The organism is Larkinella sp. C7 (genome assembly GCF_006149005.1).
Lineage (GTDB): Bacteria > Bacteroidota > Bacteroidia > Cytophagales > Spirosomataceae > Larkinella.
The window spans coordinates 57,219-114,889 of record NZ_VBSL01000002.1; the positions used below are offsets into that span (position 1 = coordinate 57,219).

General features: G+C 53.3%; 51 protein-coding genes (2 of these 51 cut by a window edge). 30 read left to right on the forward strand and 21 right to left on the reverse strand.

The window, feature by feature from the left end:
• A protein-coding gene (locus FH871_RS05315) for a hypothetical protein (protein ID WP_138990318.1) crosses the window boundary here: on the reverse strand, window positions 1-313 show its 5' portion. Its footprint begins 77 nt before the window's first position; 313 of the gene's 390 nt are visible here — the first part of the coding sequence; the start codon lies at window positions 311-313; its stop codon lies beyond the left edge, outside the window.
• Window positions 314-505: 192 nt separating this feature from the next.
• On the opposite strand from FH871_RS05315, the gene FH871_RS05320 reads away from it, so the two are divergent.
• The 4 genes from FH871_RS05320 to coaD all read left to right on the forward strand — a co-directional run bounded on the left by FH871_RS05320 (window position 506) and on the right by coaD (window position 3,074).
• Window positions 506-943, forward strand: a complete 438-nt coding sequence (locus FH871_RS05320; protein WP_138990319.1) for a CBS domain-containing protein — start codon at window positions 506-508, stop codon at window positions 941-943.
• Between the two features lie 132 nt (window positions 944-1,075).
• Window positions 1,076-1,564, forward strand: a complete 489-nt coding sequence (locus FH871_RS05325) for an NUDIX hydrolase (RefSeq protein WP_138990320.1) — start codon at window positions 1,076-1,078, stop codon at window positions 1,562-1,564.
• A gap of 102 nt (window positions 1,565-1,666) precedes the next feature.
• On the forward strand, window positions 1,667-2,563 hold the full coding sequence (locus FH871_RS05330) for a DUF3822 family protein (protein ID WP_229317074.1): 897 nt from the start codon (window positions 1,667-1,669) through the stop codon (window positions 2,561-2,563).
• A gap of 55 nt (window positions 2,564-2,618) precedes the next feature.
• Window positions 2,619-3,074 (forward strand): pantetheine-phosphate adenylyltransferase, encoded by a 456-nt coding sequence (gene coaD, locus FH871_RS05335; protein ID WP_138990321.1) that lies wholly within the window; start codon window positions 2,619-2,621, stop codon window positions 3,072-3,074.
• 78 nt (window positions 3,075-3,152) lie between these two features.
• Here the strand turns inward: coaD and FH871_RS05340 are convergent, their stop codons facing one another.
• Window positions 3,153-3,851 (reverse strand): NUDIX hydrolase, encoded by a 699-nt coding sequence (locus tag FH871_RS05340; RefSeq protein ID WP_138990322.1) that lies wholly within the window; start codon window positions 3,849-3,851, stop codon window positions 3,153-3,155.
• Between the two features lie 145 nt (window positions 3,852-3,996).
• On the opposite strand from FH871_RS05340, the gene FH871_RS05345 reads away from it, so the two are divergent.
• The 4 genes from FH871_RS05345 (at window position 3,997) to FH871_RS05360 (ending at window position 9,293) form a co-directional block, all read left to right on the forward strand.
• Window positions 3,997-5,280, forward strand: a complete 1,284-nt coding sequence (locus tag FH871_RS05345; protein ID WP_138990323.1) for a hemolysin family protein — start codon at window positions 3,997-3,999, stop codon at window positions 5,278-5,280.
• A gap of 120 nt (window positions 5,281-5,400) precedes the next feature.
• On the forward strand, window positions 5,401-6,027 hold the full coding sequence (pyrE, locus tag FH871_RS05350) for an orotate phosphoribosyltransferase (RefSeq protein WP_138990324.1): 627 nt from the start codon (window positions 5,401-5,403) through the stop codon (window positions 6,025-6,027).
• A gap of 11 nt (window positions 6,028-6,038) precedes the next feature.
• Window positions 6,039-7,511: a capsule assembly Wzi family protein gene (locus tag FH871_RS05355; RefSeq protein WP_138990325.1), complete on the forward strand. Its 1,473-nt coding sequence runs from the start codon at window positions 6,039-6,041 to the stop codon at window positions 7,509-7,511.
• 198 nt (window positions 7,512-7,709) lie between these two features.
• The gene (locus tag FH871_RS05360) at window positions 7,710-9,293 is read left to right on the forward strand and encodes a DUF4394 domain-containing protein (RefSeq protein WP_138990326.1); all 1,584 of its coding nucleotides are present in this window, start codon (window positions 7,710-7,712) and stop codon (window positions 9,291-9,293) included.
• 100 nt (window positions 9,294-9,393) lie between these two features.
• On the opposite strand, the gene dprA is transcribed toward FH871_RS05360, so the two are convergent.
• Window positions 9,394-10,422: a DNA-processing protein DprA gene (dprA, locus tag FH871_RS05365; RefSeq protein ID WP_138990966.1), complete on the reverse strand. Its 1,029-nt coding sequence runs from the start codon at window positions 10,420-10,422 to the stop codon at window positions 9,394-9,396.
• A gap of 180 nt (window positions 10,423-10,602) precedes the next feature.
• On the opposite strand from dprA, the gene FH871_RS05370 reads away from it, so the two are divergent.
• The 4 genes from FH871_RS05370 to FH871_RS05385 all read left to right on the forward strand — a co-directional run bounded on the left by FH871_RS05370 (window position 10,603) and on the right by FH871_RS05385 (window position 16,254).
• Complete coding sequence (locus tag FH871_RS05370; protein ID WP_138990327.1) at window positions 10,603-12,090, forward strand: hypothetical protein; 1,488 nt, start codon at window positions 10,603-10,605, stop codon at window positions 12,088-12,090.
• Window positions 12,029-13,927, forward strand: coding sequence for a cytochrome-c peroxidase (locus FH871_RS05375; protein ID WP_138990328.1), 1,899 nt, complete (start codon window positions 12,029-12,031; stop codon window positions 13,925-13,927). The genes FH871_RS05370 and FH871_RS05375 overlap by 62 nt, the downstream gene beginning before the upstream one ends.
• A gap of 621 nt (window positions 13,928-14,548) precedes the next feature.
• Window positions 14,549-14,749 (forward strand): hypothetical protein, encoded by a 201-nt coding sequence (locus tag FH871_RS05380; RefSeq protein WP_138990329.1) that lies wholly within the window; start codon window positions 14,549-14,551, stop codon window positions 14,747-14,749.
• A complete protein-coding gene (locus FH871_RS05385) occupies window positions 14,746-16,254 on the forward strand; it encodes a capsule assembly Wzi family protein (RefSeq protein ID WP_138990330.1) in 1,509 nt (502 codons plus the stop codon). The genes FH871_RS05380 and FH871_RS05385 overlap by 4 nt, the downstream gene beginning before the upstream one ends.
• Before the next feature lies 1 nt (window position 16,255).
• On the opposite strand, the gene FH871_RS05390 is transcribed toward FH871_RS05385, so the two are convergent.
• Window positions 16,256-16,585: a MerR family transcriptional regulator gene (locus FH871_RS05390; RefSeq protein WP_114404881.1), complete on the reverse strand. Its 330-nt coding sequence runs from the start codon at window positions 16,583-16,585 to the stop codon at window positions 16,256-16,258.
• A 105-nt stretch (window positions 16,586-16,690) separates the two neighbouring features.
• Here FH871_RS05390 and alaS point away from each other — a divergent pair, with 105 nt between their 5' ends.
• A complete protein-coding gene (gene alaS / locus FH871_RS05395; RefSeq protein ID WP_138990331.1) occupies window positions 16,691-19,345 on the forward strand; it encodes an alanine--tRNA ligase in 2,655 nt (884 codons plus the stop codon).
• Between the two features lie 113 nt (window positions 19,346-19,458).
• Here alaS and FH871_RS05400 read toward each other — a convergent pair whose 3' ends face one another.
• Complete coding sequence (locus FH871_RS05400) at window positions 19,459-19,734, reverse strand: hypothetical protein (RefSeq protein ID WP_138990332.1); 276 nt, start codon at window positions 19,732-19,734, stop codon at window positions 19,459-19,461.
• Window positions 19,735-19,910: 176 nt separating this feature from the next.
• Between FH871_RS05400 and FH871_RS05405 the strand changes: the two genes are divergently transcribed.
• The 10 genes from FH871_RS05405 to FH871_RS05450 all read left to right on the forward strand — a co-directional run bounded on the left by FH871_RS05405 (window position 19,911) and on the right by FH871_RS05450 (window position 28,169).
• Window positions 19,911-21,605 carry a lipopolysaccharide assembly protein LapB gene (locus FH871_RS05405; RefSeq protein ID WP_138990333.1) on the forward strand — a complete coding sequence of 565 codons (1,695 nt, stop codon included), beginning with the start codon at window positions 19,911-19,913 and terminating at the stop codon, window positions 21,603-21,605.
• 21 nt (window positions 21,606-21,626) lie between these two features.
• Complete coding sequence (locus tag FH871_RS05410; protein WP_138990334.1) at window positions 21,627-21,983, forward strand: S-adenosylmethionine decarboxylase family protein; 357 nt, start codon at window positions 21,627-21,629, stop codon at window positions 21,981-21,983.
• A gap of 14 nt (window positions 21,984-21,997) precedes the next feature.
• Window positions 21,998-23,266: a DUF4178 domain-containing protein gene (locus FH871_RS05415; RefSeq protein ID WP_138990335.1), complete on the forward strand. Its 1,269-nt coding sequence runs from the start codon at window positions 21,998-22,000 to the stop codon at window positions 23,264-23,266.
• A gap of 45 nt (window positions 23,267-23,311) precedes the next feature.
• Window positions 23,312-23,503, forward strand: coding sequence for a hypothetical protein (locus tag FH871_RS05420; protein WP_138990336.1), 192 nt, complete (start codon window positions 23,312-23,314; stop codon window positions 23,501-23,503).
• Between the two features lie 12 nt (window positions 23,504-23,515).
• Window positions 23,516-23,731 (forward strand): DUF350 domain-containing protein, encoded by a 216-nt coding sequence (locus FH871_RS05425; protein WP_138990337.1) that lies wholly within the window; start codon window positions 23,516-23,518, stop codon window positions 23,729-23,731.
• A complete protein-coding gene (locus FH871_RS05430) occupies window positions 23,724-25,247 on the forward strand; it encodes a polyamine aminopropyltransferase (protein WP_138990338.1) in 1,524 nt (507 codons plus the stop codon). Before FH871_RS05425 ends, FH871_RS05430 begins: the two co-directional genes overlap by 8 nt.
• The gene (locus FH871_RS05435) at window positions 25,222-26,874 is read left to right on the forward strand and encodes an NAD(P)/FAD-dependent oxidoreductase (protein WP_138990339.1); all 1,653 of its coding nucleotides are present in this window, start codon (window positions 25,222-25,224) and stop codon (window positions 26,872-26,874) included. The genes FH871_RS05430 and FH871_RS05435 overlap by 26 nt, the downstream gene beginning before the upstream one ends.
• Window positions 26,875-26,932: 58 nt before the next feature.
• Window positions 26,933-27,400, forward strand: coding sequence for a nuclear transport factor 2 family protein (locus FH871_RS05440; RefSeq protein WP_138990340.1), 468 nt, complete (start codon window positions 26,933-26,935; stop codon window positions 27,398-27,400).
• Window positions 27,401-27,556: 156 nt separating this feature from the next.
• The gene (locus FH871_RS05445) at window positions 27,557-27,868 is read left to right on the forward strand and encodes a hypothetical protein (protein WP_114404870.1); all 312 of its coding nucleotides are present in this window, start codon (window positions 27,557-27,559) and stop codon (window positions 27,866-27,868) included.
• A 91-nt stretch (window positions 27,869-27,959) separates the two neighbouring features.
• Complete coding sequence (locus FH871_RS05450) at window positions 27,960-28,169, forward strand: hypothetical protein (RefSeq protein ID WP_138990341.1); 210 nt, start codon at window positions 27,960-27,962, stop codon at window positions 28,167-28,169.
• A gap of 12 nt (window positions 28,170-28,181) precedes the next feature.
• Here the strand turns inward: FH871_RS05450 and FH871_RS05455 are convergent, their stop codons facing one another.
• The 9 genes from FH871_RS05455 to FH871_RS05495 form a co-directional block, all read right to left on the reverse strand.
• Window positions 28,182-29,645, reverse strand: coding sequence for a sulfatase (locus FH871_RS05455; RefSeq protein WP_138990342.1), 1,464 nt, complete (start codon window positions 29,643-29,645; stop codon window positions 28,182-28,184).
• Window positions 29,646-29,651: 6 nt separating this feature from the next.
• Window positions 29,652-30,956, reverse strand: coding sequence for an MFS transporter (locus tag FH871_RS05460; RefSeq protein ID WP_138990343.1), 1,305 nt, complete (start codon window positions 30,954-30,956; stop codon window positions 29,652-29,654).
• Window positions 30,957-30,994: 38 nt separating this feature from the next.
• Entirely contained in the window at window positions 30,995-31,642 is a 648-nt protein-coding gene (locus FH871_RS05465) for a bifunctional 4-hydroxy-2-oxoglutarate aldolase/2-dehydro-3-deoxy-phosphogluconate aldolase (RefSeq protein WP_138990344.1), read from the reverse strand.
• Between the two features lie 11 nt (window positions 31,643-31,653).
• Window positions 31,654-32,652 (reverse strand): 2-dehydro-3-deoxygalactonokinase, encoded by a 999-nt coding sequence (locus FH871_RS05470; protein WP_138990345.1) that lies wholly within the window; start codon window positions 32,650-32,652, stop codon window positions 31,654-31,656.
• Window positions 32,653-32,761: 109 nt separating this feature from the next.
• Window positions 32,762-33,997: a galactonate dehydratase gene (gene dgoD, locus FH871_RS05475; protein WP_138990346.1), complete on the reverse strand. Its 1,236-nt coding sequence runs from the start codon at window positions 33,995-33,997 to the stop codon at window positions 32,762-32,764.
• A 111-nt stretch (window positions 33,998-34,108) separates the two neighbouring features.
• A complete protein-coding gene (locus tag FH871_RS05480) occupies window positions 34,109-35,656 on the reverse strand; it encodes a SusD/RagB family nutrient-binding outer membrane lipoprotein (protein ID WP_138990347.1) in 1,548 nt (515 codons plus the stop codon).
• Between the two features lie 26 nt (window positions 35,657-35,682).
• A complete protein-coding gene (locus FH871_RS05485; protein WP_138990348.1) occupies window positions 35,683-38,817 on the reverse strand; it encodes a SusC/RagA family TonB-linked outer membrane protein in 3,135 nt (1,044 codons plus the stop codon).
• A gap of 57 nt (window positions 38,818-38,874) precedes the next feature.
• Window positions 38,875-40,116: a mandelate racemase/muconate lactonizing enzyme family protein gene (locus tag FH871_RS05490; RefSeq protein ID WP_138990349.1), complete on the reverse strand. Its 1,242-nt coding sequence runs from the start codon at window positions 40,114-40,116 to the stop codon at window positions 38,875-38,877.
• Between the two features lie 73 nt (window positions 40,117-40,189).
• A complete protein-coding gene (locus FH871_RS05495) occupies window positions 40,190-41,227 on the reverse strand; it encodes a LacI family DNA-binding transcriptional regulator (protein WP_138990350.1) in 1,038 nt (345 codons plus the stop codon).
• Between the two features lie 175 nt (window positions 41,228-41,402).
• On the opposite strand from FH871_RS05495, the gene FH871_RS05500 reads away from it, so the two are divergent.
• The 3 genes from FH871_RS05500 to FH871_RS05510 are packed head-to-tail and all read left to right on the forward strand — an operon-like array spanning window position 41,403 to window position 45,306.
• Window positions 41,403-42,053, forward strand: coding sequence for a (2Fe-2S)-binding protein (locus FH871_RS05500; RefSeq protein ID WP_138990351.1), 651 nt, complete (start codon window positions 41,403-41,405; stop codon window positions 42,051-42,053).
• Window positions 42,050-43,048, forward strand: a complete 999-nt coding sequence (locus tag FH871_RS05505) for a xanthine dehydrogenase family protein subunit M (RefSeq protein ID WP_138990352.1) — start codon at window positions 42,050-42,052, stop codon at window positions 43,046-43,048. The genes FH871_RS05500 and FH871_RS05505 overlap by 4 nt, the downstream gene beginning before the upstream one ends.
• Before the next feature lie 8 nt (window positions 43,049-43,056).
• Window positions 43,057-45,306, forward strand: a complete 2,250-nt coding sequence (locus FH871_RS05510) for a xanthine dehydrogenase family protein molybdopterin-binding subunit (protein WP_138990353.1) — start codon at window positions 43,057-43,059, stop codon at window positions 45,304-45,306.
• A 12-nt stretch (window positions 45,307-45,318) separates the two neighbouring features.
• Here FH871_RS05510 and FH871_RS05515 read toward each other — a convergent pair whose 3' ends face one another.
• From FH871_RS05515 to FH871_RS05525, 3 genes are all read right to left on the reverse strand, one after another.
• Window positions 45,319-46,635: a gluconate:H+ symporter gene (locus FH871_RS05515; RefSeq protein WP_138990354.1), complete on the reverse strand. Its 1,317-nt coding sequence runs from the start codon at window positions 46,633-46,635 to the stop codon at window positions 45,319-45,321.
• Between the two features lie 18 nt (window positions 46,636-46,653).
• Window positions 46,654-47,256, reverse strand: a complete 603-nt coding sequence (locus FH871_RS05520) for a DinB family protein (protein ID WP_138990355.1) — start codon at window positions 47,254-47,256, stop codon at window positions 46,654-46,656.
• 80 nt (window positions 47,257-47,336) lie between these two features.
• The gene (locus FH871_RS05525) at window positions 47,337-47,930 is read right to left on the reverse strand and encodes a Crp/Fnr family transcriptional regulator (protein ID WP_138990356.1); all 594 of its coding nucleotides are present in this window, start codon (window positions 47,928-47,930) and stop codon (window positions 47,337-47,339) included.
• A gap of 232 nt (window positions 47,931-48,162) precedes the next feature.
• Between FH871_RS05525 and FH871_RS05530 the strand changes: the two genes are divergently transcribed.
• Window positions 48,163-48,870: a DsbA family protein gene (locus tag FH871_RS05530; RefSeq protein ID WP_138990357.1), complete on the forward strand. Its 708-nt coding sequence runs from the start codon at window positions 48,163-48,165 to the stop codon at window positions 48,868-48,870.
• 21 nt (window positions 48,871-48,891) lie between these two features.
• Window positions 48,892-49,266 (forward strand): hypothetical protein, encoded by a 375-nt coding sequence (locus tag FH871_RS05535; RefSeq protein ID WP_229317080.1) that lies wholly within the window; start codon window positions 48,892-48,894, stop codon window positions 49,264-49,266.
• A 168-nt stretch (window positions 49,267-49,434) separates the two neighbouring features.
• Here FH871_RS05535 and FH871_RS05540 read toward each other — a convergent pair whose 3' ends face one another.
• The 4 genes from FH871_RS05540 to FH871_RS05555 all read right to left on the reverse strand — a co-directional run bounded on the left by FH871_RS05540 (window position 49,435) and on the right by FH871_RS05555 (window position 54,172).
• Window positions 49,435-50,442, reverse strand: coding sequence for a glycoside hydrolase family 43 protein (locus FH871_RS05540; RefSeq protein ID WP_138990358.1), 1,008 nt, complete (start codon window positions 50,440-50,442; stop codon window positions 49,435-49,437).
• Window positions 50,443-50,468: 26 nt separating this feature from the next.
• Window positions 50,469-51,386 carry a glycosylase gene (locus FH871_RS05545; protein WP_138990359.1) on the reverse strand — a complete coding sequence of 306 codons (918 nt, stop codon included), beginning with the start codon at window positions 51,384-51,386 and terminating at the stop codon, window positions 50,469-50,471.
• Between the two features lie 10 nt (window positions 51,387-51,396).
• On the reverse strand, window positions 51,397-51,618 hold the full coding sequence (locus FH871_RS05550) for a VF530 family DNA-binding protein (RefSeq protein WP_138990360.1): 222 nt from the start codon (window positions 51,616-51,618) through the stop codon (window positions 51,397-51,399).
• Between the two features lie 355 nt (window positions 51,619-51,973).
• Window positions 51,974-54,172: a radical SAM protein gene (locus FH871_RS05555; protein WP_138990361.1), complete on the reverse strand. Its 2,199-nt coding sequence runs from the start codon at window positions 54,170-54,172 to the stop codon at window positions 51,974-51,976.
• Between the two features lie 99 nt (window positions 54,173-54,271).
• On the opposite strand from FH871_RS05555, the gene FH871_RS05560 reads away from it, so the two are divergent.
• Together FH871_RS05560 and FH871_RS05565 are read left to right on the forward strand one after the other, a co-directional pair.
• Window positions 54,272-55,843 (forward strand): serine hydrolase, encoded by a 1,572-nt coding sequence (locus tag FH871_RS05560; protein WP_138990362.1) that lies wholly within the window; start codon window positions 54,272-54,274, stop codon window positions 55,841-55,843.
• A 111-nt stretch (window positions 55,844-55,954) separates the two neighbouring features.
• Window positions 55,955-57,671: the 5' portion of a PAS domain-containing protein gene (locus tag FH871_RS05565; RefSeq protein WP_138990363.1), read on the forward strand. It continues 1,280 nt past the right edge of the window; the window shows 1,717 of its 2,997 coding nt (coding positions 1-1,717); it begins with the start codon at window positions 55,955-55,957; the stop codon falls past the right edge of the window.

Below are 57,671 nucleotides of genomic sequence, written 5' to 3' on the forward strand. Positions count from 1 at the left end.
AGGGCTTCGAAACTTCCAGGGCATTGGCGATCTTCACAATTTGCCGGTCCACGGCATACGTACCAGCGTCCCAGGCCATCGCCACGGATGTTACCTCCGACTGCGTTTGGTATACTCCGTTCGCGCTGAACTCGATCACATCCGGGTACATCTGGCTGCACTTCGAGGGGTTCACTTTTTCCCAGGAACCCACCAGCGGATTCACGTCTTCCTGCTCCGCTTTAACCGGTGGCCGCTGGCACGAAAGGATCAGACCTCCGAGAAACAGCAACCCGCTGATCAGTCTGAGAACACGCGATGGAAAGGAAAGCATAGGCGGTTTTTTTTCAAACTTAGGCGTCCTTCTTTTTAAAAACAAATTGACTGCCACCCTTGAATCACCAAGCAAGTTTTGACAATTTCAAGAATTATAAGGCATATAGCCCCCAAAATACAACACCGCATTGCTTTTATCATACCTTTTTTTTATTTTGATCCCAACCCATTTACCAAACTCCCTTAAATCATGAAAATCCGTCAGGTTTTGCAAGGCAAAACGATCAACACCATCTATTCCGTCACGTCCGACACGACGGTTTATGAAGCTTTGGAAGCTATGGCTACCAAAAATATCGGGGCCGTTCTGGTGATCGACGCGGGAAATTTGTCGGGAATCTTTTCAGAACGCGATTATGCCCGCAAAGGGATTTTGAAAGGCCGGGCGTCGAAAGACACCCTGATCAAAGAGGTCATGACCGCCAACCTGATCACCATCAGCTCTGATCAACGCCTGGAAGACGCCATGCTGATCATGTCTGACAAACACATTCGCCACCTGCCCGTTGTCGACGAAGGCCAACTCATCGGCATTATTTCCATCAACGACGTCGTTTCGGCCATCATCCACGATCAGAAAGCCCGCATCCATTCCCTGGAAAGCTACATTTCGGGAAGCCCCTATTGAGTGATGAGTGAAGAATTATGAGTGAAGAGTTAAACAGGCGTCAGCCAAACGCATGGGCGACCAACTCTTAACTCTTCACTCATAATTCTTAACTCCTGTTATATTTGCGGGCTGAAACCACCAGAAATCAACTTGGATATTGCACGCGAAGAAGTAAAGCGGCTCTACGGCAATCGCCTGCGGCTGCGGGTATGCGGTTTGTGCCTCATCGACGGAAAATTATTGATGGTCCGTCACCGGGGCATTGGCCCCACGGATACCTTCTGGTGTCCGCCGGGCGGTGGCCCCCAGTACGGCGAAACCGCTTACGAAGCCCTGGTCAGGGAATTCCACGAAGAAACCGGGCTGGACATTGAAGTGGGCGAACTTCAGTTTGTCAACGAATTCATGCAGACGCCCCTGCACGCAATGGAACTGTTTTTCGATGTCCGCATCGTGGGCGGTCACCTGCGCCAGGGATTCGACCCGGAAATGGATGCCGACAACCAGATCATTACCGAAGTACGGCTCATGACGTTCGAAGAAATTAAAATGTATCCCGAAAATGAGGTACATCGCATGTTCCGCCTGTGCCAGTCCATGGAGGAGGTATTCCACTTAAAAGGTTATTTGAAACAATAGCGGTGGTCTGTCGGGTATTTTTGTACATTTAGCTCACCATATGTTCCCAAAACTGGAAAACATATAACTTCCCACTGTACCTGTTAACCCAATCACTTTTTTGTGCGTATCGAGACCATTGCTACTGTGACCCCAACCGTCGCCATTCGGGAAGATTCTTTTGATGTGTCAACGACCGACTCGTATCAGCTTTGCCTGGAAATGGGCAAGGAACGGTTTCGGTTTTGTGTGGTTGAACCCCACCCCCGCCGGTGCATCTGGCTGGAAGATTACACCTTTCCGACTCTGCTCACTGAAAACCCGCTATTACCCTCATTACGAACCATTTACCAGAATCACCCGATCCTGCAGTCGTCCTACTGGAAAAGCATTCAGGTGTCGGTCAATTCCCCTTCGTTTACGCTGGTTCCGTCCGGTCTGTTCCGAAAAGAATACGCAGCGCAATACCTCCAGTTGATGCGCGGCAATCCGCTTTCCAGCACCGAACACGCCCTGGCATACGCCCACAAAAAAGAGGATTTTCAGGCAGTTTTCAGCGTCGACAATGCCCTGACCGATTGGCTGTCGGCCACCTATCCCCTGCAGCAGATTACGCTCGTTCACCAGTCGAGCACGCTGATCCAGGCGACGTCGCTGACGGATTCGGTGCTGAATTCGGACCAAAAACTATCGTTAAACTTTGAAGATGAATCGGTTACGGTTATTTATCGGAAAGGCGGAGAATTCAGGTTCTGCAACCGGTTTGCCTACAAAAATGCCACCGATCTGGTGTATTACATTCTGTACGTTATCAACGAATTGAAAACCGAACCGAAGGAATTGCAGGTGGTTTTGTTCGGAGAAATCACGCCATTTGCCGAAATTTATACGGCCCTCGAACAATTTCTGCCCAACATTCGCTTTGGTTCAACACCGCCCGGCTTGCAGTTGACACCGGCTTTCGATGAGTTACCGGAACACCGGTATTTCAGCTTGTACGGAAACACCCTGATCGAGTGAGAACCGACTGACCTTCCATTAACCAGCCAGCCACCACCCGGTTTCTCAAACCTTTATGAAACGAATCGCGCTCTTTCCCGGCTCCTTCGACCCGTTTACGAAGGGACATGAAGACATTGTTTTACGGGGACTCAAACTGTTTGATGAAATCTTTATCGGCATTGGCCGGAACGCCAGCAAACAACGGTATTTTCCGCTGGAGGTGATGGCCGGCCTGATCGAGCAAACCTTTGCGGCCTATCCGGCGGTAAAAGTCGTGTCGTATGACGACCTGACTGCCAACGTCGCCCGCGACCTGGGCGCCCGGTTTTTGCTGCGGGGCTTGCGCAACACGACGGATTTTGAGTACGAAAACAGCATTTCGCAGGTCAACCGGTATGTGTACGAAGACGTCGAAACCGTCTTTCTGATCACGTCCCCGTCCCTGGCCCCCATCAGTTCAAGCATCATCCGGGAGTTGCACCGCTATTCCAAAAACATCGACGAGTTTCTGCCGTACAAACTGAAGTAGTTAAGAGTGATGAGTTAAGAATTAAGAGTTGGCTGACGCAAGCTGAAACAAGTGCGTCAGCCAACTCTTAATTCTTAACTATTTCAAAACCTTCCCATTCACCTCCTCGATCACATACCGGATGGAGCTGAAGGAGTTGGTGAGGGCCAGCGCCGTTTGTTTGGCGTCCATCCATTCGAGACGTTCGATGTCCTCGTCAGTTTGGGGCGTCATCCGGGCATCGTCGACACAGGTCATGTGGTACCATTTGGTCTTTTTCAGGATGCGGTTCCCGTTCAGCGTATAGGTGTGCCAGGTCGTACAGATGCGGTTTTCGAGGGTAGCCACGACGCCGGTTTCTTCTTCCACTTCCCGCAGGGCCGCCACCCGCGACTGTTCATCCCCGTCGAGTTTCCCTTTGGGCAGATCCCACTTGCCGCGCCGAAAAATCAGCAGCATTTTATCCTCCTTAAACACCACCCCACCGGCGGCCCGGACAATCTTGAACATGCTTTTAAATTTCTCTTCAACGGCCTTCTTTTCAGCGGCCACCAGCGTAATGGAGCTTAGATCGCCCATTTCGTAGTTGTTGAGCAAATTGACCAGTTTCTCGATGGTAACGGGCGTCGCATTGAGCACCAGGAGATGCCCTTTCAACATGCCCAGTTTCAGGCCGTCGAGACGGGCATCGATGATCCGGTCGTATTCCACGTGGTTATCCAGCGCAGCGTCCTGCAATTTGGCTGCCTTCTTCGAACCCTTTAAATGAATGGGTCGGTCGTCAATAAAAATGGTCATGAGGTAGTTGAACTGCTGGGTGAATGAGCCCGTCGAACCGTCGACGTACCGAATAGCGTGAATTACAAAACAAATTTAGATAAACCATTCATCTTTGAAGAGAAACTAAATCCACTATTTTTGCAGAACGCCAACTTTCCCCCGTGTGGAACTTGCAATCATTCTTTTTTTAGTCATTCTGAACGGTGTTTTCTCCTTATCGGAGATTGCACTGGTTTCCTCCCGCAAAGCCCGACTCGAAACCGACGCCCGAAACGGCGACCGCCGGGCCGAAGAGGCTCTGAAACTCGCCGAATCGCCCAACCGGTTTCTGGCTACCGTTCAAATCGGGATTACCCTCATTGGAATCCTGACCGGTATTTTCAGTGGTGACAGCCTGACCGACCAGATTTCGGGCTTCGTGTCCCAGTTTCCGCTCCTTCAACCATACGCCAACAGCATCGCCGTCACGCTGACGGTTATTCTCATTACGTATCTGTCGCTGGTGCTGGGCGAGCTGGTTCCCAAACGAATCGGACTGTCGAATCCGGAAGGCATTGCCAAATTTATGGCCGGGCCGATGAACATGCTGTCCCGCGTGACGTCACCCTTCATCAGTCTGCTCGGTTTTTCCAGTGATCTGATCATTAAAATCCTGAACATCAAGCCCAATGCCAGTGCCGTAACGGAAGAGGAAATCAAAAGTCTGATTCAGGAAGGCACCTCGGGCGGGGTCATCGAGGAGATTGAGCAGGAAATTGTACAGAACGTTTTTCAACTCGGCGACCGCCGGATCACCTCCCTGATGACCAACCGCCAGGAAATGGTGTTCCTGGATCTGGAAGCGACCGTTGAAGAAAACCGCCAGTACATCATCGAACACCGCCATTCGCATTACCCGCTTTGCCAGGGGGGCGTCGATGAAATGATCGGGCTCATTCACAGCAAGGATTTTTTGGGCAAAGACCTCGATGATCAGCTCACCCGGCTCGAAGAACTCAAACGCGATATTCTGTACATTCCCGAAAGCAACATGGCCTACCAGGTGCTGGAACGGTTTCGGGAACGTCGGCAGTACGTCGGCATCATTGTCGATGAATACGGTGGCGTTCTGGGTATGGTGACGCTCAACGACATTGTGGACGCGCTCGTGGGCGACATTTCGGACACCAACGAATTCGAATTTGAGATTGTAGAGCGGGGCGACGGCAGTTACCTCGTCGACGCCCAGATTCCATTCGACGATTTTCTGGATTATTTTAACATCAACATCCAGAACCGGCGCGAAATGACCGGTTTTGATACCCTGGGCGGTTTTGCCTTACAAATTATCAAGGACATCCCAAAAACCGGTGAGACTTTTTCCTGGCAGGAATACCAGTTTGAAATCATCGACATGGACAAAAGCCGGATCGATAAGATTCTGGTGACGAAGCGAATTGAAGAATAGTTAAAAAATTAATTATAAATCTAGAATGATAAATGCAGAATGTAAAAGTAGCTAAGCACTTTTGAAACACTTTTACCTTCGACATGTATCATTCTAGATTTTACATTCCCCTTTTTTTACATGATTGCAGCAAAAGTTGCCCGATTGCTATTGGAAGTGAAGGCGGTTCGGCTCCGGCCGGAGGAGCCTTTTACGTGGAGTTCAGGCTGGAAATCACCGATTTATTGCGACAACCGGATTACGCTTTCCTACCCGGAAGCCCGGACGTATATCCGTACCGCGTTAGCCGAAACGATTTTGAAGCAATTCCCTGATGTTCAGGCCATTGCGGGCGTCGCTACGGCCGGTATTGCCCAGGGAGCACTGGTAGCCGATGCACTGAACCTGCCGTTTCTGTACGTTCGGCCGGAGCCTAAAAAGCACGGCATGGGTAACCAGATCGAGGGGCGGCTGGAAGCGGGCCAGCGTATTGTCGTGATTGAAGACCTGATTTCGACCGGTGGCAGTTCGCTCAAAGTGGTGGATGTGCTGCGGCAATCCGGCGCCGGGGTGCTGGGCATGGCGGCCATTTTTACCTACGGTTTCCCGGTAGCCAGTCAAAATTTTGCGGACAAAGACGTCAAACTGGTTTGCCTGAGCGACTACGAAACGCTGGTGGGCGAAGCCCGGAATCTGAACTACATTTCGGCAGACGCCATGGACTCCCTCGCGGCCTGGCGACAAAATCCGGCGGAATGGAACCGCTAGCCTGACAGCCGATGAGACGGCTCTTTTGTTTGGCATTCGGCTGGCTGCTGACCACGTCGGCCCTGGCGCAGGAATCCCGGCTTTCAACCCCCTTTCAGGCCGACCTCGAACTCGGTTGCATGGGCGCAGCAAACCGCCAGCCCCCCTTCTGGCTCCGCACCAATCAATACGGCATCGTACCGCTGCAAGGCCCTTTCGCGACCCTGCGGGGGCAAATCAGTCGCGACTACCGCACCGATTCATCATATACGAACCACCACCGGTTCGATTGGGGCGTCGGTGGCTATGCGGCTGTCAATGTGGGCAAAAGCAGTCAGTTTATTCTCCCGGAACTGTATGCCAAGGTTCGGCTGGGGAAATTTGAGCTCTGGGCGGGGCGTCGGCGCGAGCAATATGGCATCGGTGACACCACGCTGACGTCCGGTTTTGTGGCCTGGTCGGCCAATGCCCTGCCCATTCCAAAAGTACAGTTCCATACACCCGACTTCGTGCCGATCGGTTTTCTGAAAAAACTGGTAGCTTTCCGGCTGGGCTATGCCCACGGCTGGTTCAATGCGCCCTATATCAAAGGCGCGTATCTGCACCAGAAATACCTCTACGGCCGCTTCGGAAAACCGCACTGGAGCGTAAAATTTTACGTAGGCATGAATCACCAGGTGCAGTGGGGCGGGCAGGCAGACTACCTGAAAGGCACGCCATTCGCGGTAAATGGAAAGTTACCATCGTCATTCCGGGATTATACGGGACTCATTTTTGGGCTTTATCCAAAAGAACTTACCACCAGCCAGCAAACCGCCTTCGACGGCGAAAACCGGGTCGGCAATCACCTGGGTTCCATCGACTACGCCCTGGAATGGACGACCTCCCGGTTAAGTACCTTGTTTTACTACCAGCATTTTTACGAAGACGTCAGCGGAATCGTTTACCTCAACTTTCCCGACGGTTTGTGGGGCCTCCGTTTTCGGAACAAAACCGCCACGCCCAACCCCCGGTTCCGGTGGAATGCCGCCGTGGTGGAGTGGCTGCCGATGACCAGTCAGAGTGGGCCGGTTTTCGACCAGACGGCTCAGTATCAGGGCGCTGACAATTATTTTAACCACGGTCAGTACCGGGAAGGCTGGTCGTATTTTGGCCGAACCATCGGCACGCCCTTCATCGCCCCCCGAGCCGACTACACCGCCCGGGTGCAGCAATACACCGGGGGCGGCTTTTTCCCCAACAACCGGGTCAATGTCTGGTATCTCGGACTCGAAGGAGTTTTATACCGGATTCAACTCAATGCCCGGGCGTCGTTCAGCCGTAACTACGGTACCTACAACCAGCCGTATTCTCCCCGTCTCGAGCAGTTTTCAGCCCTGTTGGCGGCTCAGGTTCTCCTTCCCCGGTTTTCCAATACCTTCCTGACAGCCTCTTTTGCCCGGGATCAGGGCGCGTTATACCCAACTCAAACGGGCCTGTACCTGTCTGTTAAAAAGCGCTGGTAATCGCCGGTATCAACTTTACCGTAGTATTATCTTTCTCTACCACTGGCCTGGTAATCTACTCATTATCAGCACCTCACCTTCTCCTGCCGGGGCCATATCCTAACATTCTTACGGATTGGAAATCTAAATGCCCGTCTTCATTCGTATGACTGTCAATATCCTATCATTCCATTCAACCTTTCTAAAACAATTTGAAACATGAGTACGACTAAAAAAGGGGGATTTCGCCTACCGGCAGGCGCTTGGGTACTCGGCCTGATGGTGGGCCTGAACGCGTGTACATCACCCGAGAACGCCCTGAGCCCCAATGCCACGAAACACAATAGTGCCCGTGAAAGCGCAACGGAGCTTTCGTTTTTTGCTTTAACGGACAACAACCGGTTGAACAAGAAAACCGTTTCGAACCCGATGGCGAACCTGTCGGATACCGAGATTACGGGTTTGAAAGAAAACGAAAAAATCCTGGCCATCGACTTCCGCCCGGCAACGGGGCAACTCTACGGACTGGGCAGTACCAGCCGGGTTTATGTGATCAACCAGGAAACCGGGGTAGCGCGTTCGGTGAGTGTGGATCCCTTCTCCCCCGCCATCGCCGATGGCGCTTCGGTCGCTTTTGACTTCAACCCGACAGTCGACCTGATCCGGCTGGTAACCAGTACCGGCCAAAACCTCCGGCTCAATCCCAACACCGGCATGCTCCAGACCGGCGGGCAGGATGGAAACATCAACGGCGGAACCAATCCGGCGATTTCGGCAGTGGCCTACACCAACAGCAAGGGCGTCTCGAGCAGCACGGTTTTGTATGACATCGATCCGGTTTCAGATCGTCTTTACTCCCAGATTCCGCCCAACAACGGAACGCTCGTCAACGTCGGCCCTTTGGGAAAAGACATCACCGGCAGTGCCGGTTTCGACATTTCGTCTGACAACAGCCATGCCCTGCTGGCCTACTGGGTGGGTGGCAAAGCCGAGTTGGGCAACGTAAACCTCAGCACGGGCTCCATTCAGAAGCTGGGCGATCTGGGCTCCAGAACCTACATCGGGCTGGCGATTCCGACGGATGCCGTCGCCTACGCCGTGAGTGGCAACGACCTGCTGATTTTCGATCCCTTCGACATCCGACCGGTTCAGCGTAACATTACCGGACTACAACCGGGCGAAACGATTCGCGGTATCGACATGCGTCCGGCAACGGGCCAACTCTACGCTTTGGGAAATTCCAGCCGCATTTATACCATTTCGTATCCGGCCGGAACCAACAACGCCCAGCTTACCGTGGTCGGTTCCGGTGCGTTCACCCCGATGTTGACGGGCAGTGACTACGGTTTTGATTTCAACCCAACGGTCGACCGGATTCGGGTCATCAGCAACACGGGTCAAAACCTGCGGATCAATCCGATGACCGGGGACGTTCTGGTCGACAAACCGCTCAATTATGGTCCCACGGCGGTTGATCGCCCTTCGGTGCGGGCGGCTGCCTATTCGAACAACGTTCAGGGTGCAACGACAACGGTATTGTATGACCTCGACGACTTTACCAACCGCTTGTACCGCCAGATTCCGCCGAATGACGGCACGCTGGTGGGTGGAAGTCCGCTGGGCATCGACATCACGGCAACCAACGGATTCGACATCGGCGGACGCAGCGACAAAGCCTATGCGCTGTTGACAGCGGGCAGTTCGACCAACCTGTATTCAATCAACCTGAACAACGGCGCGCTCACCAACCTGGGAACATTCCCGACCACGGTGCGCGGATTTGCCATTGGTTTAGGGTTTTAATTGGAAATGAAAAATGTAAAATGATGAATGCTAAATGTAAAAGTTTCGGACTGGAAACCCCTTTTACATTTAGCATTCATCATTTTACATTTTTCATTCCTTAATTCAATTGGTACTTCTTCCCCGGCAGCGTCCTGACCATGCCTCTAAACTCCAGGTTCAGTAGCAGTGACGCCAGTTTGCCAAGGTGAATCTGTGTTCGCCAACTCAGCTCATCGATGTGCCAGTCGGGCTTTTGACGAAAGAGCGCCAGGATCTGACTTTCTTCTTCCGTAAATTCCAGGGCCAGGGCGGTTTTGTCGGTCGGGGCGGTTTTGCTCACCGGCTGATCCCAGTTCAGGGCTTCAATCACATCCTCCGGTTTGGTATAAATCTGCGCTTTGTTTTCCCGAATCAGCTTGTTGCAGCCCTGCGAAAACGTCTGATTCAGATGACCGGGGACAGCAAAAACGTCCCGGTGATAGTTGTTGGCATATTCCGCCGTGATCAAAGCCCCGCCTTTAGTGGCCGCTTCCACAATGATGATGGCATCACTCAAGCCCGCGATGATGCGGTTTCGGGCCGGAAACAAGCGGGCGTCGGGCTTGATGCCGGGGCGGTTTTCGGTTAGCAAACCGCCAAGCATCACCATCTCCTGCGCGGTTTTCCTGTGTACATACGGATAAACGATATCAATTCCACTGGCCATGACACCCACCGTCGGCAGGCTGTTGACCAGACTGGCCCGGTGGGCGGCAATGTCGATTCCGTAGGCCAGACCACTGATTACCAGCGGCTGGTAGGGCTGCACCGCCTGAATCAGTTCTTCCGTAATCCGCCGTCCGTAGTCGGTGGCTTGCCGCGTTCCGACAATGCCGAGGGTGCGGGTGGCATTCAGGTCGGCAGTGCCCTGAAAATAGAGCATTGCCGGAGCATCGTAGAGGGCTTTCAGGCGGGCCGGATAGGCCTTATCGGTATAGAACAACTGCTGAATCCCCAGCTTATGACACCGCTGCTGCGTCTGTTCCGCTTCCCGCAACACGTCCGGGTGCAAAATAGCGCGGGCAATCACCTCGCCCACACCGGGTGTTTTCCTCAATTTTGACAGGGGCGACCGAAAAACCTCGGAGGCCGAACCGCAATAACTCATCAGTTGACGAATCAATACGTCGCCCACACCGGGTACGGACGTCAGTGCCGATTGGTAAAATAATTCAGGATGATTCACAGGGTGTTCATTCAGGGTTTTTATCAAGACGGAATCGGAAGCCCGGAGTAACGGTACGGGGCAAAATAAAAATTAAGTATCTTTGCTAAATAGCCCCATTCCATGTCAACTTTCTCCCGGTTTCACGCTTCCATTCACATCGCCCTCCTCTTTTCAGCGCTTGTATGGGCGGGTTGTCAAAAAGAAGGAAAAACCGGAACCAGCCCGGCCACCCGGACCGAAGTGGAACTGAAAGCCCATTCGACCACGCCCCCGCTGGTAAAGGCCCTGCCCGGTTTTGAAAGCCTGGAAATTCTGCCGCTCATCAGCAGTGCCGATCAACTGGAACAATCGCCCGATTTCATTTTTGCCGGCCAACCCGATGGGGCAGGCTTGTTGAAAAATCCGGCGGGCGACGGCTATGTGCTGATCACGAACCACGAGATGATCCGGTCGGTTTCCAGGGTTTATCTGGACAAAACCTTCAAACCGGTCAAAGGCGAATACCTGGTCGATGCCGAAGGCGGAATCTGGCGGCTTTGTTCGGCCACGCTGGCCACCCCGGCCGAACATGGTTTTGGTCCGCTCTACCTGACCGCTGGCGAAAGCGACGCAGAAGGTCGGGTTCACGCCATCGATCCGCTGGGTGCGGCTGATAAAAAGAACGGGAACCGGACGCTCCCGGCGCTGGGAAAAGCGTCGTTCGAAAATGCGCTTCCCCTACCGAAAGGCGCATATCCCAACAAAACCGTGGTGTTGATGACGGAAGATGAAGGCAATGGACAGGTGACGATGTACGTTTCACCGACGCCCGGCGACCTCCAAAACGGAAAACTTTACACCCTCCGCCGGACCAACCAGGACCCCATCGAAAAAACCATGCAGGCCGACCAGCGATATGCGGTCGAATTTGTGGAAATCGACAACGCAAAAACCGCCACGGGCGCCCAGATTGCCGCGCAGCAACTGGAAAAAAATGCCATTCAGTTTGCGCGGGTCGAAGACATCGACTACCGGAAAGGCAGCGCGGCCAACGGTCGTGAACTGTATTTTGCAGTCACGGGTTCTTTCGCCAGCGACCGGGTGCAGTGGGGCCGCATCTACCGTCTGGAACTGGACGCCAGCAACCCGCTGAAAGGCCAGTTGTCGTTTGTGGCCGAAGGGTATTCCAATCCGGGCAAGAGTTTGATCAATCCGGACAACATCTGCGTCACCGAGAATTTCGTGTACATCGGGGAAGATGGCGACGCGCCGATTTCTACGCCCGACCACGACGGACGCATCTGGCAGTACGGCATCACGACCAAACAGCTCAAACCGTTCCTGGAAATGAACCACCGCCGAAACGACAGCGACTTCCAGCGCAAATACAACCTCATTGGCCATCAGGGCATCAGCACCTGGGAATATGGCGCGATGACCGACATTTCGGACGTAGTGGGCGTCCCGAACACGTTTCTGATCAACCTGCAACCGCACACCTGGCGCGATACCAAATTCATCAATGCGGATGGCAGCGCGATCACCAAAAACGTCAATATTTACGACAATGCGATTGGGAACATGGGCGAAGGCGGTCAGATTGTCATTGTGCGCGGTGTTCCGAAATAAGGGCGTCTTTCTGCTTTCCTTTCTGGGAGCCACGCTCGTGTTTGTTGGCCTGTTGGGTCAAATGGACTCGAAACCGCCCCGACACAGGTCCGCAACGGAACGCGTCAAACAGCAGTTTTCCCACGATCTGGCGGCATTCCGAACGCTGATCGAAACCCGGCTTTTGCCGCTGGCCGAACACAGTGCTTCTCCCGATTCGCTGAAAACCGCCTTTCTGGCCTGCCGCCGGGCCTACAAAAAGCTGGAGCCGTTTACAGAGTATTATTTTCCGGCCACCACGCGGCTGGTCAACGGGCCGCCCCTGCCCGAAATTGAAGCCGAAGACAACCGGATTTCGGAACCCGGCGGTTTACAGGTGATTGAAGAATTGGTTTTTCCGGAATTTGATCCCAACCGGCGGTCGGACCTGATTCGTGAAATCAAAAAACTCCGGCGCGAACTGCTGCGGTATGCGGCTTTGGGAAACGACACCGCGCTGACGGACGCCCACGTTTGCGACGCCCTGCGACTCCAGATTTTCCGGATCATCACGCTCGGTATTAGCGGTTTCGACACCCCACGCTGTCAGGCGGCCCTGCCCGAAGCCGCTGCTTCACTCAGGAGTTTGAGAACGTACTGGTCCTTTTACAGCACGAATACGCCCTGTTTTCGGCGACTTGTTCAGCTTCTGTGCGATTCCGAAACGCACCTGAACCGCGCTTCGGACTTCAATACGTTCGACCGGTTTCAGTTCATCACCACCTTTGCCAATCCGCTTTCCACGCAAATGCTGGCGTTTCAGAAACAACAGAACATTCAACCGTTCAACGAGCTTCGGGCGTTGCGGACAGACGCCAAAACCCTGTTCGACACCAACGCTTTCAATCCGGATTTCTACGCCCCGACGGTGGCTATGCGCACCAATCCGGCCAAGGTATTGCTGGGCAAAAAGCTTTTTTCTGACCCGATTTTATCCGCCAGCGATGATCCGTCGGGCGGGAAACGGTCGTGCGCCAGTTGCCACCAGCCCGATAAAGCCTTCACCGACGGTTTACCCAAAAATGCGACCCTGTCGGGTCGCGGGTTTGTCCGACGCAACACGCCCACCTTGCTGAATGCGGCTTTACAAAATGCCCTGTTCTACGATTTACGCGCCCAGACGCTCGAAAATCAGTCGTCCGAGGTCATTCAGAACGTAGAAGAAATGCACGGTTCTCTGGAACACGCGGCCCGAACGTTGCAGCAAAACAGCCGGTACCGGGCGTGGTTTAAAAAGGCATTCCCGACCCTGCGGGATTCGATCGAGCCGATTCACATTCAGAATGCCCTGGCAGCCTACGAACGGTCCCTCGTTCGTCTCAATTCCCGGTTCGACCGGTCCATGCGGGAGCACCCTCCCGGAACCGGAAAACGGCTTTTGTCGGCCGAAGAACGGCTCGGTTTCAATCTTTTTATGGGCAAAGCCAAATGCGGAACCTGCCACTTCCTGCCGCTCTTCAACGGAACGGTTCCGCCGGTTTTTACCCAAACTGAGTCGGAGGTCATCGGGGTTCCGGTGCAGCCCAACCGCCGGCAGATCGATCCGGATCCCGGTCGTTACGCCCTCTTTCGACTCGACCCGCTGAAGTATGCCTTCAAAACGCCAACGGTGCGGAATATCGCCCAAACCAGCCCGTATATGCACAACGGTGCGTACCAAACGTTGGAGGAAGTACTGCAATTCTACAACCAGGGCGGGGGCCGGGGACTAGGAATCCAGCTCGAAAACCAAACCTTACCGACCGACAAACTTGAGCTGACGGACGCCGAACAATCGGCACTGCTGGCCTTTCTGAAGACCCTGTCGGACGCAAAGTAGGATAATTACGAGAACTGTCCTTCCAAACGTATAGACCCAAAAACATTTTTATAGAAAACGTATATATTCTTATGGCTAACCCAACTCAGTTATTATTACTCATGGCTGCGAATTAAAGAAATTCCGGATTGCCATTGTTTTTTTAGATAATCACCTATAATTCACACATGTAAACCGCTAAAGTTGCCACTTTTTTCCTTTTTTATAAGACACGAACCGAGGCCCGCAAAAATAATTTCACAATTCTTTACAAATAGATTGATTTTAAATTACTCAAAATGGTAAGATTCTTTAAACCTTTATTGTTACCAAAAGTTAAAGAATGGAAACTTACCCAATCGCATGAAACCAGTTGTTGCCATTCTGTTTGCTGAAGGTCACGTTGCAAACCGTCTATTCGCCCGCTTCGGCAGAAGCAGCTTTCTGGATTACCCACCTCTCCATTAGCGCACTTTCCATTTTTCGACTTTCGTTACCCACCGTACTTTTTATTAACCACCCTGAATATCCGCCAGGATCGATGATTTCTGGTGAATCATTGTGGCTTTATGCCGTACAATCAGAGTTCAATTCACAGCACAATACACTACTTAAATTTCTTGACCACACATGGCACCCAAAATGAATCTTGAAAAACGCTCCTTTCTTTCCTGGTGTTTGCAGTTCCTGTTGATTCTGATCAGCGGATCTCTGGCCCTCGGAAGCGCCTATATGGCTTATAAACTAACCCGCGAAAGTTCAATTACCCTGGGTTTTGCCGGCATTGGTTTTTATGTGATGTACTACCTGGGCGGCACCTTCATACCAGTCAGGGCAAAATGAAACTACTTTTATTGCTTTTCTGTCCGATCCTGGGATTTTGCCAGACCCGGATCGAACGAAAACCCATTCAGCTTTTTGCGGAAGTGGGCGGTTTTTACGGCAGTTCAAAACAGACGCCCTTCTGGTTACGCTCGAATCAATACGGAACCGTACCGACGGATTTGCCGTATGCCAGCGTGCGAACCGGCCTTCGCTGGGATTCCCGATTTTACGCCATCGATGACAACACGCCACAAAAAAAACGTGATTTTTTTGGCTTTGGCTACGGCGTCGAGCTGGTAGGCAATACGGGAGCGGGTTCAAAAACCACCCTGATCATTCCGGAACTCTACGGCAAACTTCGCGCGGGGGCCTTCGAACTGGTGGCCGGACGGCGTCGGGAGGTGGTCGGCCTGGTGGATTCGACCCTGAGTTCGGGGTCTTTCAGTTGGTCGGGCAATGCGTTGCCTTTACCGAAAATCCAGATCGGCCTGTCGCAGTATACCCCCATTCCGCTGACGGGTGGCATTCTGTCGGTCCGGGGCTTTTTCGCACACGGCTGGTTCGAGCAAAAAAATTTCGTCAGCCGGGCCTTTCTGCACCAGAAAGCCCTGTATGCCCGGATCGGCAAGGCAAAGTGGCCCGTCAAACTCTACGCCGGTTTCAACCACCAGGCCGAGTGGGGCGGCACCACCAGCGAACTTTCGGATGGGCTGATCAAGGAAGGCCGTTTTCCGTCTAACTTTCAGGCGTATTCGTACATGGTAACGGGGAGTAGCCTGGGCTACAATCCCGGTGTCGATACGACGTATTACAGCCGCTTCGACCGGGAAAACCGCATCGGCAATCACCTGGGAAGCATCGACGTCGGTCTGGAGTTCAGCACGAAAAAACTGTCGATCCTGCTGTATCGCCAGAGCGTTTACGAAGACGGCTCGCTGTTTTACCGGACGAACCTGGAAGATGGGCTCAACGGCATTCGCTTTCGGAGTTTAAAACCGGCGACCTCGGGCTTCCGCATCACGGGTGCCGTCGTGGAACTTCTGTATACCAAAAGCCAGGGGGGAAGTGTTTTTGAAGCCGCCGACAAACTGCGCGGACGGGACAACTACTTCAATCACAGCCAGTACCGCAGTGGCTGGTCGTATTTCGGGCAGGGCATCGGCACGCCGTTCATCACGCCGATGACCACAGCCCGCCCGGATCTGCCGCAATACGGTTTTTTCAGCAACAACCGGGTTCGGGCTTTCCACACCGGTTTGCAGGGAGGTTTTGGGCGCAACTGCACGTTTCAGATGAAACTGTCGTACAGCGAAAACTTTGGCACCTACGACGTTCCGTTCCCCAACACCGTCGAACAGTTTTCATCCCTCCTGCAGGTGGGCGTTCCGCTGAACCAGAGCGGTCTGCTCATGACCGTTTCCGCTGCTTCCGATCAGGGCGGTTTATTCCCCCGCAGCAACGGCGTCTATGCCGGCATCCGAAAAACCTGGGATTATTACCAATACCGTTCGAGGAGGATGTAAACTATCCTTCCAGTTGACTCTGGGTGTCGACCAGGAATTTGCGGATTTCCTGCAACCGGCCGATCATCTGTTTAATTTCATTCTGACGCGAGGAGCGGGCTTTGAGGTGTTGCCTCGCCCCTTCCAGCGTCAGTTTTTTTTCTTCCACCAATTCCAGAATTTCCCGAAGATGGACAATATCATCTTTGGTATAAATCCGGTCACCGGCGCGGTTTTTACGGGGCTTGAGCGTGGGAAACTCTTTTTCGTAAAACCGCAATTTCGATATGTTCACCCCCAGCATGTCGGCCACCTCGCGAATGCCGTAATACCGTTTTGTTAACTCCTCCATAGAACAAACTTCCGTTCAAACCGGAAGAAACACAAGTTTTCCGTAAATTTGCAAAACATTTCAATCCGTAGCCATCACAGGCGTGATGACTGACCACCAAGTACCATGACTTCTTCCGAAATTCGCCAGCATTTTTTAGACTTTTTTCAAAGTAAAAACCACCTGATTGTTCAGTCGGCGCCCCTGGTGGCCAAAAACGACCCGACGCTGATGTTCAACAACTCGGGCATGGCTCAATTTAAGGATTTTTTTCTGGGCAACGGAACACCGCCCGCCAAACGGGTCGCCGATACGCAAAAATGTCTGCGGGTTTCGGGCAAGCACAATGACCTTGAAGACGTCGGTTTCGACACCTACCACCACACCATGTTCGAGATGCTCGGCAACTGGTCGTTTGGTGATTATTTCAAGAAAGAAGCCATTACCTGGGCGTGGGAACTGCTGACGGAGGTCTACAAATTGCCGAAAGACCGGCTCTATGTATCGGTTTTTGAAGGTGATACCAAAGACAACGTTCCCTTCGATCAGGAAGCCTGGGATTTGTGGAAGCCGATTGTGGGTGAAGACCGGATTATTCTGGGCAATAAAAAAGACAATTTCTGGGAAATGGGCGATACGGGGCCGTGTGGTCCCTGCTCGGAAATCCACGTCGATCTGCGGCCCCAGTCGGAGGTGGATCAGAAACCCGGCAAGGAACTGGTGAACGCCGATCACCCGCAGGTGGTAGAAATCTGGAACCTCGTTTTCATGCAGTTCAACCGCAAGGCCGACGGTTCGCTCGACCCCCTGCCCGCACGGCACGTCGACACCGGCATGGGTTTCGAGCGGCTTTGCATGGCGATTCAGGGCAAACTGTCGAACTACGACACGGATGTGTTTACGCACACCATCAAGGTCATCGAAGAACTGTCGGGCATCTCCTACAAGGGCTCGCAGCGTGATTATCCGGACGTGGCCATGCGTGTCATTGCCGACCACATTCGGGCGGTTTCGTTCGCCATTGCCGACGGTCTGGTGCCGTCGAACGCGCGGGCGGGTTACGTCATCCGCCGGATTCTGCGCCGGGCCGTTCGCTACGGGTATTCGTACCTCGGTTTTACCGAACCGTTTCTGACCAAACTCGTGCCGACACTGGCGATGCAGTTTGCCGACGTTTTCCCGGAACTGAACGCGCAACGTGATTTTGTGGCAACCGTGATTCGGGAAGAAGAAGCCTCGTTTCTGCGAACGCTGGAAAATGGTTTGAAACTACTCGATAAAATTACCTCCGATCTGGCACAGTCGGGTGGGAAAGAAATCGACGGTGAGACGGTTTTTGAACTCAACGATACGTTCGGCTTCCCCTCCGATCTAACCGCTTTGATTGCGCGGGAAAAAGGGCTTTCCATCGATGAAGCCGGTTTTCAGAAAGCCCTTCAGCAGCAGAAAGAACGCTCGCGCAAAGATGCCTCTTCGGCAACCGGCGACTGGACCGAACTCACCGACATCGACGGCGTCGAATTTGTCGGCTACGACCAGACCGAAGCCGAAGCCCGGATTGCCAAATACCGGAAAGTTCAAAACAAACAAGGCACGCAGTACCAGATCGTGCTGGACCGGACGCCTTTCTACGCCGAATCCGGCGGTCAGATTGGCGATACCGGCAGTCTGGAACTGCGCGTGGGCGACGAAACCGTGTTGATCCGCATTGCCGATACGAAAAAAGAAAACGACCTGATCATCCACATTTCCAACGACAAAAATCTGGAAGAAGTGCTGGACCATCATACCGCCGTTTTGGCTAAAATCGATACCCACCGTCGCATTGCCATCGAAGACAACCACTCGGCTACACACCTGCTCCATGCCGCCCTGCGCCAGGTCCTGGGCAAACACGTCGGGCAAAAAGGCTCGTACGTCGGGCCGGATGCCTTGCGGTTTGACTTCTCCCACTTTGCCAAGGTGACGGACGACGAACTGGCGGAGGTGGAGCGGATCGTGAATGATAAAATCCGTGAAAACATTCCGCTGAACGAACGGCGCAACGTTCCCATCGACGAAGCCCGCAACCTCGGCGCGATGGCCTTGTTCGGTGAAAAATACGGCGACTTCGTGCGCGTCATTACCTTTGACCCGAACTATTCGGTCGAACTTTGTGGCGGTACGCACGTACCGGCAACGGGGCAGATCGGCCTCTTCAAGTTCACGTCCGAAGGTTCCGTTTCGACCGGTATCCGGCGCATCGAAGCCGTAACCGCCGAAAAAGCCCTGGCCCTTCTGAACGAGCAGCAAGCAACACTGGATCAGTTGAAAGAACTCCTGAAAGCGCCGAAAGATGTGCTGAAAGCCGTTCAAAACCTGATGGACGAACGCCATCAGTTACAGAAAAAAATTGACGTACTGGAAGCCGAGAAGCTCCAGAAAGTGAAAGCAGATCTGTTGACGAAAGTCTATTCGGCCAACGGGCATTTTGTCATTGTGGAACGCATCGAGGTTCCGTCGGCGGATGCGCTGAAGCAACTGGCGTATGATCTGAAAGCGAAACTGGATAACCTGGCGCTGGTGCTGGGTTCGGACATCAACGGAAAACCGCAACTGGCGGTGATGCTGCCCGATGAGCTGATCAAAACCAAAAACCTCCACGCCGGCACGCTGGTGAAAGAACTGGCGAAGGAAATTCGCGGGGGTGGTGGTGGTCAGCCGTTCTTTGCCACCGCTGGCGGCACCGATGCCACCGGCCTCGACCGGGCGCTGGCGAAAGGGCGGGAGCTTTTGCAATAGAAGTTAAAAAAAGGAATTTCAAATAATAAATGATGAATGTTAAATGTAAAAGTGCTGAATTGCCAACTTCTTTTACATTTAACATTCATCATTTTACATTTAAAACTCCCTTATTACCCCTCCTTCGTTTCCTTTTCTTCCTCCAGCGGAGTATGTTCCGACCCCAGCACCGGCCCCAGGTACGAATGCTGCCAATCTTCGACCTGCTCCGGGGTCTTTAATTCATCGATCTCAACAACGCGGTGTTTCAGGTGGGGATATTGCGCATCCAAATCCTGTTCAATCAGCGCGACCTCGGGCGACGTCTCGAATTTCATCGGTATTGTGGTCGGGGTTTCCACGCCCCGCTCATCGACGGCGACAACGCGAACTACAAACATCTTTTCCATACGGTGTAATCTGGTTTTCTACTAAACCGTTCCGACGCGCAAAAGTTGGGCGGATTGAAGCTTTTCGTAAACGGTTGACATCTCAGCCAATAAATTGTTATTTTTACGTACACCCCGGACCGGAATCCACTTTTTCACCCGAAAACAGGACGCCCGTACGATCCGCCAACACGCCCATGAAACGACTCTATACCTACACCTTCCTCCCGCTCCTGCTGATCACGTTGCTGGTGGGTGAATATTCCCAAACCCCAAAGCTGCCCGAACCGGCGCAAACATTGACGGTTCGCGAAGTCCCCTACGCCCCCATTTGCGGGATGGCGAACATCGGCGGCATTCCCAATTCGCTGCTGCAACAATCCGTTGCGCTGCGGCCGAATGTCGGGCAATTTGCGACGCCGACGTCGACCAAAAATCCGAAGGCGCAGGCCTTTTTTGAACAGGGCATGGCGTATCTGCACGGGTATGCACTGGTCGAAGCCGCCCGGTCGTTTCACGAAGCGTTGAAATTCGATTCGACGTTTGTGATGGCGCACGTGGGTCTGAGCCGTCTGTATATCCAACTGGAAGACAACAAAGCCGCTTTGAAAGCCGCCGAAACCGCCAAATCGTTCTCGAAATTTGCATCGGAACGTGAAAAAGCCCACATTGATCTGCGGTTTGCGCAGTTGAAAGCCGTCGATTCCCTGAGCAATCAAAAACTGCTGAACGAGTACCGAACCAAAGTCAACGGAGCCGTCAAGCGGTTTCCAACCGATCCGGAACTGTGGCTGCTGTCCGGCAACTCCTACGAAAAATTTGCCACCGGCCGGGGGCAGGGTTCCTCAACGGGCAGCATCGCCATCTACGAGAAAATCCTCCAGTTTGCGCCCGAACATCCGGCGGCTCACCACTATCTGATCCATGCTTACGAAGGCATGGGCGACTATACCGAGGCCCTGAAACACGGCAAAGCCTACGCCCGGCTGGCGCCGAACCTGGCCCACGCCCTCCACATGTATGCCCACGACCTGATGAAAACCGGCGATGTGGATAGTGCCATCGCGGAAATGAAACAGACGGATGCCATCGAACGCGGATTGTATACCAGCGAAAAATACGATCCGATGTACGACTGGCACCACATTCACAACATCTCGTTGCTGGCGCTTTGCTACCAGTATCAGGGCCGGATTCAGGAAGCGGAACAACTGGTGAAGGAGCGGTTTGAGATCAAACGACCGATCAATCTGGAACGAACGTTTTACAACAAAATGGGTTACCCAACCCTGCTGATTACGCAAAACCGGGACGAGGAAGCCCGGCCCATCGCCGAAGAAATGACGAAAGGCAAAACGCCGGGCGAACGCGTGATCGGACACTATTTGCTGGGCATGATCGCCCTGAAAAAGAACCAGATCGAATCGGCGCGGGCTTCGCTGAAGCAGTCGCAAACCGAGCTGGTGGAAGCCAAAAACATCGCCCACACCGACTGGCTGAATGCCTGGCTCGATCCCCATCCCAAGTTCCTGGCTTCCCTGATTGCCCTGCACGACCCCGCAGCCCGGGAGAAAGGACTGGCCGACATCCACAAGTTCCAGACCAGCGCCCGTGACCAAACCGGCCCCGATCCCTGGATTGAAGCCCTTTTCCAACTGGAAATGATTGCCCAGGTGGCCGCCCAACTGAAACTAACTGATTTCGCCGAAGAAGCCACGAAGGTGCTGGCAGAACACGATCCGTATTATCCCGGCACCCATTTTTCTCTCGCCCGGGTGGCCGAACTGAAAGGTGATAAAGCGACCGCCGAACGCGAACGTCAACTGGCCCGACAAGGCTGGTCGAAAGCGGATGCAGTATTTTTAGCGCAAAATTTTCCAAAAAAGAAATAACAAAATTTTATCTTGCGGGCCATGAATGCCTATCGCCCCGGCCTGCACATCCTGTCGACCTTCGAAGCCCCGTTGTCTGCCCTCACCAACGTTGAGCAGTGTCGCGCGGGCTTCGACCGGCTGATTCAGGAACTGGAACTGGCTAAGGTGGGCGAGGTGTATTATTCGTTTCCCAACGGCGGTTTTACGGCGGTTCTCTGCCTGACTGAATCGCACGTGTCGATTCATACCTGGCCCGAAAACGGGCTGGCGACGTTCGACGTTTTCCTGTCCAATTTTCAACGCGATAACCGCCCGAAAGTCCGACGGTTTTATGAGGAATCCCTGCGTCTGTTCGGGGCTACGGCGGTTTTAAACGAACAGGAACTCATCCGCTGACGCTGTCCGAAACCATGCCCACCGCCCCATCCTCTTCCCCCACCTCGTTCGACTGCCCCCACTGCCAGGCTCCGGTTCCGGGCTATGACCTCGCCGAGAGTTCGTATTTCTGCTGCGGCCAGTGCTACACCTATTTTCAGTATGGTGATACCGGCCCGCAGCGCATCATCATGGCCTTTCCGCCCATGCCCACCCCGCCCGCCCTGCCGCTCGGGGCCGAAGGGTACCTCGACGGGAAATGGGTTCGGGTAACGGGCTACCTGCGCAAGCGGGAAATCCAGTATGAAGAAAGCTGGATGGAATACGTCCTGATGACCAAAGAAGGCCCGCACCAGATGCTGGCCGAATTCAGGGGGCATTGGATGCTGGTTCGGCCGGTGGACGAAGCCTATACCGAAACGCAAAACGCAAAAGTCTTGGATCAGGACCGCGAATACGCCCTGTATAACCGCTACAACTGCCTCATTCTGAACGCCGTCGGCGAGTTTTACTGGAACATCGTTGATGATACGGAACTAACCATTTCGGAGTATATTCACCCGCCCTATCTGATCAGCCGGGAGGCCAGCAGCCAGAAAACCGAGTGCTACAAAGCGGAATACAAAACGCCACAGGACATTTCGAAAGCCTTCGGACTGGCCGATGCGGTTTTACCGAATCCCGTTGGCGTCGGGGCCATCCAGCCCAATCCGGCCGTCGAAAAACGGGAACCGGCGATCTGGTTGACCACCCGGCTGGCGTTGCTGATCGTAGCCGTTCAGGTGCTTTTTTACTTCCTGAAACCGCAGAAAACCCTTTTCAATCAGGAGTTTTCCTGGAACTCGGATTCGACGGTGCAAAGCCGCGCGCAACCCATCGTGACGCCTTCGTTCCCCATCGACGGTCCGGCGGCTGTGGCAATTCAGTTAAAGGTGAATGTCGATAACAACTGGTTTGAATTACCAGTCAGTCTGATCAACGAAAGCACCAACCAATCCTACGAGTTTACGCGCATTGTTGAATATTACCACGGGGTTGAATACGGCGAAAGCTGGCAGGAAGGGGCCCAGGACGACGAAGCCATTTTGTCACGCATTCCGGCCGGGCAATATCACCTCAACCTGTATCCGTCGTCCGAAGGAAAAAACCGGGTTATTTTCCAGCTTAAAGTGATTCAAAATCCGGTTCTGTATTCCAACCTGTTTATTATGCTGGCCCTGCTGGCGATCTACCCGATCATCCTGTTTTTTCAGCGCAATCTGTTCGAACAGAAACGCTGGGCCGAGAGTGATTTTTCGGCCTAGATAGACTCAAGCAAGCGACCGAATACCGTAAACAGAAAACCTCGCATGAAAAACCTCGCAAAAATAAAATTCCTGGTGCTGGCGGGCGGTTTGCTCCTTGCCGGCTTCACCTGGGCCGGGATGTCGGGCAGCCGCTTGCTGGGCGACGATCTGGAAAGTGTTGACAAACTCGACAACTACAAAAACGGTTCGGGCGGGCGGCATTCGGGCCGACGCAGTTATTTTTACCACAAATAAACCCTGTTTCTCATGGACTTGTCTACGCTGAAGTACATCGTTCCCTCCGTCGTCTATTCGTTGGTCGGTATCCTGATTCTGGTCATCAGTTTCGTCATTATCGAGAAAATTGCCCCCGAAAACCTCTGGAAAAAGATCGTAGACGAAGAAAACGTCGCGCTTTCGATTCTGGCGGCCGCTTTCATGATTGCGGTGGCCATTATCATCAGTTCCGCCATACATGAGTAAGCCGGATAACCGACACCGGCACCTGCTGCTGTTGCTGTCGGTTTTTGTGATTGCAACCTGCGGACTCATCTACGAATTGGTGGCCGGAACCCTGGCGAGTTACCTCCTGGGCGATTCGGTTACGCAGTTTTCGACCATCATTGGCGTCTATCTGTTTTCAATGGGCATCGGTTCGTGGCTGTCCAAATACCTCGACGGCCCTCTGTTGAAGTGGTTCATCCGCATCGAAATTCTGGTTGGTATTGTGGGCGGTGGCAGCGCTCCGCTGCTCTTTGTTTTGTTCGAATACGCGGCTTCGTTCCGGCTGGTTCTGTATTCGCTGGTGAGTTTGACCGGGATTCTGGTGGGATTGGAAATTCCGTTGCTGATGCGGATTCTGGAGAACCAGCTTACCTTCAAAGACCTGGTTTCCAGAGTTTTTACCTTCGACTACATCGGGGCGTTACTCGCTTCGCTGATCTTCCCGCTCGTCCTTGTCCCCTACCTGGGCCTCATCCGGACGTCCCTGTTTTTCGGATTGATGAACGTCGCCGTCGCCTGGTTTCTGCTGCACCAGTTTCCCGAAACCAAACCGTATCGCCGGTCGCTGGTCACGGCCATCCTCCTCTCCTCTTTTCTGCTGATCGGCGGTTTTGTTTATGCCGAACAGATCATGACCTACACCGAAAATCTGACGTTTCAGGATAAGGTGATTTACAGCAAAAGCACGTCGTACCAGCGCATCGTGCTGACGGCCAACAACCGCGAGTTGCGGCTTTTCCTCAACGGCAACCTCCAGTTCAGTTCGGCGGATGAATACCGTTACCACGAAGCGCTCGTTCACCCGGCTTTGCAGGCCCTTCCGAAGGCCAGCCGGGTCCTGGTGTTGGGTGGAGGAGATGGTTTGGCCGTGCGCGAAATCCTGAAATACCCGCACATCCAGTCCGTTACGCTCGTCGACCTCGATCCGGGCATGACGGATCTTTTTCGCCGGAATGAGGTACTCCTGAAGCTGAATAACCGCTCCTTACTTTCGCCCAAAGTACAGATTGTCAATACCGATGCCTACCATTTTGTCCGGCAGGACACCGCCCGTTACGACCTGATTGTTGTTGATTTTCCCGATCCGTCGAATTACTCGATTGGCAAATTGTACAGCACATCCTTCTACCAGGAACTCAACCGCCTGATTCGGCCCGGTGGTCTGGCGGTGGTGCAATCGACCTCGCCCTACATTGCCCGGCAATCGTTCTGGTGCATTCGCAATACGATTGCGGCCTCCGGTTTTCAGACCATTCCCTACCACGCTTATGTGCCCTCGTTTGGCGAATGGGGTTTTATTCTGCTGTTGCGAAACCACCACTGGCGGGGTGACGGGCCGTTGCCGAAGGGGCTCCGGTTTGTCAATGCGCGAACCATCCACGACATGCTGAACTTCCCGCCCGACATGGCTGAGGTTCCGACCGAAATCAACAAGCTCAACAACCAGGTACTGGTGCATTATTTCGAAGATGACTGGACGCCCTACGCCCACTGACCCACCCGAATCGCCGGGCCGCCGTCAGTTTCTGGAACAAGCCGCCGGACTCGGTTTGTCGGCTCTGCTGGCCGGATCGGCGGGTTTGAGTGCCTGCCAGCCGTCGTCCCACCAGCACATCAAGGGCGGCATGATCGGAGCGAATCATGCGGTCGGTCATTTGCTCCGGAATCCGGAAAAACTGCCCCCACCGACGCAGACACTGGAAACGGACGTCCTGATTGTGGGCGGTGGCGTTGCCGGTTTGTCGGCCCGGCGGTGGCTCTGGCAGCAGGGCATGCGGGATGTGTTGCTGGTGGAATTGGCGGATCGACCGGGGGGCAATGCCGTCAGTGGTCAGAATGCCGTATCGGCCTATCCGTGGGGCGCTCATTACCTGCCGATTCCTGATCTCCGAAATCGCGAACTGCTTGACTTTCTGACCGAAAGCCAGGCCATTACCGGTTTTGATCCAGGCGGTTTACCGGTTTACAATGATTATTACCTATGTCACGACCCCGAAGAACGGCTGTTCATCAACGGGCACTGGCAGGAAGGGCTGGTGCCGGAAGTTGGGATTTCGGCCGACGACAAACAGCAGATTGCCCGGTTTTTTAAACTCGTAGATGAACTAAAACACGCCAAAGGCAAAGATGGCCTGGATGCGTTTGCCATTCCGCTCGACGGTTCTTCGACGGATGAACGGTTTCGGCAGTGGGACGCGGTTTCGTTCGAATCGTATCTGAATGAGCAGCAGTTGACGTCGCCGTATCTGCGCTGGTTTCTGGAATATGGTTGCAAGGATGATTACGGAACGACCTTAGCGAACACCTCAGCCTGGGCCGGGTTGCACTATTTTGCGGCCCGAAAAGGCGTTGCGGCCAATGCTGAAGCCAACGCGGTGCTGACCTGGCCGGAAGGCAATGCGTTTTTAGTCAGCCAGTTAGAAAAGCAGGCAGCGTCTCCCATCCAATCCAATCGGCTGGTTTTTCGTATGGAGGAAACCCATCAGGGCGTTCGTATTCTTAGTTACGATGTGGTTCAGAAAATGACGATTGCAATTCTGGCCCGGAAGGTGTTGCTGGCGACGCCCCAGTTCATTACGAAAAACCTACTCAAAAACCGGGTGATCGCCGGGTTTGAATATAGTCCCTGGCTGGTGGCGAATCTAACCGTCAACGGTTTGCCGCAAAACCGGGGCATGCCGCTCTGCTGGGATAACGTGATTTACGGAAGCCCCTCCGTCGGCTATGTCACGGCCACGCACCAGCACTTGAAATCGAGTGATCAAAAAGTGATTACGGTGTATTGGCCGCTGGTTCAGGAACCGCCCGACGTAGCCCGGCGCAAAGCCTACCAAATGCCGTATGAAGACTGGGTAAGGCTGCTGGTGGCCGATCTGGAAAGGGCACATCCCGGTGTCAGTGAATACATTGCATCCATCGATTGCTGGATTTGGGGACACGGGATGATTGCGCCAACACCCGGTTTTATCTGGGGTGAAGCCCGCCAAAAAGCCGCCACTGCCATCAATAACAAACTCTATTTTGCTCACTCGGACCTGAGCGGTGTTTCGATTTTTGAAGAAGCTTTTTACCAGGGCATTCGGGCTGCCAAAGAAATTTTGGGGCAAAAACCCTCCGACTGACAATCTATCGGAACGACTGATCGTTGCTCCAACAGGAAGCACCCACCGCCCACCTTTCATGAAGCGAACCTTACTTTTCTTCTTTTTCTTATTCGGATTATTCGTTGAATCTCAGGCCCAGTTGGGCAACCGGAAACCCATCAACCGGGCCGAATTCATTCGGCTCATGCAAACCGTGGCCGCCGGTCTCAACGAGAACAATGGTCGAAAAGCGGCCGACTGTTTCACGCTGGATGCCATTTATTCCGAACCGCCCAACAAACAGATCTACCGGGGTCGCGACCGGATTTTCGAGTTTTTTGGCGGCTGGAAAGGACGCCCGAAAGTAGTGCAGATGGTCTGGCACCACCTGACGTTTGATGAACAAACCCAGGTTGGCTCGGGCGAGTTTACGCTCACCAACGGTTCCAGCGCGCACGGCATGGTCAGTGTCAAAATACGCGAAGGATTGATCGGTAACTGGCGGGAATATTTCTACCAGTCTGCGCTGGACTGGAACGGTTTTATTTTGCAAAATCCATTTTGAGTTCAGGTACGAAAGAGCGTTCAAAAGTCCGAAATCGGTTTTTTAGGACACGCCAATACAAAGCGTACGCCCAACTTCTTAGCCTTGATGATCCCCTCTGCAAAACTTTTTGGCAGGCATCCGGTTAGTATTCTGTATAGACCACAAATTGCTATTATGGATAAGCTACAGAAGTTTGAATTGATGAATAAGATTGTTCGTGAATTCGAGGATCTTCAAAATAGTCAGACGGCCCTCATTCAGAAAATTGGAAAGATCGAAGTCGACAACATGAATGGGTTGAATGACGCGAATCTGGAAAAAACGCTGGGAACCATGCACGGAAAAATCGCCGAAAACCTGGATTCCATTACGGAGATTTTCTCGTACTTTGAGAGCCAGCGCGACGAATATGCCGAGAAGAACGGAGCTGCCATTGCTGCGCTTGAAGCGGCTGCGGCCATTGAAGCAGCCAAAGCGGCTAATTAATTAAAGAATAGCCCACTGATCTAGCCTATCCGTTGGAGACTCCTGGTTCAGTGGGCTATCTTATTTCATTCCCATCCTAACTTCAGCAGGCATGTTACATTTTCAACTGGTCGAAAAAGACGACATTTCGCAGCACAACGAATATTTTGAAGTGCATACGACCCAGGACGACGCACACGTCAAAAGCCTCTTTTTTACCACGAATGAAGAAAATCTGGAAGAGGTAGCGGCTGTCATTGTTGCCGAGCACATGCCAAACGTCAAACATTGGACGATCATTCCGCACCGGAAAGACAGTTAGCCTTCTACGGCTCTATTTGTCAACCCGTCCCGCCGGTCGCACGTTTTTCCCTTCCCGTTTTTGTAAATCATCCCCCAAATCCGTGCGGGCTTCGTCGGCTAATTTTTCCAGAACCGCCACGATTTCGGGGTTTTGCTCACGCACATCATACCGCTCACTGGGGTCGCGCCGGAGGTCATACAGGGCGAGGGGAAATGCGTGGTCTTCGGTATTCGGCCCCGGCTGTCCACCTCTGCCCGGTGGAAACCCTTCATAGGTGCGCCCCGGATGCGCAAACACCAGTTTCCAATCTCCTTTCCGAACGGCTTCCAGGCTATTTTTCCGGTAATAATAGAAGAAATGATCCCGGGGCGTAACGGTTTCGTCGCCTTTTAACAACGCGACCATGTCGACGCCATCAATGGCTTTCTTCGGCAGGCGGGCACCACACAAGTTTGCAACCGTCGGCAGGATTTCCATCGTTGTCAACAGTTTGTTGCAAACCCGCCCCGCCGGTACCACACCCGGCCACCGAATGATACAGGGCACGCGGTGACCACCCTCGAACGACGTTCCTTTACCTTCCCGAAAACCGCCCGCCGACCCTGCATGGTCGCCGTAATTCAGCCAGGGGCCGTTGTCGCTGGTGAAAATGACGAGGGTATTTTTGTCCAGTCCCTGCTGTTTCAGTTCCTGCATAATCTGCCCCACCGACCAGTCCAGTTCCATCATCACATCGCCCAGCAAACCAATGGCACTTTTGCCCTGAAACCGGCTGGAAGCCGCCAGTGGCACGTGCGGCAACGGGTGTGGCACATACAAAAAGAACGGTTCTTTCTTGTGTTTGCGAATAAAACCGACGGCCCGCTCCGTAATCGAGGGCGTCAGGTGGCTCGCATCGTCCAGCGTCCGGATTTCCTGACCGGGCGTGTTGCCTTCGATCAAATGCAAGGGCGGATAATTGGCCTTCGCCTGATTGGGATGGAGCGGCCACATGTCGTGCGAATACGGCACGCCGTAATACGCATCAAAACCCTGTTGTTGCGGTAGAAACTTCGTCTGGCTCCCCAAATGCCACTTCCCGAAAATACCGGTCGCGTAGCCTTTTTCTTTCAGCAACTCCGCAATCGTTTCTTCTTCAGGATTAAGCCCAACCGGGGAATTGGGTCCGAAAGCTCCGGAAATGCCGAGCCGGTTGGGATAACAGCCCGTCAGCAAAGCCGCCCGCGAGGCACTGCAAACCGCCTGAGCCGCCAGAAAACTCGTAAACCGGGTTCCCTCTGCTGCCATCCGGTCGAGATTGGGCGTCGTGTAGCCCGACGCGCCGTAGCAGGACAAGTCCCCGTAGCCCAGATCGTCGATAAAAAACAAAACGACATTGGGCTTTGTCGGCGCCGGTGGACTAACCCAGCCGCTGAGGGTGGGTAGCAGTCCGGCGAGAAGAAGCAATGAAAAGATAAGGAACAGGATTTTCTGCGGTTTGGGATTTGGAGTCATTCGGAATCAGGTCAATTGATTTAGTTCGACCAATTTAGACTTTCTGGTTAAGAAATGGATAATCGTCCAGACAATTAAATAAGTAAATCCGCAAATGGTAAACAGAATATTGTACCCCGCCGACAGATTACCGGCGGCTTTGTAAGTGTCTAGTAAATCCCCCACGAGCATCGGAAAAAAGATTCCGCCAACCGCCCCGGCCATTCCGCCAATACCGACCACCGAGCTAACGGCCTGCTTGGGAAAAAGATCGGAAGCCATCGTGAAGATGTTCGTGGCCCAGGCCTGATGCACCGCCACCGCCAGACTGATCAGCGCGACGACCATCCAGACGTTGGTGGCAAACTGCGCCAGAATGATCGAGATTTCCAGAATGGCAAAAATTAACAGGGCGGTTTTGCGGGCTTTCAAAGTCGGCCAGCCAGCTTTAATGAGCCACGACGAAAAATAGCCTCCGCCAATGCTGCCCACGGTCGTGGCGGTATAAATAATCATTAACTCCGGGCTTATCTTTTTTAAATCCAGGTTGTAGGTGGATGAAAAATAGGAAGGGAGCCAGAATAAAAAAAACCAGAAAATGGGGTCGATCAGGGCTTTTCCGGTGATGAACGCCCAGGTTTGGGGCAACGTAAACAGCTTGAACCACTGGATCGAAACCTGGCTGTCGGCTTTGTTTTCGCCCTTTTCCTGCCCATTCGTAATCAGCAAAAACTCTTCCGGAGTCAGGCGTTTTTGCCGGGAAGGAATGTCGTAAAAGAGCAACCAGAAAATCAGCCAGACAAAGCCCAGACCGCCGGTAATCCAGAATACTTCCTGCCAGCCGTACGCACTCAATATCCAGGGCACCAGCACCAACGCCAGCACGACGCCGACGCTGGTTCCTGAATTGAAAATACCGGTAGCAAGTCCGCGTTCTTTTTTGGGAAACCACTCGGCCACGGTTTTGACAGCCGCCGGAAAATTGCCAGCCTCCCCGAGTCCGAGCCCAATCCGCGCCAGACCAAACCCCACGGCCCCACGGGCCACGGCGTGGAGCATCCCGGCCACGCTCCAGAAAACGATGGTGATCGTATAACCGAGTTTGGTACCGGTTTTGTCGATCAGCCAGCCCGAAAGCCCCAGCCCAATGGCGTAGGCGGCCGTAAACGCCATCACAATCCGGGCATAATCCGTTTCCGTCCAGTTGAATTCAGTTTCGAGAATGGGTTTCAACAAGCCAATTATCTGGCGATCGAGGTAATTGATGGTCGTCGCTAAAAACACCAGCGCGACAACAATCCAGCGGTAATTTTTAATTTGAACGGTCGACACGCGGGTTAGGGTCTTGGGTGAATAGTCAGTAGGAAAGGTCAGGTGGAACTCGCTGTGAGTTGGTTGACAAACTGCATGAAATGTTGCTGTAAACCGTCCCAGTTTTTTTGTTGAATCAATTTAGTATCAAAGATTTGTCCGCCAATACCCAGTCCATCGGCCCCGGCTTTCAGAAAGTCAGTCATGTTGGCGAGACTCACCCCGCCGGTCGGCACCAGCTTGATCTGATTCAACGGACCTTTGACCTCTTTCAGGTATGAATAACCGAGCGAGGCCGCGGGAAAAACCTTGACCATGCTGGCCCCCAGCGACCAGGCTTTGTAAATTTCGGAGGGTGTAAACGCGCCCGGAAAGATAGGGATGTTCCGTGCCACGCACGTCCGGATCACGTTCTCGTTGATAATGGGTGTTACGATAAACTGTGCCCCAGCCGCCAGCGCCCGCTCCAGTTCCGGTTCTGTGCAAACCGTTCCGGCACCGATATTCAGCCCGGCCTGTTCCTGCGCAACGGCATACCGGATCAGGTCTTCGGCACCGGCGGTATTCATCGTTATTTCAATGGTGGTGAGACCGGCGTTCCGGTAAATCGGCAGGATTTGAATCACGTCCTCTACCGCCAGATTTCTGACAATCCCAATGATGGGGGCTTTTTTGAATAAATCCCACGAAAAAAGTGTATGACGCATTCGATGACGGCTTAGACGTTTAGGTTCTGGTTCTGAAACAGAATAACCTGCCCGATGATGGCGGCTTTGTCAATCCGTTCGGCCGCTATGGTGGTCGTTCGTCCGGCTAAGTTCAGGTCTTCGATGGCCTGTTTATAAAAGGGAAACAGGTTGGTTCCACTGCATAAAACCAGTTGCCAATTTTCCTTTTCCTGAAGCGGTTTGAGTTCGGCACCAATCAATAGTCCGCTCAGGTAAAACGCATTTTGCTGCTTCGTCAAATTCCCGAACAACTGATTGGTTCTGACCGTAAACAGTCGGTTCAACAAGGGCGAACCGCCCTCCGAAAGACCGGCTTTGAAAGCCGCCAGATGACTCTCCGAAAAATCATTGAAACCACTGACATCCACGGAATCTTTTAAAATACTGGTGGAAGCCATCAGATTAAAAACCTCACCGGTCATGTACGTTTCAAAATTCAGCAGTTGCCCTCCCTGCACATACATATGCTTGGAGTGTGTGCCCGGAAAGATGAATATGGCTTCGTTAGGGCGGTTTCCTTCCCGGTCGAGGAGGGCGGTTAAGCCAATCAACTGCGTTTCTTCCCCCCGCATCACGTCCTCCTGGCTCTTCACGCCGGAAATCAAAATCAGCTCGTGTGGAAACGCTTCGGTCGCATCGAAGTGGCGAAAACTGGCCTGACTGCCATCCATCGCGAAGGGCAAAGACGCATACGGGATTTCGTCCATTCCTATGGAGGAAGAAGCCATACCCGAAACCGCAACGGGCACCTGATCCAGTTTAATCCCGGCGTTGCTGGCCAGTAAGTCAATCTGTTTTAGCAGCGCATCCCGAAAGAACTGTTCCTTTCCAATGCCGGCCCGCTCCCCAATCGCTTTCCAGTTCGTGTAAATACTGGCGATACCCTGCTGCGAAGTAACTTCTTCGATCAATCGATAATCGGACCGGTTAATGAGTCGCAATCGAAAAAAAGAAGTACCCCAGTCACAACACAATAAATAAGTACTCATTCAATAATCTGTTGGTTAAGATGAAGTTCTTCGTGTGATTTTTAACGAAACAATACAATTTATGAGTGATTTGAATCCGGTTTCAAAAAACCCGAATGGACAAGCTGGCCTACCAATCGACGACGGAGCCGTCCAGCGCATTGTAGGTTTCCGGGTTTTTCCAGTCGTGGCCAATTTTGTCTTTGAGCTGAGCCTCATCGAGTTCGACGCCCAGACCCGGTCCTGACGGAATCAAAACCGTTCCGTCTTTTTCCAGTTTAAACGGTTTTTTCAGATAGCCCTCGCCCAGCGATACCTGCTCCTGCACCAGAAAATTGGGGACGCTCGCGGCCAAATGCAAGCCGACCGCCAGCGAAATGGGTCCCATTGGGTTGTGCGGAGCAATCGGCACGTAGTAGGCTTCGGCCATTCCGGCAATGATCCGCCCTTCCGTAATCCCGCCCGCGTGGCAAAGATCCGGCTGGATGATGCTGGCGGCTCCTTTTTCCAGAATCTCGCGGAATCCCCATTTCGTAAAAATCCGTTCGCCGGTGGCAATCGGCAAATGGGTTCCGCGCGCGATGTCCACCATCGTATCCACGTTCTGCGCCTGACAGGGTTCTTCGATAAACATTGGCTGATACGGTTCCAGCCCCTTAATCAGCACCTTGGCCAGTTGGGGCGAAATGGCGCCGTGAAAGTCGATGGCAATGTCCATTTCCGGCCCACCGGCTTCCCGTAGCGAGGCAAAATTATCGATTGCGTACTTCACAAACTGAGGATTCTCGACAATATTAGCCGGATTTTTCTTGGCAATCCCGGTTTTGATCACCGTGTAGCCTTCTGCCTTTCGTTTTTTCATGTCCTCGGCATTGCTCGCCCGGCCATATATCCGGACGCGGTCGCGGGTGGGTCCGCCGAACAACTCATAAACCGGTACGTTCAGCAGCTTGCCTTTGATGTCCCACAAGGCGTGATCGATCCCGCTCAGGGCGCTCGTCAAAATGGGACCACCCCGGTAAAAAGCGTGTCGGTAAATGGCTTGCCAGTGGTGAATAATGTGCCGGGGGTCTTTACCAATCAGATACGGCTCGACTTCCTTGATGGCGGTTTGGATCGTCAGCGCCCGGCCTTCCAGCAGCGGTTCGCCCAACCCCACCACGCCCACGTCGGTGTGTATTTTCAGGAAAATCCAGCGGGGTTTCACCAGGAATGTTTCCAGTTTGGTGATTTTCACTTTGCCATAATCCCGGAACTGGCCGGGGCTGGAGGCATAGGATGACTGGGGCAAGGCCGTGATCGCGGTGCCCGCTACGCCCAGAACCGACTGGATGGCGGTGCGTCGGGAAATACTCGATTTCTTCATTTTCAGGAATAAGGGAAGGTAGTAGATGCTACACAGAGTTGATCGGAGTACATCAGAGTTTATCAGAGGCAAAAGAGAAAAATAAACCTCTGATAAACTCTGTGTAATAACTCATTTCTTATCCCACCAAACCCGCGTGCTCAAGGTGTTTGGCCCTTGCCGGGCGATGGCGGCATTGACATTTTGCTGGTTGACAATGGTTTCACTGTCGGGGTACGGCATCCGGCGAATGAAGTCCTCGGTTATTTCAGAAGCCGGATAGGGGTTTTTGGATAAAGTCGGAAAGCCGCTTCGGCGGAAATTGGCAAACAATTCGGGGCCGTTCAGGAACGATGACACCCAGTATTGGGTATTGATTAACTCCAGCGCCTTGGCCGTATCGAAGGGATGAGCCGCCAGATACGCCTGTATGGCATCTTCCTTGATGGCGGCTGTGGCGTCGTACGCAGCCATCTGCTCCATGTTCGCCCGAATGCCTTTGGCGTAAAAATCGCCCGCATTCCCCGTTACCCAGCCGCGCACGGCGGCCTCTGCCAGCAGCAGTTGCGTCTGCGAGTGCGTGACGTGAAATTCCGGCGCGTCCAGTTTCAACACCGTGTTCAGGTTGACCTGCGTAAAATCCCAGAGGCTGGCAACGCCGTATTGCGCCAGCACCGCCGGGGTCGAAACCGTCACGTTGTCGTAACCCATCGGCATGCCGATCTGCACTTTCGGATCGGTCGAAGCCCGGGAAGCCACCTGCTCCGGGCCACCTTTCGCGCCCACATACCGGACGGCAATCGAACCCAATCGCGGGTCGTTGTTGGACTTGAGGTAATTCACAAACGGTGCGGTCAGGTAAAAATTGGTTTTTTCACGGGCCTGCAAGTGGTTGGCAATCCAGTTGTTATACAAAGCTGTGTGCCGCATCACCGAGTTATCGTCGTTGGACTGCATCACCCCACCGGCTACGGCTTTGGTCACGTAGGTTTTGGCGGTCGTCGGGTCCACTTTGGTCAGGCGCATGGCCGCCCGCAACATCAGCGAATAGCCGAGTTTCTTCCATTTGGCCACGTTGCCGCCGTATAAAATGTCGGTGGTTTCAATGGCTTTCGTCGCATCCAGGGCCGCCGAGGCTTCGTCCAGTTCTTTCAGGATGTCCTTGTAAATCACTTCCTGCGAGTCGTATTTCGGCGAGGTAATTTCGCTGATGTACCCCTTGGCCGCTTCGGTATACGGAATGTCGCCGTAGGTGTCGGTCAAAATCATAAAGGCATACGCCTTCCAGATCCGGGCCGAGTGGTACAGATTGGTTCGGTTGGCATCTTCTTTTGTTTTCTCCACGACATCGACAATCTGTTTCAGCACGTTCCGGTAGAAATTCTGCCAGACCAGGGGCGTGTTGCTCACGTTGTTCTGGTTGTAGTTCGCCCCGGCCAGCGAGCTGCCGTAGGGCGTGATGATCTGTTGCACAATGCCGAATTCGTAACACAGCATTTGCAGCGTGCCGAAACCGTCGAGGTAAGTCGCGTCGATGATGGCTTTGTTCATCACGAACGACGGCGCCAGCGTCGTGGGATCGACTTTGTTGGTGTTGATTTCGTCGAATTGATCGTCGCAACCGGTGAGCAGACTGAACGTTGTCAGCAAGCCCAGAATGAAGGTAAATTTCGTTTTCATGGTATCTTTCAGGATCGTTCAACGGATTAAAACTTGATGTTCAGGTTGAAACCCATGCTGCGGGTTGGGGGCAGACTCGGCCAGAAATCCAGACCGGTCGCATTATCCGAAGCGTTGTTTACCATCTCCGGGTCCATGTTTTCGGTCCATTTTTTCAAAACCGCCACGTTGTTGGCAACCGCACTCAGGCGAATGCCCTTGATGAAAAATTTCTGCGGCAATAGTTTCGTAAAATCGTAGCCCAGCGTAAGCTGACGGAGTTTCCAGAAACCGGCGTTGTAGATAAAATCCTCGTAAATCCCGAGCACGTTGGGCGTTTCGTAGAACGGCTGAACGGCGGAGCGCGTCGTGTTCACTTCGCCATCCGGGTTCACGCCTTTGCCAATCACATAGCCTTCGGCCCGGCCATCGAGCGTCTTTTTGTGCAGACCGTGGCGGAGGTAATTCATGTTCTGACCGCCGATCATTTTGTGACCTAATTTGAAATCGATCAGGGCGGAAAGCGTTATTCCCCTGTAATTGAAGGTATTGGTAATACCGCCAAAATATTTCGGCAAGGCATTTCCAACGTTCACCGGCGTGTTGTTGCGCAATGGCCGCCCGCTCCCTTTGTCGAACACCTGCCGTCCCTGCGCATCGCGGAGGTAGTTGAAGGTGAACAACTGCCCAATGGGTTTGCCCACCACCTGCCGGAGCGTGCTGCCCCCCGAACCGCCGACGGTGATCATGGTATCGGCTACACCCAACCCCAGCGTCAGCACTTCGGACGTGTTGTAGGCAAAATTGGCGCTCACATCCCAGCGGAATGCGGAAGTATTGATCGGCGTGCCGGTCAGCAACACCTCGATCCCTTTGTTCATGCTTTTCCCGACGTTGATCAGTTTGTTGGTATAAGATGACGCATCCGAAACCTGCGTCGCCAGAATCTGATCTTCGGTTATTTTCCGGTAATAGGTAAAATCAAGGCCCAATCGGTTGTTGAAGAACTTCAGTTCAATACCGCCTTCCGCTTCTGAAACCCGCAGCGGGCGCAGGTTGCGGTTGGGCACCGACGACGCGTTGATGCCCCCCACCGGAACCAGTTGGCCGGAAGGCGTCGGGAAGTTGTTGTTGTTGACGGCATAAAACAGCGCGTTGGAATACGGACTTACATTGTCGTCACCGACCTGCGCATAGGCTGCCCGGATCTTCCCAAACGTCAGCCAGGTGGGCAGGTTGGTAAAGGCTTGCGAAAACACGAAACTACCGGTCACTGAGGGATACAGGATGCTGCGGTTTTCGGGCGAAAGCGTTGAAAACCAGTCATTCCGCGCGGTGGCATTCAAAAACAGATACTCCTTGTAGGAGATGGTCGCAGCCGCATACAGTGAATTAATTTTCCGCTCCGACAAACTGTACAGGGGGTTTTTCACCCGCCCATTCATCACGGTATACAAACCGGGCTGCACAAAATCCTGCACTGCCACGCTGTTGTAGTCCATGCGCACAAACCGCTGGTTGCCACCGAGGGTTACATCGACGCCAATGTTCCCGAATGTGTGGTTTCCGCCCAGAATGAAGTCATAATTTCGTTCCACAAACTTGCGCACATCCTGCGTATACGACCCGTTGACATACCCCGCCGGGGCTTTGGCAATGGGCGCGTAGCCGTTCGGAATGTTGTAATCCTGGTTCCGGGTATACAAATCCTGCGCCAGCCGTCCCTGCAAATACAGCCACTTCGTAAACTGGTATTTCAACGCAACGTTGCCAAAAAGCCGGTCGCGCTTGATGTTTTCAAAATGGTAATTCACTGAATAATAGGGATTGTTCCGCACCAGAAACCGCGAAAACACGAATTCATCGCCATTGGGCAGCACCTGGTTGTTTCTGAGGGCTTCGAACGGCATCGAATTGGCCAGGGTCATGACCACCGTGGGCGTGGCAAAATCCTGGGTGTTGAGCTGCGTCGGGTTGCGGTTGTATTCGTTGGAATAGTTGATGTTCCCGCTGGCAACCAGGTTTTTGTTGATGTTCTGCGAAAAACCCAGGTTGATGGTTTTCCGGTTAAAATCCGAATTGGGCGTAATGGCCTTGTTGTCCGTGTTGGCAAACGAAAGGCTGAAACCGCCATTTTCGGTGTTGTTGGAAACCGTCAGGGTGTTCGTAAAATTGGTTCCGATGTTGTAGAATTGCCGAACGCGATTGCGCACCGGTTCATACGGGTACACTTCGCCGTCGAACAGCACCTGCGTCATGCCCGGCTGGAATTTTTCCCCGAAACTCCAGACACCCGACGTCGGGTTGGGTGTTGTGGGCCGAATACCGCCTTCGCCCTGGCCGTATTCATACTGAAAATCCGTGAAATCCAGGGGTGTGTCGGTCGTAAAATTGGTGTTGTATTCCACGCCGAAGCCCTTGCCAGCCCCCCGGCTTTTGGTTGTGATCATCACCACGCCATCCTTCGCCCGCGACCCGTACAGGGCGGCTGCTGTGGCACCCTTCAAAACCGTCATCGTCTCGATGTCGTCGGGGTTGATACTCGAAAGACCGTCGCCCCCATCCGAACTGTTGGCCGAGCGGTTGCCGAAGTTCCCGCCGAGGGCGTAGTTGGAGTTGTCGACCGGAACGCCGTTGATCACAATCAGCGGGTTGTTCTGTCCACTGAACGACGACTGGCCCCGAATCCGGATTTTGGAACTGCCGCCCGGCCCGGTCGACATGGTCGAGATGTTGACCCCCGCCATTTTGCCCTGCAAACCGGTCATCAGGTTGGGGCTGCGGTTGGTCGAAATCTGGTCGGCGTTGACCGTGGCGGTGGCATAACCCAGCGTTTTCGCTTCCCGTTTGATCCCGAGGGCCGTCACGACGACTTCATTCAGATTTTTGGTATCCTCCACCAGTTGCACGTTGATCACCGAACGGCCGTTGACCGCAACGGTTTGGGTAATGTAGCTGATGTACGAAAAGACCAGCGAAGCATCGGAGGGCGCGTTGATGGCGAAGTTGCCGTCGGCATCGGCCACCGTGCCCACGGTGGTGCCGCTCACCAGCACATTCACGCCGGGAAGCGCCTTGTTGTCGGCACCGGTGACTTTGCCGGTCACACGGTTGTTCTGGGCAAAGGCCAGGGTGTGGGCCAGAACCAGCAGAAATACCAGGATTTTTACAGGTTTTTTCATGTTCAGGAATGGGATAAAGATTTCAAGATGGTTAGACAAAGGCGGTACTCAACTGAATCACCAGTTATGGATGGAGCCATCCGGGGCTTTCAGGATCGGGTGCGGGAACTTCGTATTGGCGGTAACTTCCAGGACAAACGTTGCCTTCTTTGGGTCAAATTTGACGCCCAGCCCCGGTTCGGGATTGAGGTATAATTTGCCGTTTTTAAAATTCACATAGTCTTCGTTAAAGTAAGGTGGCCGCTCGGGTTCGCCCCCGCCCAGTTCCATCAGACAGCGCGTCGGACTGCTCGAACCCAGCACGTGAACCAGCGTGGCCGTGGCTAACGGGCCGGTAAAATGCGGAATCATGCCCACGTAATGGGTTTCACACATCGACGCCAGTTTTTTGAATTCGGAAATACCGCCGGTGTTCGGAACCGTAAACCGGGTGTAGTCGATCAGGTGCTGCTCGATGAAGGTGTTGCTGTCCCAGCGATCGCCAAACTGTTCGCCCACGGCAATGGGCACGTTGGTCATCGCCCGCACGGTTTTGTAGACATCCGGGTTTTCCGACCGGACGATGTCCTCCACAAAATACGGTTCCAGCGATTCCAGCGCCTTGCAGATTTTGATGCCTTCGGTGGTGTCGAACCGGGTGTGCAGATCGACGGCCCATTTACCACCCCCGCCAACAGCTGCGTCGATGCGTTTGCAGAAGTCGATGGTTTTCTTCGCGTTATCGTAAAAATCGAACGGCTCGGAGCCGTTTCCGCCCGTCGGTCCGATTCGGTAGGCCCGCAAGCCGGCCTTGATGCAGTCCTGCGCACGCCCTTCTTCCGTTGTGGCTTTGGACGCCCGGAAACCAGTGGCGTAGCACTCAACGTAATCGCGGGTGGCACCGCCGAGCAGTTCATACACCGGCACACCGAGCGCCTTGCCTTTGAGGTCCCAAAGTGCCATGTCGAGCGCCCCCTGGGCGTGCAGTTTTTCACGGCCCGGCGGGTAAAACATGCCCCGGTACAGGTTCTGCCAGATGTGTTCGATGCGGAACGGGTTTTCGCCAATCATCATCTGCGCACACTGCTCGATCATGTCTTTCGAACCACCTTCACCGATGCCCGTAATACCGCCATCGGTTTCGATCTCGACAATGCCCCGCGCCTGGTTAAACAGCGGTTTGTTGTAGCCGGGAGCCGCATAATACCGGATTTTGGTAATCTTCAGTTTGGGAATGGCCGCTTCACTCAACAAGGGAATTCCGGTCAGAATGGCTCCGGAACCCAGCACCGCAGATTTCAGAAAATGTCTTCGTTGCATACAAAAACGGGAAAAATTAAGGGTAAGGAATAGTTGTTTAAACGATTAAGCAAGTCGCTAAAATGATGAATTATCAGGAAATGACCGCTTTGGGTCGGGACGAATCCCGCGCCATCAGTTGGGCCTCCATTAGAATCTGTCTTTTTTCAGCATGCGGTTCTTTCAATTGATGAATCAAAATTTCAACGGCGGTTTTTCCCAACTCCTCCATCGGTTGCAGGACGTAAGTAATCGGGCAATAGTACAGATCAAACACTTCGGCCTGACCAAAACTGACGATGGCCAGATCATCCGGGACCTTCAATCCCAGCGCGTTAATGTATTTCAAACCGGTGATGGCCAGCCGGTAAGTCGCAAAAATCAGGGCATCCACCGGAAACGCCGATGCCAGCATCTCGTCGATGCCCACTTTGATTTCCTCGTCGATCGTATCGAACCCCACCTCTTTCAGCCATGCCGGATGAAAGGAAATCCCATTTTCCACCAGCGACTCCCGATAGCCCCGGATTCGCTCCTGCATGTGAAAAAGTTGTGATTTATAGGCAATGAGCCCAATGTTTTTATAACCGCTCTGAATCAAATGAACGCCCGCGTCGAAGGCGGCTTTATAACTGTTCAGGGAAACAAAATGCGTAGGAATGTCGGGGAAGTGCCGGTCCAACAAGACGAAAGCAACGTTTTTCTCAATCAGGTACTCAATCTGCTCTTCCGAATTTTCCGACGAGACGATGATAAAACCGTCAACCTGCCGGTTTAGAAAAACCGTGATCAGATCCCAGGACTTCTCCGCTTTTTCATCCGAACTGCCGATGATAACCGTATAGCCGTTTTTTTTCGCTTCATCTTCCACAATGCGGGCGATGTTGGCAAAAAACGGGTTCGATATATCGGCAATAATCAACCCAATCGTCTGGGTTTTTCCGCTCCGCAAACTTTTTGCCAGGTAATTCGGCTGGTAATTCAGCTCTTTGGCAATCTGTTTGATTTTAACGGCGATCTCATGCCCGACCCGGCTTTCTTTTTCCTTTCCATTCAGAACATACGAAACCAGTGCGGTTGAAACCTGCGCTTTCTCAGCAATGTCTTTCAGGGAAACTTTCTTCTTGTTCATGAGGAGCAGTCAGGCGCTTCAAATGTATGTTTAATCGATTAAACAAAAAACAAAATGGTATATTTTTTTTATTTAGTTTTGTTATTTGAATTTAATCGCGTGAGTCGTCTCTGAAAATACAAATCTGACCACTATGAACTAACTTTACCCTGACGACCCTTAACCTTAATTTTTGATGACGGACGATAAACCGGACGACCCGACCCCACCGGACGATGGTACTTTTTTTGAGATGAGTGACCGCCGGTTGTTTTTGAAACAGTCGCTGGCGGTGGCCGGCCTGACCCTTACTCCCTTCCCGTTTCTGAAAACCGCCGAACCGGATTCGGATGAAACTCCCGTCGGAAATGCCGAAAAAGTGCGTTTTACCCTCTCGGTCAACGGCAAAAAACAACAGCTTTCTACCGATCCGCGAACCACTCTGCTCGACTTGCTGCGTGAACAACTGGGATTGACCGGCACCAAGAAAGGGTGCGATTTCGGCCAGTGTGGAGCCTGTACCGTCCATGTCGACGGGCAGCGGGTGCTGGCCTGCCTGAGCTTTGCGGTTATGCAGAACGGGCGGAAAATAACCACCATCGAAGGGCTGGCAAAAGGCGACCGTTTACACCCGATGCAGGAAGCGTTCATCAAACACGACGGTTTTCAATGTGGCTATTGCACCCCCGGCCAACTGATGTCGGCGGTGAGTTGTATTCGCGAGGGGTGCGCCAATTCCGAAGCCGACATTCAGGAATACATGAGTGGCAACCTCTGCCGGTGCGGTGCTTATCCCAACATTGTGAAAGCCATTCTGGACGTTAAGACCGGTGGGCAAAACGCATGAAACCATTCGAATACGTCCGCCCTTCAACCCTTCAGGAAGCCATTGATCTGGTAGTTTCCAACCCGAAAGCGCAGTTTATTGCCGGGGGCACCAACCTCATCGACCTGATGAAACACGGCATTGCGGCTCCGGAAAAACTAGTCGATATCAACCACTTACCGCTGAAAAAGATCGAAAAGCGGGACGGTTTTCTCCGAATTGGGGCACTGGTACTGAACAGCGAGGTCGCCAGCCACAAGCGGGTTCTAGACAAGCATCCGCTGCTGGTGCAAGCCCTTCATGCCGGAGCCTCGGGCCAGTTGCGCAACATGGCGACGGTGGGCGGCAACCTGCTCCAGCGAACCCGTTGCCCCTATTTTTACGACCGCGCATTCCCTTGCAATAAACGGGTTCCCGGTTCGGGCTGTGGTGCTTTGGGAGGCATCAACCGGATGCACGCCATCTTTGGAGTTCCCGTAAAACCTAATCCCAGGAGCTGCATCGCCGTTCACCCCAGCGATCTGAGTGTGGCGTTGTCGGCGCTGGAAGCAACGGTTTGGGTGCTGGGTCCCCGGGGAGAACGTCAAATTCCGATGGCTGATTTTCACCGATTACCAAACAACCGACCCGAGCAGGATACAACCCTGTCGAACGGTGAACTGATCACGGCGGTGGAAATTCCCGATGCAGTTTTCCCGAAACACGTCCATTATCTCAAGGTGCGCGACCGGGCTTCCTACGCCTTCGCGCTGGTTTCGGTGGCAGCCGCGCTCGACATCGACCAAAACCGGATCAAAACCGCCCGACTGGCGATGGGGGGCGTAGCGCACAAACCCTGGCGGTTGTTCGAAGCCGAAAAAATGCTGACGGGGCAGGTGGCTTCCGAAACGGTTTTTCGCCAGGCCGCCGAAGTCGCCATGCAGGGCGCGCGGGCGTTTGAACACAATGCCTACAAACTGAGCGTAGCACCGAACGTTATTGTCCAGGCGTTAAAAATAGCCGCCGGTCTTTCCTGATCCATTCTATGGCAAACACTCAACTCCCTCCTGCCGACCCGGAACCTTCGCTCAACCGCGTCGATGGCCGGTTAAAAGTAACGGGAGCGGCCACCTATTCCGCCGAATACCCGATCGACAACCTGGCACACGCGGTGCTGATTACCAGCACCATCGCCAAAGGCCGCATAACAACCATCAACGCCAAACCGGCGGAAGCAGCGCCGGGCGTTCTGGCCGTCATCAGCCACCGGAACACCCCCGGTGTACCCGCTTACCCACCCGTCAAACAACCCGCCGAACGGGCTCCGGTCGGCACGGCTTTTCGGGTGTTTTACGATGAATTGATCTATTTCAGCGGCCAGCCCGTTGCCCTGGTGGTGGCCCAAACGCTGGAGCAGGCCCAACAGGCGGCTTCGCTGGTGGAGATTGATTACCAGACTGAAACCCACCAGACCGACTTTGTCGCCAATCGGTCCAAAGCCGCCATCGCGGCTAATGTGCAACGGAACAAAACGTCCCCGTTCCAGGATTACGACCGGGGTGATCCCGACGCCATGCCATCGGCGGAAGTTAAAATGGAAGCCACTTACACCATTCCCACCCAGCACCACCAGCCGCTGGAGCCCCACGCCATTATTGCAGTCTGGGAAGCGGATGATAAACTGACGGTTTACGATAAGAATCAGGGGGTTAAATCGGCGCAGGGCAATCTGGCGCAGGCGTTTAAACTGCCCCGCGAAAATGTTAAAGTCAACGCACAGTTTATCGGCGGTGCCTTTGGTTCGGGCATCCGGGTCTGGCCCCACACGGTTGCGGCCGTGCTGGCGGCCAAACAGGTCAGACGACCGGTCAAACTGGTTCTGGGCCGCGAACTGATGTTTACCTCGGTGGGATACCGGCCTTTTACCGAACAAAAAATTGCGATGGGTGCCACCAAAACCGGCATCCTGACGGCGATTAGGCACGAAGGGATCGGGCAGACTTCGGCCTACGAAGAACACCTGGAACGCACAATCCTGGCCACGCGGGCGATGTATGCCTGCCTCAATGTGTCTACGCGCTACCGGCTGCTCAACCTCGATGTGAACACGCCCACCTGGATGCGCGGCCCCGGCGACGCCACGGGGATGTTTGCCCTGGAATCGGCGCTCGACGAGCTGGCATTTGCCCTCCAACTCGACCCGCTGGAACTGCGGCTGCGCAACCACGCCGATGCCGACCCCGAACGAAACCTGCCGTGGTCGGCCAAATCGCTGAAGGAATGTTATCGCATGGGGTCGGAGCAGTTTGGCTGGAAAAACCGGAAGCCGGAACCCCGTTCGATGCAGGTCGATGGGATGCTGGTTGGCTACGGTATGGCGTCCAGCCTTTACGGTTTTCACCGCCATCCTTCCAAAGCCAAAGCGATGATGCAAGCCGACGGTTCGGTGGTGGTGCAGAGCGCGACGATGGACATTGGCCCCGGAACCGGTACGGCCATGACGCAGATTGCGGCCCGGATTCTGGGCGTCAGTCCCCAAAAAGTCCGCTTCGATCTGGGCGATTCCAGTTTACCCGATGCCCCCGGCCAGAATGGGTCGGCCACCATTCCCAGCGTGGGTTCAGCCGTTCACGATGCCTGCAAAGCCCTGAAAAACAAGCTCCTGATTTTGGGAGCGTCCATGCCCGGCTCCATCCTGAGCAGTGCCTGGCCCGACGAAATAGTCATCAGGAATGGCCGGATTTATCCGACTGCCGAGTCCAGATCGAGCGTCTCCTACACGGATATTCTGAAGTATCACAAGCTGCCCCAGGTGGAAATGACGGAAGAATCGAAATCGGGGCCGGAGCGGGATCAGTATTCCATGTATTCATTTGGCTGTCATTTCGTGGAGGTTCAGGTGAGTCCGGTCACGGGTGAGGTGCGCGTCAAACGGGTGGTAACCTGCGCCGATGTCGGTAAAATCATCAACTACAAAACCGCCCGCAGCCAGTCCATCGGGGGGGTTGTGGGCGGGATCGGCATGGCATTGATGGAAGAATCCGTGATGGATCACCGGTATGGCCGCTACGTAACCAGCGATTTTGCCAGCTACCACATCCCGGTTCACGCCGACATTCCGCAAATCGAGGTGTTTTTTGTGGATCAGCCCGATGTCCACGTCAACCCGATCGGTGCCAAGGGCCTGGGCGAAATCGCCATCGTCGGCGTGGCGGCTGCGGTCGCCAATGCGGTTTTTCACGCTACGGGGAAACGGGTTCGGGAACTGCCGATTACGGTGGACAAGCTGGTTTGAAACGGCAAAAAGCTAGCCAAGAATCAGATTCAACGCCATCACCCCCGCCAAACCCGTGATCGACACCAGCGTTTCCATCACCGACCAGGTTTTGAGCGTATCGGCCATCGACAACTGGAAGTATTCGCGAAACAGCCAGAAACCGGTGTCGTTGACGTGCGAAAACATCATGCTGCCAGCGCCGATACTCAGCACCATCAGGTTCGGTTCCACGCCCGTAGCCGCCAGCATGGGCGCGACAAAACCAGCGGTCGTAATGCCCGAAACCGTTGACGAGCCGGTGCAAACCCGGATCAGGGCGGCCATTCCCCAGGCCAGAACGAACGGATGCAGGGTCGAATCTTCCATCATTTCGGCAATGGACTGGCTCACCCCGCCGTCGGTCAACACCTGTTTCAGGGCCCCGGCCCCACCGAAAATCAGGAAAAGCATGGCCACATCCTTGACCGCTTCGCCAAACAGCCCGGTCACTTCCGGCATGGTTTTCCCCCGCCGAAGCCCCAGCGTATAGGTCGCCACCAGCACCGACAGGAACATGCTCACCACTGGCTCGCCCACAAACCCAATCACCTGCTGAACCAGCGAACCTTCCGGTAACAACGGATTCAGAAAGGTACTGAGGCCAATCAATAAAATTGGCAGCAAAACCGTCAGGAAACTGGTGGTGGCCGAGGGCATTTCGTCTTCGCTCAGGTCGGGCGCAATGAAGGCCGGATTGGCCGGAGTCGTGAAGCGTTTCAGGGTCGAGCCAAACAGGGCGCCGGAAATCAAAATGGCCGGAATCGAGACAATGATGCCATAAAACAGCGTTAGTCCCATGTCGGCGTTGAATTGTTTCAGAATTGCCAGTGGCGCCGGGTGGGGCGGCAGGTAGCCCTGCGTTACCGATAGCGACGCCAGCATGGGCAGGCCGATGTAGAGCGCGGGGAGTTTATAGCGGTACGAAACCGTGATGACCAGCGGAGCCAGCAGCAGAAATCCGACGGAATAAAACAACGGCAGCCCGACAATGAAACCGGTTACCAGAAAAGCCCAGCGGGCGTGGCGCGTACCGACCAGATCCATGAGTTTGACGGCAATTCGCTGGGCGGCCCCGCTTTGGGCCACCAGCTTGCCGAGCATCGCCCCCAGGGCAATGATGGCGGTGATGGAACCGAGCGTGCCGCCGATGCCTTTCTGAATCGAATCCAGAATTTCCAGCGGTTTTTGGCCCAGGGCCAGGCCGACGCCCAATGAAACCGCCAGAAAGGCCAGGAAGGTATGCAGGCGGACAAACGAGATAAGCGCAATGAGGGCAAGAATGCCAAGGATGGTTATGGTCAGGAGCATGACCAAACTTAGGAAATATTACGATTCTACCGAAACGTTCGGGCGAAGAATCAGCCCGGAGGCTACGTGACGGGCTTGTAACACATGCCGCTGCTCGTGTGCGATCAGAAACCGGAAGGTGTCGCCCACCGAAAGCCGGATGAACCGGGCAATGGAAATGGGGATGCGGAGTTTCTGAATGTTCACCTGTTTGGCGCGTTCCAACAGCTCAAGCAGGGCATGTTGCTGTTCGAGAAAAACCGCTAAAACTGCCGACGCATTCAGGTTCGAAACGGGCGTGTGTTCCTTGACGGCTTTCATTTTCAACCCAATCGAACCGTCGGCTTTGGGCTGCATCGAATTGGCGAAGTAGTTGCCGAGCCAGCCGCTCCGAAACGTCGAAATGGCCCGAATCGACTCGGTTTCGCCTTTCAAAACGGCGGCTTCGAGCTGCGGCAGGTAGTAATGCCCGTAACTGTTCAGGTGCTCCAGGCACTGCGCAATGCTCCACCGATCCGGAGCCGGTTGACGGTTTAACTCATCGACTGACAGCGGACTGAATTCTGTTAGGACCAGTTCGACGAGCGTTTGCGTTTCGCGGGTTAACTGATCGAGCAAGTCACTGGGTTGAAAAACGGGCATGGCTACGGGCGTTTATACGGACAAACCTACGACGGTTTCTACCGAAAAATGTTGGCGCAGACCAAGATTTTCAACCCCCGCTACAATTTGACGGAGGCCAGTAATTTGCTGAATGTGGTGGGGTCCAGACCGAGGTATGACGCCAGATACTTGTGCGGAATCAGTTGCAGGACGTGCGGACTACGGGTCAACAACACCCGAAATTTCTCCTCGGCACTGAACGTCATCAGTTCGATATACCGCTCCATCAGACCCGACATCGCAGCCGCCGTACCGATGCGTCCCCAGCGTTCCAGCGCCGGATAGGTGCCAAGAACCCGGTTAAAATCGGCATACGAAATCCGCAACAACCGGCTGGTAGTCAGGGTTTCAAGGTAATACAACGACGGTTTTTGCAATTGAAACGAGTCGATAATGCCCGACATCGAGCCGGTATACGAAAAAATCAGCGTAGCATCCCGTTTCCCTTCTCCCACATAATACGCCCGCTGAACGCCATCGATCACGTAATACAGGTAGCGTTCGATGTCGCCCGCGGTGGTCAGCGTGGTTTTCCGCCGGTAGTCGACCGGATGCCAGCAGGCCGCAAAAGCTTCCCACTCCACGTCACTCAGTTCACCGGCCTGAAAAATCATTTTTTTCAGGCTTTCCAGCGATTTCTCCCGTTCATTCATGTTTGTAATCAACCGGTTTTGCTACCAGCAACTCCGGCCGTAAATGTACAAAAAGGTCGTAGTATACTTGAACGCATAATTTAATCCCGTGATGGTTGTTGGATTATGGATGGTTGCCTGAACCAAATTTCTCGCCAAATCCTTATTGATGTAACAACATCAAATGGTTGGCGGGAGTCGTTCGATTCCCCGGAATGTGCGATCATCGTGTTTTTTATAACTACCGAAGAAAATGAAAGTTGAAATCTGGTCGGACGTCATGTGTCCGTTTTGCTACATCGGAAAACGCAAATTTGAAGCCGCTCTGGAGCAGTTTGATCAAAAAGAGTCGATTGAGGTGGTCTGGAAAAGCTTTCAGCTTAACCCGGCTCAGGAGACCAACCCGGACAAAAGCATTACCGAATACCTGGCCGAAGCCAAAGGCTGGACGCTCGGCTATGCCAAACAAATGAATGATTATGTGACCAACATGGCCGCTGAAGTCGGGCTTCACTACGACTTCGATAAAGCCGTGGTCGCCAATTCTTTCGACGCCCACCGGGTGGTGCAGCTTGCCAAAACCCAGGGCAAGGGCGACGATATGGAAGAACGCCTGTTCAAAGCGTATTTTACCGAAGGACTCAATACCGCTGATCATGACACCCTGTTGCAACTTGGAACCGACATCGGTTTGGCGGCTCCTGAAGTCGAACAGGTGCTGGCATCCGATCAGTTTGCGGCCGATGTGAAAGCGGACATTCGGGAAGCGCGGCAGGTAGGTGTTACCGGCGTTCCTTTTTTTGTCTTCAACCAGAAATACGCCGTTTCCGGTGCGCAGGCACCCGAGACGTTTCTGGGTGCGCTCATCAAGTCGTACGGTGAATGGAAAGACGTTAACCCGCTGGCCGAAGCGGAAACCATTGCCGGTCCGGTCTGTATACCGGATGGGAATTGTGACTAATTTTGCCATAAAATAGCCACCATGATGCCACATTCGTCCGATAGCTCCTACGCCCGCGAACCGTTTTTCAACACGCGGCTCATCATCAACACCCTGTTGGTTCTGGCCAACAGTGCGCTACTGCTGTTTGTGATCAAATGGGCGGATGTGGTTCACTGGCCGTATTTTCTGGCGGCTGTCAGTGCCGCCATCATCGGTTTTCTGGAGCCCCGAAAAGGCTGGTTTTTAGCGGTTTTACAAGCTGCTTTTCTCTGGATTGGCTACACGTTTTTTACGGCTACTCCCGATAACGGAGGAAAACACGAACTGGAGCTTTTCTGCCTCTATGGTTCTATCTTCCTTACCTTTCTGGGAAGTTTTGTAGGCGGTATTTTGAAACGGGCGGTCGGTAAATGATCGGGGGGGCTTGGTTCGTTGTTCAACATTCGGTGTTTGTTATTCTTTGTTCATTATTCAATGTTCGTTATTCAATATTCGATATTTCTTAACTTTTAAAAATTGAATAGCGAACACCGAATATTGAATAACGAATAATGAACAAAGAATAACAAACACTGAACGCTGCTACTTCAATGGCTGCGGCTTCACCCCTTCCACCGTAATTTTCACCGGTTTAATCAATCCCTTCGCATCAAATTCCATGATATCGATGCAGGTTTCGCGGTGGTTGCCGTCGGTTTCCGTCAGCGGACGGCGGTGATACACGATGTACCATTGATCTTTTCCCGGCACCTGGATCACCGAATGATGCCCTGCGCCGGTTGCCACGCCGGGGTCCTGCTTGAGAATTTTATCGATCCGTTCGAAAGGACCAAACGGTGAATCCGCCATGGCGTAGGCAACGGAATAGTTGGGGCCGGTCCAGCCACCTTCCGACCACATAAAGTAATATTTTCCGTTGCGAATGAACATGAAAGGCCCTTCCACGTAGCCTTTGGGCGTAATTTCCTTAAACGTCGTACCATCGGCAAATGGCACAAAACCGGTGAAATCGTCTTTCAGTTTGGCGATGTTGCAGTGCCGCCAGCCGCCGTAAATCATGTAATACTGACCGTCTTTATCCTTGAAGACAAACTGGTCGATGGGCTGCGCCCCGTTGATAATCTTGTCGATCAGTGGTTTACCCAAATAATCCTTGAATGGCCCGGCCGGATTGTCGGCCACCGCCACGCCAATCCCGCCCACGTCTTTCTGATCATTTTGAATGTCATTGGCCCCGAAAAACAGGTAATACTTGCCGCCTTTTTCAACGATGGCCGGTGCCCACATCGCCCGCCAGGCCCATTTGATGGCCGTGGTGTCGATAATCCGGCTGTGTTTTGTCCAGGTCACCAGGTCAGGTGACGAAAAGGCGTCCATGAAAACCTGCTGGTTATACGGTGCCGAATAGGTCGGATAAATCCAGTATTTGTTCCCCAGGATAATGCCTTCGGGATCGGCATACCAGCCCGGAAATACCGGATTACCAGACGTCAGTTTTTTCGCGGCATTGGGTTGAGAAGCTGTTGTGGTTTGCGAAAAAACCGGAAAGAATGAATAAACGAAGGCGATAAGCAGAAAATAACGTTTCATCAGATTGGGAAAGTTAAATCAATTGATTAGGGTTGGGAAGCGGGCAGAAAAACCCTGACGTCCGGGTGCATGGTGTAAAGCCGGTATTTCGTACCGTCATGAACCAGAAATCCGCTCGACGTATTGTTTTCCATGATGGGGTTTTTAGCGTATTTCTTCCAGTGAATCAGGTCTTTCGAAACCGCCACGTTGTTTGTCCACTCCCGCCAGTCTTTGAAAGCGGATGCGTGATAGTACATGTAGTAAAGACCTTTGTACTTGATAATCTGGTTGGTTGCCACCGCAAACTGATCATATTTTTCCGGGCCGCATTTCAAAACTGGCTCATCCTGTACATTCTTCCAGCTTTTCAGGTCTTTGGAAGTAGCCAGCCAAACCGCTGCATCATTCCTTTCATAAAACAAATACCAGACATTGCCTTCCTTCCAGATGGCCGGCGTGCCGTACGGCCCGGCACTGAGCGGTTTTCCGTCGACACCGCGAATATCGAGTGGGCCACGCTCTTCCCAGTGAAGGCGGTCGGTCGACGTCAGGAGGTGGGCAACGTCCTCTTTCCCTTCCGCAAACATATAATAGGTGCTGCCGGATTTCACGACCGACATATCTTCCACCCAACCCGCAGTATAAATGGGGTTTTCCGGGTGCCGTTTCCAGGTAAACCCGTCGGAAGACGTCGCCAGACCCAGGTATTTCGTCGTATTTTTTCCGTCTTTATAACCCGTATACCACAGGTACCAGTTTTGGCCCTCCCGAAGAATATAGCCCCGTTCCCGGATGTTATGATCCCAGGTGGATGCCTTCGTACCGGCAAAAACCGGGTTGTTTTCATACGGTTTAAAATGGACGAGTTCATCCGGAAATTCGGGGTCGGGAGCCGGTTTTTCGGACACCATACCGCCAAAGAACAAGGTGGAAACTAGGAAGATCAGGTAGGGTTTTCTCATAAAAAACAGGTCACTTGGTTTTAAGGGATAGGTAAAGCTCTTCCACTTTCTGCCGCGCCCAGGGTGTTTTGCGCAGGAACGTCAGGCTGGATTTGATGCTCGGATTGTCGGTGAAACAGCGGATGGTAATGCGTTGCCCCAATCGCGTCCAGCCATAGTACTCCACCAGCTCCGTCAGGATGCTTTCGAGGGTTTTGCCGTGAAGCGGATTGTTGGGCTGAAGTGGGGTCATAATCTGAAAAAGCTTACATTCGGCTGCAAAGATAGCCCAAGTTGCGAAACCGGGGTTTTCCGGGGCAAATCTTCTTTTTAATATACAATGCGCTTTATTTTTCGTTTTTTAAGGCTATCTTAAGCCAGATTAAAGAGAAAAGACGTTAGACAAGAGAACCAGGGCTAAAAACGTGTCGGTTTTCAGTCGCTTTTTTGTCTTTACTTTCTTTCACCTATAAAATTCTAATCCCCAGAACCATGGCACAGCAAAAAGCACCCACAAAAGGAAGCGCAAAAAAACCGTCGGAGAAAACGTTGAAGGAAAAACGGGCCGACAAACAGGCGAAACGCGACAACAAAAAAGATTATTAATCTTAAACAACAAGCAGTCCATTCTGACGCAAATTTCGCCAGGTTGCCGACTGTATAAAGGTCCCAAAACTCCCCAAACCGACGGCTTCAAAGTCCGCTTTCAAGCCGTCGAGGGAGTAGGGCTCGTGGTTCCCAATCACCAGCCTGGGCATCACGCCCTCCAGCCACTCTCCCACCGGTACGCTCGTCTCCAGCGCCCATTCACTTTTCTTCGAGTAGAAAACCAACTCGGCTATTTCAGATTTTTTATTGCCTTTTTTTACCTCCAGAATGGATACGACCGGCAAACTTCCCGGCCAGATCACCATCGCATTCGGCCGAAACCCGCTGTCTGGCAATTGGCGGATACTCTGCTCAATATACTTCGGCGGAATGCTGGTTGGTGGTGTTTTGAAATCAAACCACTTTTTGAGCGGAAACTCAAAAGCGACACCGTGCATGTAGTTGAAAAGTGACTTCCGCAAGCCCTCCGAAAACAGGCTGTGATCGGCCCCCAGCGGGTCGTCGTGGTCCAGGTCGTTGTCGGCAAACAAACCGGTGTCGGGGCCAATCCGCTGGACATCGAAACCCGCCGGATGCAATCCCACCGGGCTGTGGGCCGTCATGGCAAACCGGTGCCAGAATCCCGACTGCACAATCCCTATTTCGAACAATTGCCGCACCATTTCCAGCGAATCGATGGTTTCCTGCGCCGTTTGCGTCGGAAAACCGTACATCAGGTACGCATGAACCATGATGCCAGCCTGCGTAAAACCGTCGGCAACCCGCGCCACCTGCGCCACCGTGACCCCTTTTTTCATGCGTTCGAGCAAGCGATCCGACGCCACTTCCAGCCCCCCCGAAACCGCAATGCAGCCCGATAATTTCAGCAACTGACAGAGGTCGGGCGTGAAGTTTTTTTCAAACCGGATGTTGGTCCACCAGACTACCGTCAACTTCCGGCGAATGATTTCGAGGGCCAGATCACGCATCAAAGCGGGCGGAGCGGCCTCGTCTACAAAGTGAAAACCGTTCTGTCCGGTTTGTTCGATAATCTCCGCGATGCGATCGCAGAGCAGGGCCGCCGTCAGGGGCTCATACCGCTTAATGTAGTCTAAAGAAACATCGCAAAACGAACATTTCCCCCAGTAGCATCCGTGGGCCAGCGTCAGCTTGTTCCAGCGTCCGTCAATCCAGAGCCGGTGCATCGGGTTAACGATTTCAATGACGGATAAATAGTCGTTCAGCCGCAGATCGCGGTAGTCGGGCGTGCCGGTATCGCGCTGCGCTACATCGCGCTCCCGGTTCTGATTGTAGTAGGTCACGACGCCGTCCGTTCGGGCATAGACCCGCTTCAACCCGGCCCGGTCGCGCTGACCCGCCAGAAAATCCAGCAGCGAAAGCAAGGGCGCTTCGCCGTCGTCGAGGCAGATGTAATCGACGTAATCAAAAACCCGGGGTTCCTTCAGCGAACGGAGTTCGGTATTGGCATAACCGCCCCCCATGATCACGGCAACATGGGGGTGGTTTTTCTTGAGATACTGACCGCACTTCAAAGCACCATACAGGTTTCCGGGGAATGGAACTGTCAGACAAACCACGTTGGGTTGCCACTGTTGCAGCCGCTGTTCGAGCAGGTTCGTTAAAGTTACCGAAATCAGGGTTTCGGGAGCCTGCAAAGCGGTATGCAGGTCATCAAAGTGCGTGGCCGAGCGCCCCAGTCGTTCGGCATACCGGCTGAATCCAAAGTGCGGGTCGACCGCTTCGGTGATCAGATCGGCGAGGTCTTCGAGGTACAGGGTGGCCAGATGCCGCGCTTTGTCGTGAATGCCCATCGTGCCGAACGCCCAGTCCATGTCATCGAGTTGGGCAAACCGCGAGGCTTCGGGCAAATAGGAACGGTCGCAAATGCTGTGGGCCAGCGTCGGATTTTTGTTTTGCAAAAACCGGATCACCGGGTCGATGGTGCTGGTATACTCGTCGCGGAGCGAAAAAATCCGAAAGCTGTTTTCAGACAGTTCAGCATCCGAAGCGTCCAGTGCGGCAAATAACGTCCGCAAACCGTTACCCGAAAACAGATCCAGAATCACTTCAATACCCAGATCAGCCTGATGCGAACGGAATCCTTTCGTATTCAGAAAACCTTTCAGGTAAGCCGTAGCCGGATACGGCGTGTTGAGCTGCGTGAAAGGCGGGGTAATAAAAAGGATCTTCTGTTCCAAGATGCTGCCGGGGCTTCGTTCCAGACAAAGGTAGTTCTTGTTGGTCAGAAATAGCTCTTTTCATAAATGCGTCCTATTTTAGCGCAACCGAATACAGCCATGAAAAAACTCCTCCTCCCCCTCGCCCTTCTCGTCACGTCAATCGCCCAGAGCCAGCCTAAACCCGCAGCGGGGGATCGTCTGCCAGCCTCCTATTCGACTCAGTATCAGGCACCGGTTTTTGCCGATCCCCAGCGGAATGAAAAGATCGCAGCGGTTTTTCCGATCATCGACAGTTTATACCGCCAACACGCCGGAAAAAACCACTTTCCGGGGCTGGCGTTTGGCATTGTTGTCGATGGAAAGCTGGTACACGCGGGCGGTTTTGGCTATACGGATGTGGCGAAGAAAACCGTTGCCACGCCGAAGTCGCTGTTTCGCATAGCGTCGATGAGCAAGAGTGTGACCACAATGGCAATTCTGAAACTGCGGGACGAAGGCAAACTGCGGCTCGATGATCCGGCTTACCTCTACATTCCCGAGTTGAAAAAACTGCCGTATCTCACCTCGGATTCACCCCTGATTACGGTTCGGAATCTGATGACGCATTCGGCCGGGTTTCCCGAAGACAATCCCTGGGGTGACCGGCAACTGGACGACAGCCCGGCCGATTTGCTCAAACTGATTGCGGGGGGACTGTCTCTTTCGAATGTTCCGGGTGTTACCTATGAATACAGCAACCTGGGGTTTGCGATGCTGGGTGCCATCATCACCAAAGTTTCCGGAAAACCGTACCAGCAGTACATCGACGAAGCGATTTTCAAACCGCTGGGCATGACGCAAACCGTTTGGGAATATACCAAAATACCGCCAGCCCTGCTGGCTCACGGCTACCGCTGGCAGGATAATACCTGGCTCGAAGAACCACTGTTGCACGACGGATCATACGGCGCGATGGGTGGGTTAATCACGTCCGTGGAAGATTTCAGCAAATACATGGCGTTCCATGAGTCGGCCTGGCCACCTCGCAGCGTTGCCGAAACGGGGCCGGTGAAACGCAGTTCGGTGCGCGAAATGCAGCAACCCTGGACATTTAATAGCCTCAGTGCCGGTTTTAAATACCCCAGTGGCCGGGCCTGCCCGATGGTTAGCAGCTACGGCTACGGTCTGCGCTGGAGCCGCGATTGCGACGGGCGGGTCTATGTGGGTCACACGGGCGGACTCCCCGGTTTTGGCAGTCAGTGGTGGATCATGCCGGAATACGGGATTGGCGTGGTGGCCTTCGGGAACCTAACCTACGCCGGCATGGGTTCAGTAAACTGGGCGGCACTGGATACGCTGATTACAACGGCGGGTTTAAAACCCCGGACGATTCCGGTTTCCAAAATCCTGGCACAACGCAAAGCCGAACTGGTTCAACTTTTCCCCGATTGGAAGAATGCGGCTGAAAGCAAACTCTTTGCAGAAAATTTCTTCCCGGATCTGTCGCTGGAAATCCGCCGAAAAACGGTACAGGATTTGTATACCAAAGTGGGAACCGTTGTTCGCGTCGGCGAGTTGATCGCTGAGAATCAACTTCGGGGCCGCTTCCTGATCGAAGGCGAAAAAGGAACTATCGACGTCTTTTTTACCCTCACGCCCGAAAACCCGGCCCTGATTCAGCAACTGGATTTCAGGGAAGTGAAGAAGTAAGCGGGTGTTACCGGTGCATTTTTATATTTAGTAACTTTATCATAAAACCGGTTATTTTCGAACATCGACTTGGTAAGTAAACAGACACCAAATCCCAATTTACCCCGCTTTTTGGCAGGCGGTGGTGAAGTGGGCCAACTCCTGCGGGCTTTCGACTGGTCCAAATCCCCTCTGGGCGATCCTGATCAGTGGCCACAAAGTTTAAAAACTGCCGTTAGCATCGTGCTTCGGTCCAGCTACCCCATGTTTATCTGGTGGGGGCCGGAATTGATCAACCTTCACAACGACGCCTATATCCCGCTGATGGGCCGCAAACACCCGGCCTTTCTGGGCAAACCCGCCAACGAGCTCTGGTCCGAAATCTGGGAGGAAAGCCTGCTTCCGATGAAAAATCTGGTTTTTGAACAGCAGGAATCGATCTACGGCCAGGATTTGATGCTGTTGCTGGAACGAAAAGAATTTCCGGAAGAAGGCTATTTCAATTTTTCGTATAGCCCCATCATCGACGAAAACGGGGAAGTAGGTGGTCTGTTCTGTGCCTGTCACGAAGAAACGAACAAGGTTTTGCAACAACGCCGGTTGCAGACGCTGAATGCGCTAACCAGCCGGGTTTTATCCGCAAAAACAAAAGTCGATGTGGGCCGGATTGCCATTGACATTCTGGGACAGAATTACAAAGACATTCCATTTGCCGCCTTTTATCTGATCGATCCGGACGGGCAGGAAGCCCAATTGATTCATTGTTCGGGAATTGTTCCGGAAGAAAATCCATTCGAAAAAACCGTTTCGCTCGCCGACGACGCCACCGGCAATTTCTGGCAACTCAAAACCGTAGTTGAAACCGGTCAGCCGGTTCGGATACAGGGTGTATCGAATAAAATCAGCAAGATTGTCCAATCCCTGACAGACCGACTACCCGACAGCGCCTTTATTGTACCCGTTCAAAAAACCAGTTCGGAACAGCGGATAGGCATTCTGCTGGTCGGACTCAATCCCCATCGTAATTTCGATACGGAATACCAGCACTTTGTAGAGCAAATCGGCTCACAGATTGCTACGGCCATCGATACCATTGAACGCCACGAAAACGAATTCAAACAGGCGAAACAGTTAGCCGAAATCGACCGTCAGGCTCAACTGACGATTGCGCAGAACCGCCTGAAGGCCGAAGATCACATTCGGAATGTGATCAACCAGGCCCCGGTGGGCATTGCGGTTTTACAGGGAACTCATTTTGTGTTTGAGGCCGCCAATGATGCCTATCTCAATCTGATTGGAAAGTCGGCGGAGCAGACGCTCGGCAAGGCAATACTGGATGCCTTGCCGGAAATTCGCAACCAGGGCATCCTGGAATTGCTGAACCGGGTTGTTGAAACGGGCGAACCTTTTTTTGGCAACGAATTTGCCGTCGCTCTCAACCGGTTTGGAAAAACGGACATCGTCTATGTCAATTTTGTTTATCAGCCCCTGCGCGAAGCCGATCAGTCGGTGAGCGGCATCATCGTTGTGGCCAATGAGGTGACCGAACTGGTCAAATCCAAACACGCTACTCAGGAAAGTGAGCGGCAATTTCGGAATCTGGTCATTCAGTCGCCAATCGCGATGGCGATTTTCAGAGGAACCGATCTGATCATCGAAATTGCCAACGAGACCATGCTGAAAACGCTGTGGAAACGACCCTTTTCGGAGGTTCAGGGGAAAAAATTGCTGGAGATATTCCCGGAATTGCATGATCAGCCATTTCCCGATCTGCTTACCAAAGTTTTCAAAACGGGTGAATCGTACACGGAAAAAGAAGCCCTCGCCTATGTAAACACCCCGGAGGGCA

Excerpts from the sequence above, each read along its gene's own strand:
- FH871_RS05320 (WP_138990319.1), top strand. The coding sequence starts at position 506 with ATGAAAATCCGTCAGGTTTTGCAAGGCAAAACGATCAACACCATCTAT.
- coaD (WP_138990321.1), top strand. The coding sequence starts at position 2,619 with ATGAAACGAATCGCGCTCTTTCCCGGCTCCTTCGACCCGTTTACGAAG.
- FH871_RS05340 (WP_138990322.1), bottom strand. The coding sequence starts at position 3,851 with ATGACCATTTTTATTGACGACCGACCCATTCATTTAAAGGGTTCGAAG.
- pyrE (WP_138990324.1), top strand. The coding sequence starts at position 5,401 with ATGATTGCAGCAAAAGTTGCCCGATTGCTATTGGAAGTGAAGGCGGTT.
- FH871_RS05355 (WP_138990325.1), top strand. The coding sequence starts at position 6,039 with ATGAGACGGCTCTTTTGTTTGGCATTCGGCTGGCTGCTGACCACGTCG.
- FH871_RS05360 (WP_138990326.1), top strand. The coding sequence starts at position 7,710 with ATGAGTACGACTAAAAAAGGGGGATTTCGCCTACCGGCAGGCGCTTGG.
- dprA (WP_138990966.1), bottom strand. The coding sequence starts at position 10,422 with ATGAGTTATTGCGGTTCGGCCTCCGAGGTTTTTCGGTCGCCCCTGTCA.
- FH871_RS05370 (WP_138990327.1), top strand. The coding sequence starts at position 10,603 with ATGTCAACTTTCTCCCGGTTTCACGCTTCCATTCACATCGCCCTCCTC.
- FH871_RS05375 (WP_138990328.1), top strand. The coding sequence starts at position 12,029 with ATGCGATTGGGAACATGGGCGAAGGCGGTCAGATTGTCATTGTGCGCG.
- FH871_RS05380 (WP_138990329.1), top strand. The coding sequence starts at position 14,549 with ATGAATCTTGAAAAACGCTCCTTTCTTTCCTGGTGTTTGCAGTTCCTG.
- FH871_RS05385 (WP_138990330.1), top strand. The coding sequence starts at position 14,746 with ATGAAACTACTTTTATTGCTTTTCTGTCCGATCCTGGGATTTTGCCAG.
- FH871_RS05390 (WP_114404881.1), bottom strand. The coding sequence starts at position 16,585 with ATGGAGGAGTTAACAAAACGGTATTACGGCATTCGCGAGGTGGCCGAC.
- alaS (WP_138990331.1), top strand. The coding sequence starts at position 16,691 with ATGACTTCTTCCGAAATTCGCCAGCATTTTTTAGACTTTTTTCAAAGT.
- FH871_RS05400 (WP_138990332.1), bottom strand. The coding sequence starts at position 19,734 with ATGGAAAAGATGTTTGTAGTTCGCGTTGTCGCCGTCGATGAGCGGGGC.
- FH871_RS05405 (WP_138990333.1), top strand. The coding sequence starts at position 19,911 with ATGAAACGACTCTATACCTACACCTTCCTCCCGCTCCTGCTGATCACG.
- FH871_RS05410 (WP_138990334.1), top strand. The coding sequence starts at position 21,627 with ATGAATGCCTATCGCCCCGGCCTGCACATCCTGTCGACCTTCGAAGCC.
- FH871_RS05415 (WP_138990335.1), top strand. The coding sequence starts at position 21,998 with ATGCCCACCGCCCCATCCTCTTCCCCCACCTCGTTCGACTGCCCCCAC.
- FH871_RS05420 (WP_138990336.1), top strand. The coding sequence starts at position 23,312 with ATGAAAAACCTCGCAAAAATAAAATTCCTGGTGCTGGCGGGCGGTTTG.
- FH871_RS05425 (WP_138990337.1), top strand. The coding sequence starts at position 23,516 with ATGGACTTGTCTACGCTGAAGTACATCGTTCCCTCCGTCGTCTATTCG.
- FH871_RS05430 (WP_138990338.1), top strand. The coding sequence starts at position 23,724 with ATGAGTAAGCCGGATAACCGACACCGGCACCTGCTGCTGTTGCTGTCG.
- FH871_RS05435 (WP_138990339.1), top strand. The coding sequence starts at position 25,222 with ATGACTGGACGCCCTACGCCCACTGACCCACCCGAATCGCCGGGCCGC.
- FH871_RS05440 (WP_138990340.1), top strand. The coding sequence starts at position 26,933 with ATGAAGCGAACCTTACTTTTCTTCTTTTTCTTATTCGGATTATTCGTT.
- FH871_RS05445 (WP_114404870.1), top strand. The coding sequence starts at position 27,557 with ATGGATAAGCTACAGAAGTTTGAATTGATGAATAAGATTGTTCGTGAA.
- FH871_RS05450 (WP_138990341.1), top strand. The coding sequence starts at position 27,960 with ATGTTACATTTTCAACTGGTCGAAAAAGACGACATTTCGCAGCACAAC.
- FH871_RS05455 (WP_138990342.1), bottom strand. The coding sequence starts at position 29,645 with ATGACTCCAAATCCCAAACCGCAGAAAATCCTGTTCCTTATCTTTTCA.
- FH871_RS05465 (WP_138990344.1), bottom strand. The coding sequence starts at position 31,642 with ATGCGTCATACACTTTTTTCGTGGGATTTATTCAAAAAAGCCCCCATC.
- FH871_RS05470 (WP_138990345.1), bottom strand. The coding sequence starts at position 32,652 with ATGAGTACTTATTTATTGTGTTGTGACTGGGGTACTTCTTTTTTTCGA.
- dgoD (WP_138990346.1), bottom strand. The coding sequence starts at position 33,997 with ATGAAGAAATCGAGTATTTCCCGACGCACCGCCATCCAGTCGGTTCTG.
- FH871_RS05480 (WP_138990347.1), bottom strand. The coding sequence starts at position 35,656 with ATGAAAACGAAATTTACCTTCATTCTGGGCTTGCTGACAACGTTCAGT.
- FH871_RS05485 (WP_138990348.1), bottom strand. The coding sequence starts at position 38,817 with ATGAAAAAACCTGTAAAAATCCTGGTATTTCTGCTGGTTCTGGCCCAC.
- FH871_RS05490 (WP_138990349.1), bottom strand. The coding sequence starts at position 40,116 with ATGCAACGAAGACATTTTCTGAAATCTGCGGTGCTGGGTTCCGGAGCC.
- FH871_RS05495 (WP_138990350.1), bottom strand. The coding sequence starts at position 41,227 with ATGAACAAGAAGAAAGTTTCCCTGAAAGACATTGCTGAGAAAGCGCAG.
- FH871_RS05500 (WP_138990351.1), top strand. The coding sequence starts at position 41,403 with ATGACGGACGATAAACCGGACGACCCGACCCCACCGGACGATGGTACT.
- FH871_RS05505 (WP_138990352.1), top strand. The coding sequence starts at position 42,050 with ATGAAACCATTCGAATACGTCCGCCCTTCAACCCTTCAGGAAGCCATT.
- FH871_RS05510 (WP_138990353.1), top strand. The coding sequence starts at position 43,057 with ATGGCAAACACTCAACTCCCTCCTGCCGACCCGGAACCTTCGCTCAAC.
- FH871_RS05515 (WP_138990354.1), bottom strand. The coding sequence starts at position 46,635 with ATGCTCCTGACCATAACCATCCTTGGCATTCTTGCCCTCATTGCGCTT.
- FH871_RS05520 (WP_138990355.1), bottom strand. The coding sequence starts at position 47,256 with ATGCCCGTTTTTCAACCCAGTGACTTGCTCGATCAGTTAACCCGCGAA.
- FH871_RS05525 (WP_138990356.1), bottom strand. The coding sequence starts at position 47,930 with ATGAATGAACGGGAGAAATCGCTGGAAAGCCTGAAAAAAATGATTTTT.
- FH871_RS05530 (WP_138990357.1), top strand. The coding sequence starts at position 48,163 with ATGAAAGTTGAAATCTGGTCGGACGTCATGTGTCCGTTTTGCTACATC.
- FH871_RS05535 (WP_229317080.1), top strand. The coding sequence starts at position 48,892 with ATGATGCCACATTCGTCCGATAGCTCCTACGCCCGCGAACCGTTTTTC.
- FH871_RS05540 (WP_138990358.1), bottom strand. The coding sequence starts at position 50,442 with ATGAAACGTTATTTTCTGCTTATCGCCTTCGTTTATTCATTCTTTCCG.
- FH871_RS05545 (WP_138990359.1), bottom strand. The coding sequence starts at position 51,386 with ATGAGAAAACCCTACCTGATCTTCCTAGTTTCCACCTTGTTCTTTGGC.
- FH871_RS05550 (WP_138990360.1), bottom strand. The coding sequence starts at position 51,618 with ATGACCCCACTTCAGCCCAACAATCCGCTTCACGGCAAAACCCTCGAA.
- FH871_RS05560 (WP_138990362.1), top strand. The coding sequence starts at position 54,272 with ATGAAAAAACTCCTCCTCCCCCTCGCCCTTCTCGTCACGTCAATCGCC.